Source organism: Microbispora hainanensis (assembly GCF_006874475.1).
Lineage (GTDB): Bacteria > Actinomycetota > Actinomycetes > Streptosporangiales > Streptosporangiaceae > Microbispora > Microbispora hainanensis.
This window is the reverse complement of the sequence record NZ_VIRM01000013.1, coordinates 55,805-111,251: the sequence shown is the minus strand read 5'-3', so window position 1 is coordinate 111,251 and position 55,447 is coordinate 55,805. Positions and strand designations below refer to the sequence as shown.

Annotated in this window: 55 protein-coding genes, 1 tRNA gene and 1 riboswitch (2 of these 57 cut by a window edge); of the genes, 31 read left to right on the top strand and 25 right to left on the bottom strand. The window is 71.6% G+C overall.

The window, feature by feature from the left end; translation table 11 throughout:
- Positions 1–638: the 5' portion of a sensor histidine kinase gene (locus FLX08_RS13425; RefSeq protein WP_142619160.1), read on the bottom strand. 478 nt of this gene lie to the left of the window's left edge; 638 of the gene's 1,116 nt are visible here — the first part of the coding sequence; the start codon lies at positions 636–638; the stop codon falls past the left edge of the window.
- Complete coding sequence (locus FLX08_RS13420; protein ID WP_142619159.1) at positions 635–1,348, bottom strand: response regulator transcription factor; 714 nt, start codon at positions 1,346–1,348, stop codon at positions 635–637. The genes FLX08_RS13425 and FLX08_RS13420 overlap by 4 nt, the downstream gene beginning before the upstream one ends.
- 267 nt (positions 1,349–1,615) lie before the next feature.
- On the opposite strand from FLX08_RS13420, the gene FLX08_RS40570 reads away from it, so the two are divergent.
- From FLX08_RS40570 to FLX08_RS42920, 4 genes are all read left to right on the top strand, one after another.
- Entirely contained in the window at positions 1,616–1,783 is a 168-nt protein-coding gene (locus tag FLX08_RS40570; protein WP_167530395.1) for a hypothetical protein, read from the top strand.
- 1 nt (position 1,784) lies between these two features.
- Positions 1,785–2,066, top strand: a complete 282-nt coding sequence (locus FLX08_RS13415) for a DUF6412 domain-containing protein (protein WP_208761424.1) — start codon at positions 1,785–1,787, stop codon at positions 2,064–2,066.
- A gap of 76 nt (positions 2,067–2,142) precedes the next feature.
- Positions 2,143–2,805, top strand: a complete 663-nt coding sequence (locus FLX08_RS13410; RefSeq protein WP_142619158.1) for a YidC/Oxa1 family membrane protein insertase — start codon at positions 2,143–2,145, stop codon at positions 2,803–2,805.
- A gap of 252 nt (positions 2,806–3,057) precedes the next feature.
- A complete protein-coding gene (locus FLX08_RS42920) occupies positions 3,058–3,186 on the top strand; it encodes a hypothetical protein (RefSeq protein ID WP_280117099.1) in 129 nt (42 codons plus the stop codon).
- Between the two features lie 96 nt (positions 3,187–3,282).
- On the opposite strand, the gene FLX08_RS13400 is transcribed toward FLX08_RS42920, so the two are convergent.
- Positions 3,283–3,735, bottom strand: a complete 453-nt coding sequence (locus FLX08_RS13400; RefSeq protein WP_341874326.1) for an ATP-binding protein — start codon at positions 3,733–3,735, stop codon at positions 3,283–3,285.
- A 150-nt stretch (positions 3,736–3,885) separates the two neighbouring features.
- Positions 3,886–5,829: a PAS domain S-box protein gene (locus FLX08_RS13395; RefSeq protein ID WP_425280624.1), complete on the bottom strand. Its 1,944-nt coding sequence runs from the start codon at positions 5,827–5,829 to the stop codon at positions 3,886–3,888.
- Positions 5,830–5,933: 104 nt separating this feature from the next.
- Here FLX08_RS13395 and FLX08_RS13390 point away from each other — a divergent pair, with 104 nt between their 5' ends.
- Positions 5,934–6,494 (top strand): methylated-DNA--[protein]-cysteine S-methyltransferase, encoded by a 561-nt coding sequence (locus FLX08_RS13390; RefSeq protein WP_142619157.1) that lies wholly within the window; start codon positions 5,934–5,936, stop codon positions 6,492–6,494.
- A gap of 115 nt (positions 6,495–6,609) precedes the next feature.
- Here the strand turns inward: FLX08_RS13390 and FLX08_RS13385 are convergent, their stop codons facing one another.
- From FLX08_RS13385 to FLX08_RS13370, 4 genes are all read right to left on the bottom strand, one after another.
- Complete coding sequence (locus FLX08_RS13385) at positions 6,610–7,950, bottom strand: purine-cytosine permease family protein (protein WP_142619156.1); 1,341 nt, start codon at positions 7,948–7,950, stop codon at positions 6,610–6,612.
- A riboswitch (TPP riboswitch) is annotated at positions 7,941–8,057 on the bottom strand. (Overlaps the previous gene by 10 nt.)
- A gap of 99 nt (positions 8,058–8,156) precedes the next feature.
- Positions 8,157–8,480 carry a rhodanese-like domain-containing protein gene (locus FLX08_RS13380; protein WP_142619155.1) on the bottom strand — a complete coding sequence of 108 codons (324 nt, stop codon included), beginning with the start codon at positions 8,478–8,480 and terminating at the stop codon, positions 8,157–8,159.
- 74 nt (positions 8,481–8,554) lie between these two features.
- Positions 8,555–9,433 (bottom strand): Fpg/Nei family DNA glycosylase, encoded by an 879-nt coding sequence (locus FLX08_RS13375; protein ID WP_142619154.1) that lies wholly within the window; start codon positions 9,431–9,433, stop codon positions 8,555–8,557.
- A 22-nt stretch (positions 9,434–9,455) separates the two neighbouring features.
- A complete protein-coding gene (locus tag FLX08_RS13370) occupies positions 9,456–10,061 on the bottom strand; it encodes a TenA family protein (RefSeq protein ID WP_142619153.1) in 606 nt (201 codons plus the stop codon).
- Between the two features lie 42 nt (positions 10,062–10,103).
- Between FLX08_RS13370 and FLX08_RS13365 the strand changes: the two genes are divergently transcribed.
- A complete protein-coding gene (locus tag FLX08_RS13365; protein WP_142619152.1) occupies positions 10,104–10,757 on the top strand; it encodes a GOLPH3/VPS74 family protein in 654 nt (217 codons plus the stop codon).
- A 51-nt stretch (positions 10,758–10,808) separates the two neighbouring features.
- Here the strand turns inward: FLX08_RS13365 and FLX08_RS13360 are convergent, their stop codons facing one another.
- The gene (locus FLX08_RS13360) at positions 10,809–11,906 is read right to left on the bottom strand and encodes an LCP family protein (RefSeq protein WP_142619151.1); all 1,098 of its coding nucleotides are present in this window, start codon (positions 11,904–11,906) and stop codon (positions 10,809–10,811) included.
- 458 nt (positions 11,907–12,364) lie between these two features.
- On the opposite strand from FLX08_RS13360, the gene FLX08_RS13355 reads away from it, so the two are divergent.
- A complete protein-coding gene (locus FLX08_RS13355; protein ID WP_142619150.1) occupies positions 12,365–13,855 on the top strand; it encodes a hemolysin family protein in 1,491 nt (496 codons plus the stop codon).
- Positions 13,852–14,856, top strand: coding sequence for a CNNM domain-containing protein (locus FLX08_RS13350; protein ID WP_142619149.1), 1,005 nt, complete (start codon positions 13,852–13,854; stop codon positions 14,854–14,856). Before FLX08_RS13355 ends, FLX08_RS13350 begins: the two co-directional genes overlap by 4 nt.
- A 625-nt stretch (positions 14,857–15,481) precedes the next feature.
- Here FLX08_RS13350 and FLX08_RS13345 read toward each other — a convergent pair.
- Positions 15,482–15,564 (bottom strand) — tRNA-Leu (locus FLX08_RS13345).
- A gap of 157 nt (positions 15,565–15,721) precedes the next feature.
- On the opposite strand from FLX08_RS13345, the gene FLX08_RS13340 reads away from it, so the two are divergent.
- The 7 genes from FLX08_RS13340 (at position 15,722) to pknB (ending at position 24,530) form a co-directional block, all read left to right on the top strand.
- Positions 15,722–16,462: an FhaA domain-containing protein gene (locus FLX08_RS13340; RefSeq protein WP_079313435.1), complete on the top strand. Its 741-nt coding sequence runs from the start codon at positions 15,722–15,724 to the stop codon at positions 16,460–16,462.
- Between the two features lie 17 nt (positions 16,463–16,479).
- Positions 16,480–16,944 carry an FHA domain-containing protein FhaB/FipA gene (locus FLX08_RS13335; protein WP_142619148.1) on the top strand — a complete coding sequence of 155 codons (465 nt, stop codon included), beginning with the start codon at positions 16,480–16,482 and terminating at the stop codon, positions 16,942–16,944.
- A complete protein-coding gene (locus FLX08_RS13330) occupies positions 16,941–18,215 on the top strand; it encodes a Stp1/IreP family PP2C-type Ser/Thr phosphatase (protein WP_142619147.1) in 1,275 nt (424 codons plus the stop codon). Before FLX08_RS13335 ends, FLX08_RS13330 begins: the two co-directional genes overlap by 4 nt.
- Positions 18,216–18,241: 26 nt before the next feature.
- The gene (locus FLX08_RS13325; RefSeq protein ID WP_142619146.1) at positions 18,242–19,591 is read left to right on the top strand and encodes an FtsW/RodA/SpoVE family cell cycle protein; all 1,350 of its coding nucleotides are present in this window, start codon (positions 18,242–18,244) and stop codon (positions 19,589–19,591) included.
- Positions 19,588–21,045, top strand: coding sequence for a peptidoglycan D,D-transpeptidase FtsI family protein (locus FLX08_RS13320; protein ID WP_142619145.1), 1,458 nt, complete (start codon positions 19,588–19,590; stop codon positions 21,043–21,045). Before FLX08_RS13325 ends, FLX08_RS13320 begins: the two co-directional genes overlap by 4 nt.
- A gap of 7 nt (positions 21,046–21,052) precedes the next feature.
- Positions 21,053–22,543: a serine/threonine-protein kinase gene (locus FLX08_RS13315; protein WP_142619144.1), complete on the top strand. Its 1,491-nt coding sequence runs from the start codon at positions 21,053–21,055 to the stop codon at positions 22,541–22,543.
- Positions 22,544–22,610: 67 nt separating this feature from the next.
- On the top strand, positions 22,611–24,530 hold the full coding sequence (gene pknB / locus FLX08_RS13310) for a Stk1 family PASTA domain-containing Ser/Thr kinase (RefSeq protein WP_142619143.1): 1,920 nt from the start codon (positions 22,611–22,613) through the stop codon (positions 24,528–24,530).
- Positions 24,531–24,702: 172 nt separating this feature from the next.
- Here the strand turns inward: pknB and FLX08_RS13305 are convergent, their stop codons facing one another.
- Positions 24,703–25,281, bottom strand: a complete 579-nt coding sequence (locus FLX08_RS13305) for an anthranilate synthase component II (RefSeq protein WP_142619142.1) — start codon at positions 25,279–25,281, stop codon at positions 24,703–24,705.
- Positions 25,282–25,476: 195 nt separating this feature from the next.
- Here FLX08_RS13305 and FLX08_RS13300 point away from each other — a divergent pair, with 195 nt between their 5' ends.
- Positions 25,477–25,722 carry a cell division protein CrgA gene (locus FLX08_RS13300; RefSeq protein ID WP_142619141.1) on the top strand — a complete coding sequence of 82 codons (246 nt, stop codon included), beginning with the start codon at positions 25,477–25,479 and terminating at the stop codon, positions 25,720–25,722.
- Between the two features lie 173 nt (positions 25,723–25,895).
- Here the strand turns inward: FLX08_RS13300 and FLX08_RS13295 are convergent, their stop codons facing one another.
- Complete coding sequence (locus FLX08_RS13295) at positions 25,896–26,222, bottom strand: SDR family oxidoreductase (protein WP_208761423.1); 327 nt, start codon at positions 26,220–26,222, stop codon at positions 25,896–25,898.
- A 29-nt stretch (positions 26,223–26,251) separates the two neighbouring features.
- On the opposite strand from FLX08_RS13295, the gene FLX08_RS13290 reads away from it, so the two are divergent.
- Complete coding sequence (locus FLX08_RS13290) at positions 26,252–26,857, top strand: TetR/AcrR family transcriptional regulator (protein WP_142619140.1); 606 nt, start codon at positions 26,252–26,254, stop codon at positions 26,855–26,857.
- On the opposite strand, the gene FLX08_RS13285 is transcribed toward FLX08_RS13290, so the two are convergent.
- Positions 26,850–27,722, bottom strand: coding sequence for a rhomboid family intramembrane serine protease (locus FLX08_RS13285; protein WP_142619139.1), 873 nt, complete (start codon positions 27,720–27,722; stop codon positions 26,850–26,852). The two genes, FLX08_RS13290 and FLX08_RS13285, sit on opposite strands and share 8 nt — an antisense overlap.
- Before the next feature lie 123 nt (positions 27,723–27,845).
- Positions 27,846–28,379: a peptidylprolyl isomerase gene (locus FLX08_RS13280; protein WP_142619138.1), complete on the bottom strand. Its 534-nt coding sequence runs from the start codon at positions 28,377–28,379 to the stop codon at positions 27,846–27,848.
- A 152-nt stretch (positions 28,380–28,531) separates the two neighbouring features.
- On the opposite strand from FLX08_RS13280, the gene FLX08_RS13275 reads away from it, so the two are divergent.
- Positions 28,532–29,020 carry a hypothetical protein gene (locus FLX08_RS13275; protein WP_142619137.1) on the top strand — a complete coding sequence of 163 codons (489 nt, stop codon included), beginning with the start codon at positions 28,532–28,534 and terminating at the stop codon, positions 29,018–29,020.
- A 220-nt stretch (positions 29,021–29,240) separates the two neighbouring features.
- On the opposite strand, the gene FLX08_RS13270 is transcribed toward FLX08_RS13275, so the two are convergent.
- The 5 genes from FLX08_RS13270 to FLX08_RS13250 form a co-directional block, all read right to left on the bottom strand.
- Complete coding sequence (locus FLX08_RS13270; RefSeq protein ID WP_142619136.1) at positions 29,241–31,517, bottom strand: HelD family protein; 2,277 nt, start codon at positions 31,515–31,517, stop codon at positions 29,241–29,243.
- Between the two features lie 584 nt (positions 31,518–32,101).
- Positions 32,102–33,253, bottom strand: a complete 1,152-nt coding sequence (locus FLX08_RS13265) for a zinc-dependent alcohol dehydrogenase (RefSeq protein WP_244312612.1) — start codon at positions 33,251–33,253, stop codon at positions 32,102–32,104.
- Positions 33,254–33,273: 20 nt separating this feature from the next.
- The gene (locus FLX08_RS13260; protein WP_142619134.1) at positions 33,274–33,747 is read right to left on the bottom strand and encodes a hypothetical protein; all 474 of its coding nucleotides are present in this window, start codon (positions 33,745–33,747) and stop codon (positions 33,274–33,276) included.
- Positions 33,748–34,011: 264 nt separating this feature from the next.
- Positions 34,012–34,395 (bottom strand): STAS domain-containing protein, encoded by a 384-nt coding sequence (locus tag FLX08_RS13255; protein WP_142619133.1) that lies wholly within the window; start codon positions 34,393–34,395, stop codon positions 34,012–34,014.
- Entirely contained in the window at positions 34,395–35,951 is a 1,557-nt protein-coding gene (locus FLX08_RS13250; RefSeq protein WP_167530394.1) for a PP2C family protein-serine/threonine phosphatase, read from the bottom strand. The genes FLX08_RS13255 and FLX08_RS13250 overlap by 1 nt, the downstream gene beginning before the upstream one ends.
- Positions 35,952–36,183: 232 nt before the next feature.
- On the opposite strand from FLX08_RS13250, the gene FLX08_RS13245 reads away from it, so the two are divergent.
- The 5 genes from FLX08_RS13245 (at position 36,184) to FLX08_RS13225 (ending at position 42,343) form a co-directional block, all read left to right on the top strand.
- Complete coding sequence (locus FLX08_RS13245; protein WP_142619131.1) at positions 36,184–37,947, top strand: ABC transporter ATP-binding protein; 1,764 nt, start codon at positions 36,184–36,186, stop codon at positions 37,945–37,947.
- 221 nt (positions 37,948–38,168) lie between these two features.
- Positions 38,169–39,086: a glycerophosphodiester phosphodiesterase gene (locus FLX08_RS13240; RefSeq protein ID WP_244312611.1), complete on the top strand. Its 918-nt coding sequence runs from the start codon at positions 38,169–38,171 to the stop codon at positions 39,084–39,086.
- Positions 39,087–39,326: 240 nt separating this feature from the next.
- On the top strand, positions 39,327–40,586 hold the full coding sequence (locus FLX08_RS13235) for an MFS transporter (RefSeq protein ID WP_244312610.1): 1,260 nt from the start codon (positions 39,327–39,329) through the stop codon (positions 40,584–40,586).
- A gap of 117 nt (positions 40,587–40,703) precedes the next feature.
- Positions 40,704–41,282, top strand: coding sequence for an RNA polymerase sigma factor (locus FLX08_RS13230; protein ID WP_208761422.1), 579 nt, complete (start codon positions 40,704–40,706; stop codon positions 41,280–41,282).
- A gap of 2 nt (positions 41,283–41,284) precedes the next feature.
- Entirely contained in the window at positions 41,285–42,343 is a 1,059-nt protein-coding gene (locus FLX08_RS13225) for an LCP family protein (RefSeq protein WP_142619128.1), read from the top strand.
- Between the two features lie 71 nt (positions 42,344–42,414).
- Here FLX08_RS13225 and thrS read toward each other — a convergent pair whose 3' ends face one another.
- Positions 42,415–43,740 (bottom strand): threonine--tRNA ligase, encoded by a 1,326-nt coding sequence (gene thrS / locus FLX08_RS13220; protein WP_280117100.1) that lies wholly within the window; start codon positions 43,738–43,740, stop codon positions 42,415–42,417.
- A 162-nt stretch (positions 43,741–43,902) separates the two neighbouring features.
- On the bottom strand, positions 43,903–44,793 hold the full coding sequence (locus FLX08_RS13215) for a LysR family transcriptional regulator (protein ID WP_142619126.1): 891 nt from the start codon (positions 44,791–44,793) through the stop codon (positions 43,903–43,905).
- A 141-nt stretch (positions 44,794–44,934) separates the two neighbouring features.
- Between FLX08_RS13215 and FLX08_RS13210 the strand changes: the two genes are divergently transcribed.
- From FLX08_RS13210 to FLX08_RS13185, 6 genes are all read left to right on the top strand, one after another.
- The gene (locus FLX08_RS13210; protein ID WP_142619125.1) at positions 44,935–45,489 is read left to right on the top strand and encodes a YceI family protein; all 555 of its coding nucleotides are present in this window, start codon (positions 44,935–44,937) and stop codon (positions 45,487–45,489) included.
- Positions 45,490–45,670: 181 nt separating this feature from the next.
- Positions 45,671–46,237, top strand: coding sequence for an RNA polymerase sigma factor (locus FLX08_RS13205; protein WP_142619124.1), 567 nt, complete (start codon positions 45,671–45,673; stop codon positions 46,235–46,237).
- Entirely contained in the window at positions 46,230–47,204 is a 975-nt protein-coding gene (locus tag FLX08_RS13200; RefSeq protein ID WP_142619123.1) for a CU044_5270 family protein, read from the top strand. Before FLX08_RS13205 ends, FLX08_RS13200 begins: the two co-directional genes overlap by 8 nt.
- 185 nt (positions 47,205–47,389) lie before the next feature.
- Entirely contained in the window at positions 47,390–48,124 is a 735-nt protein-coding gene (locus tag FLX08_RS13195) for a CPBP family intramembrane glutamic endopeptidase (RefSeq protein WP_142619122.1), read from the top strand.
- Between the two features lie 31 nt (positions 48,125–48,155).
- Positions 48,156–48,569: a PadR family transcriptional regulator gene (locus tag FLX08_RS13190; protein ID WP_142619203.1), complete on the top strand. Its 414-nt coding sequence runs from the start codon at positions 48,156–48,158 to the stop codon at positions 48,567–48,569.
- Positions 48,566–49,270 carry a hypothetical protein gene (locus tag FLX08_RS13185; protein WP_142619121.1) on the top strand — a complete coding sequence of 235 codons (705 nt, stop codon included), beginning with the start codon at positions 48,566–48,568 and terminating at the stop codon, positions 49,268–49,270. Before FLX08_RS13190 ends, FLX08_RS13185 begins: the two co-directional genes overlap by 4 nt.
- Before the next feature lie 30 nt (positions 49,271–49,300).
- Here the strand turns inward: FLX08_RS13185 and FLX08_RS13180 are convergent, their stop codons facing one another.
- A complete protein-coding gene (locus FLX08_RS13180) occupies positions 49,301–50,419 on the bottom strand; it encodes a serine hydrolase domain-containing protein (protein ID WP_142619120.1) in 1,119 nt (372 codons plus the stop codon).
- A 296-nt stretch (positions 50,420–50,715) separates the two neighbouring features.
- Between FLX08_RS13180 and FLX08_RS13175 the strand changes: the two genes are divergently transcribed.
- Both FLX08_RS13175 and FLX08_RS13170 read left to right on the top strand, forming a co-directional pair.
- Positions 50,716–51,450, top strand: coding sequence for a helix-turn-helix domain-containing protein (locus FLX08_RS13175; RefSeq protein ID WP_142619202.1), 735 nt, complete (start codon positions 50,716–50,718; stop codon positions 51,448–51,450).
- 129 nt (positions 51,451–51,579) lie between these two features.
- On the top strand, positions 51,580–52,734 hold the full coding sequence (locus FLX08_RS13170) for a methyltransferase (protein ID WP_142619119.1): 1,155 nt from the start codon (positions 51,580–51,582) through the stop codon (positions 52,732–52,734).
- Between the two features lies 1 nt (position 52,735).
- On the opposite strand, the gene FLX08_RS13165 is transcribed toward FLX08_RS13170, so the two are convergent.
- The 3 genes in view from FLX08_RS13165 to FLX08_RS13155 are tightly spaced (at most 28 nt apart) and all read right to left on the bottom strand, a layout consistent with a single transcriptional unit that may run on beyond the window.
- Positions 52,736–53,599 (bottom strand): DUF72 domain-containing protein, encoded by an 864-nt coding sequence (locus tag FLX08_RS13165; protein WP_142619118.1) that lies wholly within the window; start codon positions 53,597–53,599, stop codon positions 52,736–52,738.
- A 28-nt stretch (positions 53,600–53,627) separates the two neighbouring features.
- Positions 53,628–54,572: a DUF4380 domain-containing protein gene (locus FLX08_RS13160; protein ID WP_142619117.1), complete on the bottom strand. Its 945-nt coding sequence runs from the start codon at positions 54,570–54,572 to the stop codon at positions 53,628–53,630.
- A protein-coding gene (locus FLX08_RS13155) for a zinc-dependent alcohol dehydrogenase family protein (RefSeq protein ID WP_208761420.1) crosses the window boundary here: on the bottom strand, positions 54,569–55,447 show its 3' portion. The gene runs 189 nt beyond the window's last position; the window shows 879 of its 1,068 coding nt (coding positions 190–1,068); its start codon lies beyond the right edge, outside the window; the stop codon is at positions 54,569–54,571. The genes FLX08_RS13160 and FLX08_RS13155 overlap by 4 nt, the downstream gene beginning before the upstream one ends.

Genomic DNA, 55,447 nt, shown 5'->3' with positions numbered 1-55,447 from the left:
TGGATGCGCGACAGCTCGAACAGGTCCTCCACCATCCCGGCGAGCCGGTCGACCTCCACCCTTATCTGGACGTGGTAGCGCTTGACGGTCTCGGGGTCGTCGGCCACCCCGTCCTCCAGGGCCTCCACCATCGCCCGCATGCCCGCGAGGGGAGTACGCAGGTCGTGACTCACCCACGCGACCAGCTCGCGCCGCGCGCTCTCCAGCGCCCGCTCGCGCTCGTGCCCCAGCCGCAGCCGCTCGTACGCCTGCTCAAGAGCGGTGCTGATCTTCTGCAGCTCGGCGGGGAGCGGCGCGGGCGGCGGGGTGAACCGGCCGGAGGGCGGCACGCTCTCCAGCGCGCCGACGAGGCTCCTGCTGGCGCGCACCACGGTGCGGGCGTTCACCAGCGCGACGCCGAGGCCCACCAGGCCGCCGATGGCGACGACGCTGAGCACGATGTTCTTCGGCCCCCCGTCGATGATCATGGCGAGGGTGATGGCGACCACCCCGGCCAGCGTCGCGGCGACCGTCACGGCCGCGACGACCGCGAGCATCACGCCGATGGACCGGCGGCGCAGCACCCGCAGCAGCGCCAGGCCGAGGGCCGCGATGACGAGGCCGAGCCCGGCGGCGACCGCGACGATCTGAACGATCATGGCAGGGGCTCGTAGCGGTAGCCGACGCCCCAGACCGTGACGATCCTGCGCGGGTCGGTGGGGTCGTCCTCGATCTTCTCTCGCAGCCTGCGCACGTGGACCGTCACTGTGGAGGAGTCGCCGAACGACCAGCCCCAGACCTGATCGAGCAGGGCCGTACGGCTGAACGCCTGACGCGGGTTGCGCAGCAGGTAGACGAGCAGGTCGAACTCCCGGGCGGTCAGCGTGATCTCCTTTCCGCCCAGGCGCACCTCGTGGGCGCCGACGTCCACCACGAGGTCGCCGTCGCGCAGCACGCCGGTGCCCGTGGGCACCAGCGCGCCGCGGGCCCGCCGCAGCACGGACTGCACCCGCAGCGCCAGCTCGCGCGGACTGAACGGCTTCGCCACGTAGTCGTCGGCGCCGGTCTCCAGGCCGACCACCCGGTCCATCTCCTCCCCGAGGGCGGTCAGCATGATCACCGGGACGGGCCACCGCTCCCGCAGCTTGCGGCAGACCTGCAGGCCGTCGAGCTTGGGCAGCATCAGGTCGAGCACCATCAGGTCGGGCGGGTCGGCCAGGGCCCGCCGCAGCGCCTCGGCCCCGTCGCCCACACACTCGACCTCGTGCCCGTCCCGCTCCAGATAACGGGCCACCACCTCGGCGACGGTGGGGTCGTCGTCCACCACGAGGACACGGGCGGGATTCTGGGGAGTCTTCGGGGCAGGCACGCCATCAACGGTACGTCCGCCGGGCCACCCGGCCGAGCCACGTCACCGTCTCGTAAGAACCGGCCGGCCGTCTCGCCACCGCCGGCCGACGCCTCGTGAAAACCGGCCGCGCGACCAGTCGCGCCGTTCGCCGCCGAACCCCGCCGAAGCTCCGGCCGAACCCTGGCCGAACGCGATGATTCACGTGAAACCTTACGGATCATGAGGGATGCGAACCGATTCTGGATCAAGCTCGCGGTTGTCGGTGGCACCGCGTACCTTGAAGCCATGGCCCGTACCGTACTGACCGTACTGGGGATCCTCCTGGCCCTGTGGCTGGTGTTCGGATTCGTGATCCCCGCGCTGTTCGCGACGCTGAAGTTCCTGCTCATCATCGGGATCGTCGCCCTTGTCGCCGTCGTCGTGGTCACCGTCGTCGGGAAGCTGTCCCGCTGACGTGAACGCTCTCCAGGCCGTCATCGGATCGCTCGTCTGGCTGCTGGCCGGGTCGGCCGCCGGGTCTTCGGGCCCCGGCGCGCTGACCGCGGTCGGCCTGGCCGGCGTGGCCGTTCTGGTGTTCGCCTGGATGCTCTCCCGGCTGACCGGCGTCCCCGTTCTGTCTCAGGGGCCGGGCAGGCCGTCGTACAACGGTGAGACGGCGATGGTCAGGCTGCGCGATCCCGGCGCGCCTGGCCGTCCCCGTCCCCGCGCACCATCAGGAAGCCCGGCGCTCGCCTGACCGGCCTGTCTCCGGTCACGAGCGCTTTCGTCATGCCCTCATCCATCGGCAGAAGGCCACAGACGAAAGGCTTCCCATGTTCGACTTCGTACTCGACCCCGCCTACCGGCTCATCGAGGCGCTCAGCCATGTCACCGGCGGCGGGCTCGCGATCGTCCTCGTCACCCTCGCCGTACGGCTGTCGCTGCTGCCGCTGAGCATCCGCGTCGCCCGTGCCCAGCGGATCAGGATGCGGCTCGCTCCTCAGGTGGACAAGCTCCGCACGCGATGGAAGAACGACCCGCAGCGGCTCCTGCGTGAGGTGAACGCGGTGTACGCCAAGGAGGGCGTCGGCCAGTTCAGCGGTTATCTTCCGGGGTTCGCGCAGTCGCCGTTCTTCATGCTGACCTACCGGCTGTTCACGGCCGCCGTGATCGCGGGACACCCGAACCTGCTGCTGGCGCAGAGCGTGCTCGGCGTGCCGCTGGGGGAGCACCTCGCGGCCGCGGTCGCCGGGGCGGGCCTGGTCAGCCCGCCGGTCGCGGTGTTCGCCGGGCTGCTCGCGCTGCTCGTGGTCGTGGCCGTGATCGCCGCCCGCAGGGTCGAGCCCACGGCCCCGATGCGGCGTCTCCAGCTCCTCGCGCCGTTCTGGACCGTGGCCGTGGCGGCCTTCCTCCCGCTCGCGGCGGGCGTCTACCTGCTCGTGAGCAGCGCCTGGACGACGGCCGAGCGGGCCATGCTCTATCCGCGCACGGCATGACGCCGGGAACACGGCGAGACGCCGGGGGAGCTGGGATGCTCACGGCATGACCCGCGACCATGTGATCACGCCCTGGGCGGGCCGGGGACGCCGGCGGGGACGACCTGCGGACGCTCCTCGCCGCCTACCACCTGCGGACCGAGGCGGAGAAGGGCGTCCCGGTGGCCGGGCCCGCGCATCTGCCCGAGCGCTACCGGGTGGAGGTCGAGGACCCGGGCGCGCGCGGCCGGCCTGCGGTCGGTACGGCTGTCGGTGTGGCGCCGGCGGACGACCGCGGTCGCCCTCTATGAGCGGCTCGGCTTCGTCGTCACCGACTCGTGGGACTCCCGCGACGACCTGGTCTGTATGGAGCACCCCTTCGGCCGCGAAGGCGACGCGTAGCGGCAGGGACAGGCCGCAGTGGTGGGGGTGCGTCGTAAGTGGGGGGTCCTGCTGTGGAGGGTGTTGTGGCAGCGGGGGTGGTATCGGCGGGGGCGTTCAGCCGACTTCGCGCAGGACCGGGGTTTCGGATATCTCGTGATGCCCGTTTCGGGCGGGCCATGAGGCGGGGACGACGGCCCAGACGGTGGTCGCCTCCTCATCGTGCCTGACCCCCCAGCGCTCGGCCAGGTATTCCACGATGCCGAGCCCACGGCCGCCGAGGGACGACAGAGTCGGGCGGCCCGCACGGGGTTCCGTACACGCGCCTCCGTCGCTCACGGCCACCTCGACCTGGGTGTCCGAGCAGAGCCACGCCACCTTGAGCTGCCCGGATGGGAGTGGGTGGGCGTGGCGCAGCGCGTTGCTCAGCAGTTCGCTCATGATCAGAACGACGTCGTCGACGGCCGAGGCGAGCAACCCCGCGTTCGAAAGATCGGCGCTGAGGCGCTGACGTGCGACGGCGACGCTCGACGGTGCGTACGGCAGCATCACAACGCTCGACGCACTCACCTCCCCGTTCCCCCCGTTCCTGCTGCACAAGCCAGTACGACCGAAATGCCCCGCTTACTCGGCCGGGAAACCGTGCCCCGGATCACAGCTTGTGCACATTGGACAATAGTTCAGTCCTTAAGTGGTGACGCCACGCTCCGATCTGTCTTATCAGGATGAAGATCCTGCCGAGTTCAACACCAGGCGCATGCGGGTTCCACCACCCGATCGGGGCAGCGCGGCGACGTCTCCGCCCTGGGCGCGGGCGAGGTTGCGCACGATGTAGAGCCCGAGCCCGACCCCGCCGAACCTGCGCCGGTTGCCGCTGTCGGCCTGGACGAACCGCTCGAAGATCCGCTCCCGGTCGCCCGCCGCGATGCCCACTCCCTCGTCGTCCACCACCAGCACGACCCGGTCGTTCTCCGGCCACGCCTCGACCCGGATCAGGCCGCCGTCTGGGGAGTATTTGAACGCGTTCTCCAGCAACTGGGCGAGGAGGATGTCGGTCGCCAGCGCGTCCCCGTACACCAGGGGGAGATCGGGCGGGATGTCCACCTCCAGCCGGTGGCGGTCGGACAGGACCGGCAGTCCGAGCGTCGCCGCGTGCACCCGGGCGGCCAGGTCGAAGGGCTCGACCCTGACCTTCAGCTCCTCCGCGCCGGCCCGGGCGCCGAGCAGCAGGTGGTCCATGAGCTGCCCGAGCGAGCGGGCGCGCTCGGCGATCGTGTGGACCGCCGACCGCCGCTCCTCGTCGGACAGGTGATCCCACCGTGAGTCGAGCGTGCTGGCGAAGCCGTGGACGATCGTGATCGGCGTACGCAGCTCGTGGCTGGTGGTGGCGAGGAAAAGGTCCTTGGCCTCCTCCAGTTCCTTGGCCCGGGTCACGTCGCGGAAGTCGACGACGGTCTCCCCCGTCTCCCGGATCTCCGCGCACAGCACGTCGAGCCAGCGGCCGGACGGGAGCTGAAAGGTGAGCTTCTCCCCCGGCGCCGGCAGCGGGAAGGGCGGCGGCCCTCCGATGACCCGGTCCGCCGGGTGGCCGGTCAGCTCGGCCGCCGCGGGGTTCCACCGAACGACCGCGCCCGCGCCGTCCAGCACCGCGATGCCGTCGGCGCTGGCGTCGAAGACGGCCCGCTCGTGGGCGCGCTGCCGCACCGCCTCCTGGTACGCCATGGCGTTGGCGACCGCGATGCCGGCGTGCCCGGCGAGGAGTTCGAGCAGTTCGAGCTCCAGATGGCTCGCCTTGCGCCGGGCGAACAACGCGTAGAGCGCTCCATAAGGACGCCCGCCCACGGCGGCGATGCCGACGGCGATCGTGTGCAGGCCGGGCAGCCGCGCCCAGATCAGGTCCTGGAAGCCCTCGGGGCCGGTCTCCAGCAGCACGGTCTTGCCGGTGCGCAGCAGCTTGGCGACCAGGCTGGTGTGCAGCCCCGCGGTGGCCCCGCGCAGCGTCTCCGGCAACTGGTGGACGCCGACCAGGCGCAGCCGCTCCCCTTCGATGGACACGAAGCCGCCGGCGTCGGCGCCGGTCAGCTCGGTCAGGCTCGCGGCGATGCGGTCGAGCACGACGGGCAGGTCGAGCTCGGCGTTGATGTCGCCGACCACGTCGGTCAGCCGGCGCACCAGGCGGGCGCGGCGCACCATCCTGCCGTGCGCGGCGTCGTCGTCCTCGGCGGCGTGGTAGACGCTCACGTAGCCGAGCAGGGCACCGGCCGGCGAGCTCAACGCGCTCGTGTCCACCCGCAGATCGAGCAGCCGTCCGTCACGGTGGAGGCGCTTGGTGGTCAGCGACACCCGGCCGCCCGCGCGTACGCGTTCGAGCACGGCGTTGTGCTCGGCCATCAGCTCGTCGGGCACGATCGGGGCCCGCCTGCCCAGCAGATCGGACGCGGGCCAGCCGAACAGCCGCTCGGCCGCCGCGTTCCAGCTCAGCACGGCCAGGTCACGGTCCAGCGCGACGATCGCGTCGGGGGAGCCGGCCAGGACCGCACGCGCGAGGCCCTCCTCGGCGTCGCCCAGGATCGCGCCGCCGAGGACCGCGTCGCCCAGGATCGCGGCGTCCGGGACCGCGGGGGCGAGGTCCGCCGTCCGGCCGTCCACGCTGCTGTCACCCACGTCCCCATCGTGCCTTCTTTCACCTTTTGATCTTGGGCTTTTCCGTCACCTCGCGACCGCTCCGATACGCTGCCAGCACGCAGAGAAGAGAAAGTGGGGCGCCCATGTCCACCGAGGACCTCGAGGCCCTGCTCCGCGTGACCTCGCCGGGGTACGTCGGCGTGGCCCCGCCCGAGGTCGCCTTCGGCACCATGGACGCGCCGGTGGGCCGCCTGGTCCTCGCGGTGACCGCCCGTGGCGTGCTGGCCTGCACCTATGAGGACGAGCACCAGGTCTTCGCCCGGGTCTCCCGCGCCGTCGGCTCGTTCATCGGGCCCGATCCGCGCCGCATAGATCCCCTGCGCCGGGAACTGGACGCGTACTTCACGGGCAGGCTGCGCACCTTCTCCCTTTCGGTGGACCTGCGCCTGGTCACCGGCTTCAGCCGTACGGTGATCCAGCTCATGCCGGCCGTGCCGTACGGCAGCGTCACGACCTACCAGGAGATCGCCGAGCGGATCGGGCGGCCGCAGGCGCCCCGCGCGGTGGCCAACGCCCTGGCCGGCAACCCCGTCTGCGTGCTCCTGCCGTGCCACCGGGCGGTGGATGGCCCCGGCTCGCTCGGCGGGTACGCCGGCGGCCCGGCGGCCAAGGAGCACCTGCTCCGCCTGGAAGGCGCCCTCTGACCGCCCGGGAGACCACTGCCCGGGAGACCACTGCCCGGGAGACCACTGGATCGCCGGCGCCCGGCGGCCCCGGCGCTGCCGTGCGCGAGGGCCGGGGGTGGGAGGGGGCGCGCCTCTAACCGCGCGACGGCAGGCGGCGGCCCAGGAGAGACAGCGCGACGGTCGCCAGCCCGGCGACGAGGAACGCGGCGAGCGCGGCGTTCATCCAGGGCTGGTGGACGAACCCGAGGGTGTCGCGGACCCCGCTCCAGATCCCGTCCCACCAGGCGACCGTAGGGGTGGAGGTCACGATCCAGTACGCCGCGAACCCGAGGATCCACGGCACGACCATGAGCCAGCGCGAGGGGGCGTCCTCGGCCGTGTTCCACCGGGCCCTCCCGCCGAGCAGGAAGTAGTCCACCACGAGCACGGAGAACATCGGCACGAACACCGCGCCGATCACGCTCAGGAACGCGCCGTAGGAGTTCACGTCGGCGAACAGCGCGATCAACGTGGTGAGCACGCCGATCACGACCGAGATCACCCGGCGGTCCCAGCGCGGCGCGAGGTTCTGGATCGACACGGTCGTCGAGTAGACGTTCGCGAACGACTGGTCGGCCTCGCGCAGCACCAGGATGCCGAAGAACACGACCCCCAGAGGAGCGGCCACGAACGGGTCCCACACCTTGTCGCCGTCGTTGCCGACCAGGGCGAGCGCGGCGATGCCGAGGGCCAGGCAGGCCACCTGGGCGATCGTGTATCCGGCGACCACGCCGGTGAACGCCGCGCCGCTCGACCGCGAGTGCCTGGCGTAGTCGGCGGCCATCGGCACCCACGACACCGACAGCGCGATGACGTAGTCGACGGCGGGGGCGAAGGCGTCCCAGGAGCCGCCCCCCACGGACGGCCCCTGCCGGAACAGGGCGATCGACAGCCAGATCATCGCGATCACCACGCCGGCGGTGACGTAGCGCCGCAGCAGCCGCAGCGCGCCGAGCGGCCGGATCGTCAGCGCGATCGTCAGCACCCCCGCCGCCACCGCCCACACCGCGTACGGCACCGCCGTGCCGAACAGCGCCTGCGCGCCGTTGGCGATGACCCACAGCTCGAAGGCGCCCCAGCCGAGCATCTGAACGATGTTCAGCACGGTCGGGATGTACGACAGCCGGGCCCCGAACAGGCCCCGCAGCAGCACCATGGCGGGCCGCCCGGTGTGCACGCCGGGAATCGCGGCCAGGCCGACCATCGCCGTCCCGAGCAGGCTGCCGACGACGGCGGCGAGCACCGCCGCGGTGAACGTCAGCGGCTTGCCGCCCAGCGGGTCGAGCAGGAACAGCGCCCCCGAGAAGCCCAGAAGGCTGACCCCGAGATTCGCCCAGAACGCGCCCTGGTCGAGCAGCCCCAGGGTCCTCGGAGCCTCCTCGTCCAGAGTGAGGGGAACCTCCGCGTGCGCGTCGTCGACGACGGCAGAAGTCATCACACGCTCCCTACGCCGGCATTATCCGGACAGGTTCATGCGGTCGGCGGCACGAGTTCGATCCGCCCTCTCAGCCCGGTCACGCCCGAGCTCCCGCGAGTTATTGATGATGTCTTGGGGATTATGACACTTCTTTGACCGTTTTCCTACGCCGCCCCCGCCCGTACGCGACCGCCGCCGCCTGCCGTAGGCGACCGCCGCCGTCCCTACGCGACGTAGGGCGTGTCGCCGGTCTCGCTCACCATCGGACGGCCGACCGCGGCCCAGGACCGCATGCCGCCGTCCACGTTCACGGCGTCGCGGCCGATGTGGTTGAGCCACATCGCGGCGTGCGCCGACCGGCCGCCGACCCGGCAGAGCACGTACACCGGCCGGTCGTGCGGCACCTCCTCCACCCGCGCCTGCAGCTCGCCGAGCGGGATGTGGACGGCGCCGGGCGCGTGGCCCGCCACCCACTCGTCTTTTTCGCGGACGTCCAGCAGGTACGCGTCCTCGGGCAGTGCCTCGGGGGCGATTTCCGGCAAAGTCATGCGCCCATTCTGACGGCACACCACCGATGCCCGGGCCCGTGTCGCGAGCTGTGACCCACGGTGATCCGCGGGCGCTACTTGAGCAGGCGCGACAGCCGGCGGTCGGCCAGCGGCTTGCCACCGGTCTGGCAGGTCGGGCAATACTGCAGCGACGAGTCGGCGAACGACACCTCCCTGATCGTGTCGCCGCACACCTCGCACGCCTCGCCCGTACGGCCGTGCACACGCAGGCCCGACTTCTTCTCCGACTTGAGGTCCTTGGCCGCCAGCCCCCTGGCCCGCCCGACGGCGTCCCGCAACGTGCTCACGATCGCGTCGTGCAGGTCGGCGATCTGGCCGTCCGTCAGCGTTCCGGCGATCTTGAAGGGCGACATCTTCGCGACGTGCAGCACCTCGTCGGAGTAGGCGTTGCCGATGCCCGCGATCACCTTCTGGTCGCGCAGCAGGCCCTTGATCTGCGTGCGGCTCCCGCCCACGATCGTCTTGAGCAGGTCGGGCGTGAAGTCCTCCGACAGCGGGTCGGGCCCGAGGCCGGCGATGCCGGGAACGTCCTGGGGATCGCGCACGACATAGACGGCCAGACGCTTCTGCGTGCCCGCCTCGGTCAGCTCGAACCCGGGGGCGCGGCCGTCCTCGCCCGGCGACAGCCGCACGCGGACCGCGAGCGGGCCCTTGCCCGGCCGCACCGGTTTGGCGCCGGTGAGGTCGTCACGCCAGCGCAGCCAGCCGCCGCGGGCGAGATGGGTGACGAAGTGCAGGCCGTCGCAGTCGACGTCGAGGAACTTGCCGTGCCGCGCCACGCCGGTGACGAGCAGCCCGGCGAGCGCGGTGACGGGCGGGTCGACGGTCTTTAGCGCCTGGAAGGCGGTCACGTCGACCCCGATGACGGCACGGCCGACGGCGTGCTCGCGGAGGAACTCGGCGAGCGCCTCGACCTCGGGCAGCTCCGGCATGCCCTCACACTAACCCCGACGGTCAGGGCACGTCCCAGAACGCGAGCTCGTGCTCCATCCCGCGGACGAACAGCTCCCGGGCGCGCGCCGGGTCCGGCGCCGCCTCGTCGATCATGGTCCCGATGCGCGCGGCGAGGGCGGCGAATCCGGGATCGGCGTAGGTGTCCACCCAGGCGCGGTAGCGCGGCTCGGCCGGCGGGTCGGCGGCCAGGATCCCGCCGAGCGTCGAGTAGCCCCACATGCAGGGATAGAGCGCCGCCAGCCCCTCGCCGTAGTTCGCCGCCGACTCCAGCAGGAACGAGGTGTACGCCGCGCAGGCCGGCCCCTTCACCGCCCCGTCGAGGTCGGCGCCGAACCCGCCCGCCAGCGACCGGTGCAGGTCGAGCTCGTCGTGCCAGGTCGCGTACGCCAGGTCGACCAGGTCGCCGAGGTGGGCGTCCGGAGCCTGCCAGGCCAGCCGCGAGAACACCCGGACGTAGTCGAGCAGGAACAGGTAGTCCTGCTCCAGCCAGGACCGGAAGACCGCCTCGGGCAGGTCGCCCGCCGCGATGCCGCGTACGGTCGGGTGCGCGAGCTGGGCGTCCAGCATCGGCCGCCCGATGGCGTGCAGGTCGGCAGAGATTCCCATAAGGGCTCATTGTGACCTTAGTCCGGAGCTAGGCTCGACCTCGTGACACTGACGATCGCCGAGGAAGTGGTGTTGCTGGCCTACCGGGAGGACACCGGGAAGCCGATCATCGGCTCGGTGGAGCTCGACTGCGCCCTGGCCGGGGCCCTGCTCGCGGAGCTGGCCGTACGCCGCCGGGTGGACCTCGACGGCACGAAGGTCGTGCCCGTCGATCCCACCCCGGTGGGCGAGGAGGAACTGGACGCCGCGCTCACCCGCATCGCCGAGGAGCGACGACCGCGCAAGGCCGACTGGTGGGTGGGCAAGCTCCGCGCGGACAGGCTGCGCAAGCGGCTGCTGACGCGGCTGGCCGCCCGGGGCGTGCTGAGCGAGCAGGCGGGCAGATTCCTGGGGATCTTCCCCACCACGCGCTATCCGGAGCTCGACCCGAGCCACGAGCGGGACGTGCGGGAACGCGTCGAGAGCGTGCTGGCCGGCGCCGAGCCGGACGAGCGGACGGCGGTCCTGATCGCGGTCGTGCACGCGGCCAAGCTCGACCGCAAGGCGTTTCCCGGCGCTCCGAAGGGCCGGGTCAAGGAGATCGCCGAGGGCCAGTGGACCGCCGAGGCCGTCCGCAAGACGATCAAGTCGATCCAGGCCGCCGTGGTCGCGGCCACGGCCGCCGCGACGGCCGCGGCCACCGCCTCCGGGAGCTGACCCCCTGACCTCCTGACGCTGACCCCCGCCGCCGGCGCGAGCGGGGGTGCGCTACTTGGTGATGACGTCCTTGGGCACCTGCTTGTCGGCGGCGAGCGCCTCGAACAGGCGCAGCGCCTTCTGGGTGTCCCACTTGACCACCGCCTGCCCGCCGATCGTCGGCAGCGAGCCGATCGGCACGGCGGTGGCGACCGGCCCCTCGCGCATGGCCAGGCCGACCGACAGCAGGTCGAACAGGCCGGTGCCGGGGTCCACGGCCACCGAGTCGGCCGCGCTCAGCGCCAGCGGGATCGAGGTGAACGGGTTGATCAGCGTGCCCGGGCTCGCGGCCTTCTGGACGACGGCAGAGAAGAACTGACGCTGCCGCTGGGTGCGCTCGAAGTCCGGGATGGGGCCGGTGGCCCGGGTGCGGACGTAGCCGAGCGCGGTGCCGCCGTCCATGTCCTGGCAGCCCTTCTTCAGGTCGATCCCGGCCTTGGGGTCCTTGATGTCCTGCTTCACGCAGATGTTGACCCCGCCGACCGCGTCCACGATGCCGACGAACCCGCCGAAGCCGATCTCCATGTAGTGGTCGATCCGGATGCCGGTCACCCGCTCGACCGTCTTGGTCAGCAGCTTCGGCCCGCCGAAGGCGTACGCCGCGTTCAGCTTGGTGCTGCCGTGCCCCTCGACCGGGACGTACGAGTCACGGGGCAGGCTGACCAGGGTCGGCCGGCCGCTCTCGGGGATGTGCAGCAGCATCATCGTGTCGGTGCGCTTGCCGACCGCCTTTCCGGTGGCCAGCTTCTTGCGCTGCGCGGCCGTCAGGCCCGCCCGGCTGTCGGATCCGACCAGCAGCCAGTCTTGACCCGGCGTCTCGGCGGGCCGTCCGTCGTAGTCGGTCAGCGACTCGACCGGCTTCAACCGGGAGCCGATCCAGAAATATCCGGCGACCGCGGCGACGAGCAGGAGCACGACCACCACCACGACGACCCGCAGGACGATCCTGCCCGTCCGGCGCGGCCCGCGTCCGCCGCCGTGTGCGGACCTGTCACGGCCCGTCGGACCGCCGCCACCGCCGTGCGGGGCGCCCGCCTGGTCTGCCGCCTCGTGCCTGCTCCCGCCGAGCGGACGGACCGGACTGCTGCCGGAACGCGGCTTGCCGTACACCTTGGACCGGACCCGGGGGACCGTGTCCTCCCTGCCGGACCCCGACGATGGGGCCGGCCGAGATCGGCCGGAGCCTGCCGGAGCGGCCGCCTGAGGCCGGCCGGGCGATGGCTGCGCCGCCGACGGCTGGGCCGCCGGTGGCTGGGCTGTGGGTGGTCCGGCCGGGCGCCGGTACGCACGGGTCGCCTCGTTCTCGTCGGCCACGTGAACCCCCAGCCCTCAGCGTGCTTGCGACTGCTTTGTCGGCATCGGCGGAACTCTTTGCCGATGCGCCCCCATCTTCACGGTACCCAGACGTCCTCTAAGCAGTCAGTAAAGGCTGCTGGGAAACACAGGAGAGATTCCAGCCGTTACGGTGGTATACCACTACGCGAAAGGATCGTCGTGTCCGTTCCGGACCCCTGGAGTACCTGCCCGTGCACAGGCACGGGATCTCATGATCGCATGGCGGACGCCCGATGAGCGCCGCCTTGGGCCTGCTGGCCGTTCTCCTTCTGACCCTGGCCACCGGATTCTTCGTGGCGCAGGAGTTCGCCTTCGTGGCCGCCGACCGCGGCACTCTCCGTGAGCAGGCGGCGGCCGGCGACGCCGCGGCGCGCCGGGCGCTCGAGATCACCGGACGCCTGTCTTTCATGCTCTCCGGCGCGCAGCTCGGGATCACCGTCACCACCCTGCTGGTGGGTTTCATCGCCCAGCCGGCGATCGCCGACCTGCTGCGCGGCCCCCTGGAGGCCGCCGGGCTGCCCGGCTCGGCCGTCCCGGGCGTGGCGGTGGCCCTCGGGGTCGCGATCGCCACGGTCGTGCAGATGATCCTCGGCGAGCTGGCCCCCAAGAACCTCGGCATCGCGCGGCCCGACGACGTCGCGAAGTTCCTCTCCCGCCCCACGCACGTCTATCTCGTTGTCGCCGGGCCGCTCATCCGCCTGTTCGACGCCGCGGCCACCCGGCTCGTCCGCCTGTTCGGCATCGAGCCCGTCGAGGAGCTCGAACACGGCGCCACCCCCGAGGAGCTGTCGCGCATCGTGAGCGAGTCGGCCGCGGCCGGCGAGCTGCCGCCCCGGCTGGCCGACATGCTGGAGCGGGCGCTGGAGTTCGGCGACCGCACCGCCGAGGACGTCATGGTCCCCCGCCCGCGCGTGGTCTCGCTACGCGCCGAGTGGCCGATCAGCGAGTTCCTCGACGCCCTCCGCACCCACGGCCACTCCCGCTATCCCGTGCTGGGCACCGACGCCGACGACGTCGTCGGGGTGGCCGGGCTGCTCGAATATCTGCAGGCCGGCTCTCCCTCCGACGGGCTCGTCGGCGGCATCACCCGCGCGCCGCTGCTGGTCCCCGCGACCCTGCCGCTGCCCGAGCTGCTGCGGCGGATGACCTCCGCGGGCGAGACGTTCGCCTGTGTGATCGACGAGTACGGCGGCCTGGCCGGCGTCGTGACGCTGGAGGACCTGGCCGAGGAGCTCGTCGGCGAGCTGGTGGACGAGAACGACCCCGAACCCCTCGGTGTCGTACGGCGAGGCGAGGGCGTCTGGGACGTGCCGGGCACCCTCCGCCTCGACGAGGTCGAGCGCGCCACCCACATCCGGCTGCCCGAGAGCGAGGACTACGAGACCGTGGCCGGTCTCGTCCTCGCGCTCCTCGGCCGGATGGCCGAGCCGGGCGACCGCGTGGTCTCCCCGCTCGTGCCCGAGCCCCATCTCTTCGAGGACGAGGGCGACGAGGCCGAGCGGGCCGTGCTCACGGTCCTGAGCGTGCGCCGCCGCGTCCCCGAGTGGGTGCGGGTGTCGACGGAGACGTCGGCGGACGCGCAGGCCCAGGAGTCCGCGAACGTGGATGCGGACGCCGGTGAGCGGCCCGGCCGGGAGAAGGCCCGTGCGGCCGCCCGCGGCTCGGGCGGCAGCGACTACGCCACCGAGCTGTTCTCCGCGCTGTTCCAGGGCAGGCCCGCATGAGCGCTCTCACCGGTGTCCTGCTCGGCGTCGTCCTGCTCGCCGTCAACGGGTTCTTCGTCGCGGCCGAGTTCGCCCTGGTCTCCGCCCGCCGCCACCGGCTGGAGGAGATCGCCGCCAGCGGCGGCCGGCTCGCCAAGGTCGCGGCCCGCGCCGCGGTCAGGGGCGGGCGCGAGCTGTCGCTCATGCTCGCCGGGGCGCAGCTCGGCATCACGCTGGCCTCCCTGGGCCTCGGCATGGTCGCCGAACCCTCCATCGAGCACCTGCTGGAGCCGGTCCTCACGCTGCTGCCCGAGTCGTTGCGCACCCCCGTGGTGTACGTCGTGGCGCTCGCCCTGGTGACGTTCCTCCACATGGTCGTGGGCGAGATGGCGCCCAAGTCGCTGGCGCTCACCCACCCTGAGCGCGCCGCGATGGGGCTGGCGCTGCCGTTCCGCGGCTTCGCCTGGGTCGTCCGCCCGATCCTGGCCCTGCTGAACGCGATGACCAACGGCATCCTGCGGCTGGCCGGCGTGCGGCCCCGCGACGAGCTGGCCACCACCCGCACACCCCGCCAGCTCGCCATGCTGGTCGCGGAGTCGGGCCGGATGGGCATGCTCGACCGCGACGAGCACGACCTGCTCACCCGCGCGCTGCGGGTCCACTCCCAGCCGGTCGAGCGGCTGATGGTGCCTGTCAGCGAGGCGCCCTCGGTGCCCGCGAACGCCGACGACCTGCTCGTCCGCCGTACGGCCGCGCGCGGGGGCAGCCTGCGCATGCTGGTCGTCACCCCCGACGACGTGGTCGGCGTGCTCCACGTGCGCGACGCGGTCCTCCAGCCGGGTCGCAGCGCCGGCGAGCTGGCGACCCCCGTCCCCCGCATGACGAAGGACACCACGATCTCCGACGCCGTGACCCTGCTGCAGGAGGCCCACGCGCAGCTCGGGCTCGTCACCGACGCCGGCGGCACGCCCGTCGGTGTGATCGATCTCACCACTCTGGTCGGCGAGCTGCTCGCCGCCTGACTCGGCGCGGCGCGCCCGCTTGTGTGAGCGGGCGCGCCGGCCCGGTACGGTCCCGCCCCGCGCCCGCGACGTCACCCGGCATCTCTCACCGCGAGACGTTTGCGCTCACGAACTGGGACAGAAGGTAAAGGTCGCCCCCTGCAAGCGCGGGGAAAGTGGTTTGAAAGGCGGCCTCCTGAGAATGTGCAGTGCGCGACGGAGGGGCCCCGATCTTCGGGGCCCCCGCCGCGACATCGCCAGGAGGGCCCGCGCCGTGCGGGCCGGGACGGGAGGCCGGACGTGGACGCTTCGCTCGCGATCAGGCGACGTGGCCCGTCCGCCCGGGGATCGCAGGGGGTGATCCCCCTCGGCGGTGGAAAGAAAAAACCCCGCCGGGCGGAAGATTCTCCTCCAACCGAGCGAGGCCGCTCACGTGTCCAGAGGTTCCAGGGGGTCGTCTCCCTGGGTGACACAACACCCCTGGGGGATGCAAAGAGAAAGCCTCGCGGGGAGGAAGCTCTGCTTCCGGCCACTCGAGGCTGCCCGCCTGACCGGGGGTTCCAGGGGGTTGTCCCCCTGGGTGATGCAAAGAGAAAGCCTCGCGGGAAGGAAGCTCTGCTTCCGACCAGACGAGGCTGCTTTCTCGTGGGCAAGGGGGGAGTTGAACCCCCACGTCCTCTCGGACACACGGACCTGAACCGTGCGCGTCTGCCATTCCGCCACTTGCCCTTGCGGTTGGCCCCCATCTCTGGGTGCCTGGAAAGGTTAGCACGTATCCGCCCGTGCTTACGAACCCGGATACGATCCTTCTAAACGACGATGCGAAGGAGCTCAGTGCAGCACCGGAGCGATCGCGACCGTAGTGGCATTGGAAGGGAGGGATCCGGTGGGAGTCCTTCAGCGCTTCGAGCGCCGGCTCGAAGGGTTGGTTGAAGGGGCCTTCGCGCGGGCGTTCAAGTCTGATCTCCAGCCGGTCGAGGTTGCCAGCGCCGTGCAGAGGGAGATGGACGAGCGCGCCGCGATCGTCGCTCAGGGTCGCACGCTCGTGCCGAACGACTTCGTGGTGGAGCTGTCGACGACCGACAGCGAACGGCTGGAGGTGTACGCCGACAGCATCAGCCACGAGCTCGCCACTCTCGCCCGGGAGTACGCCAAGGAACAGGGCTACTCGTTCGTCGGGCCGGTGCGGGTGCGTTTCGAGACCGCGGACGATCTCGCCGTCGGGCTCTTCCGCATCCGTTCGGGTGTGATCAGGGGCGCGACGGTGGAGCAGGACGAGATCCGTCAGCCGCCGAGCGACCTGCCCGCCAGCCGTCCCAGCGCGTTCCAGGGCCGCCCCCGGCTGCTCGTCTCCACCCAGGACGACCCCCAGGGCCAGCGGTCTTACGAGCTGACCACGCCGGTCACTTTGCTGGGCCGCGGGACCGATTGTGATCTTCGGCTGGTGGATCCCGGCGTATCACGGCATCATGCCGAGCTAAGAGTGGAAGGACCACAGGTCGTGCTCGTGGACCTGGGGTCGACCAACGGCACCTTCGTCAACGGCCAGCCGGTCCGCAGGATCGAGATGCAGGACGGGACGAGGGTGACGCTCGGCCGCACGACACTGGTGTTCAGGCGCGATTAGAGGTAGACAAACGGTCCATGTCCGAGCTAACGCTGCTGCTGATCCGGCTCGCCTTCCTGGCGGTGCTGTGGTTCTTCGTGATCGCCGCGGTCGGCGTCATCCGGACAGACCTGTTCGGTCCGCGTACGGCTCCCGCGCCCGCACGAAAACCGGTCAAGCAACCCCGATCGGTTTCCAAGCCCAAAAAGGGCGAACCCCGCCAGCTGATCGTCACCGGTGGCCCCCTGCAAGGGACCATCATCAACCTCACGGAGACGCCAATCACCATCGGCCGGGCGAACGACGCCACGCTGGTTCTCAGCGACGACTACGCTTCGAGCCGGCACGCCCGGCTCTTTCCTCAGGACGGCCAGTGGATCGTGGAGGATCTCGGCTCCACGAACGGCACGTACCTCGAACGCTCGAAAGTGACCCGCCCGACCCCGGTGCCCCTCGGAGTTCCGATCCGCATCGGCAAGACCGTCATCGAATTGCGCAAATGACCATCGCACTCCGCTACGCCGCTCGCTCGGACGTCGGGCTCCTCCGTGAAGGCAACGAGGACTCGGCGTACGCCAGCGGCCGCCTGCTGGCCGTCGCAGACGGCATGGGCGGGCATGCTCACGGCGAGGTGGCCAGCTCGGTCGCCATCGCCGCACTGTCGTCCCTCGACCGGGACGCCTTCGGCAGTGATCTGCTCAGCGCCATCGAGGCGGCGGTCCGGGACGCCAACCACCAGCTGCACGCGATGGTGGCCCGCGACCCCAGCCTCAAGGGCATGGGCACCACGCTCACCGCGATGCTCTGGAACGGCTCACGCTTCGCCCTGGTCCATGTGGGCGACTCCCGGGCCTACCTGCTCAGGAACGGCGAGCTGTACCAGATCACGCACGACCACACGCTGGTGCAGTCGCTGGTGGACGACGGGCGGATCACCCAGGAGGAGGCCGCCAACCATCCCCAGCGTTCGATACTGCTGCGCGCGCTGGACGGCAGCGGCGAGGTCGATCCCGACCTGCAGGACCGGGAGGCCCAGGTGGGCGACCGTTACCTGCTGTGCTCGGACGGTCTCTCCACGGTGGTCAGCGCCGAGACCCTGCACCACACCCTGACCACGATCGACGATCCCGAGGACGTCGTCCGGCAGCTCATCGACCTCGCCAACCGGGGCGGCGGGCCGGACAACATCACCTGTGTGGTCGCCGACGTGATCGAGGTGGACGACATGCAGCCGCCCCTGGGGGCGGCGGCGGTCGTCGGTGCGGCCGGCTCCGGCCGGGTCCGCTCGGCGCCGCCCGACACCCCCGCGGGCCGGGCCACCACCGTCACCGCGCCCCAACCCGTGCTCACCGACGACGACCTGGACGACGAACCCGCGCGCGAGGCCCAGGCCTCCGCGCGGCGTTCGCGCAAGAGCCGATCGGGCCCGAAAGTGGCCGTCGGGGTGCTGGTCGTCGCCGCCGCGCTCGGTGTGGGCGGCTATTTCGGCTACCAGTGGACCCAGAGCCAGTTCTACATAGGCGCCAAGGGGGACGAGCTCGTCGTCTTCCAGGGCGTCGACGCGGAGGTCGGGCCGGTGTCCTTCAAGAAGGTCGCCTACACCGACCACGTACGCGTCTCGTCGCTGCCGGCGGTGCAGCAGGACCAGGTCCGCAGCGGCATCCCGGTCGACGACCTCCAGGCAGGGATATCCAGGATCAAGAGCTTCGGCGACTCGGCGACGCCAACGGCGGACGCCAAGTCGACGCCGACCCCCACGAGGTCCAGTAAGTGACTGCTGTCGAAGCCACGCCCGTACCGATGACCGCGAAGAGGCGCGGCGCCCAGCTGGGCATGCTCGCCTTCGCCGTGCTGATCGTGATGGGCGCGTACGCCAGCGTCGGGCTCGGAATCAACGGCAAGATCCCGTCCGGCATGCTCGGCTACGGCCTCGGCCTCGGCGGTCTGATGCTCGCGGCCTACCTGGTGCTGGCCAAGTGGGCACCCTGGGCCGATCCCCTTCTGCTTCCCCTCGTGACGCTGGTCAACGGCATCGGCCTGGTGATGATCTACCGGATCGAGCAGTCCGGGCAGGCCGGCGCGTCCGCCACGACCCAGCTCATGTGGACGGCGCTCGGCGTGGTGATGTTCTCCGCGACCCTGATCGTGTTGAAGGACCACCGTGCCTTGCAGCGCCTCACCTACACCGCCGGATTCGTCGGCGTGGTGCTGATGGCCATCCCGGCGCTGCTGCCCGGGTCGCTGAGCGAGGTCCAGGGCGCCAAGATCTGGATCCGCATCGGCGGGTTCTCGATCCAGCCCGGCGAGTTCGCCAAGCTGGCCCTGGTCGTCTTCTTCGCGGGCTACCTCGTCGCCAAGCGCGACGTGCTCGCCCTCGCCGGCCGCCGGCTGCTGTTCATCGACCTGCCCCGCGCCCGCGACCTCGGTCCCGTGCTCATCACCTGGGCCTTCGCGATCGCGACGCTGGTCCTGGAGAAGGACCTCGGCACCTCGCTGCTGCTGTTCGGCGCGTTCATCGCGATGCTCTACATCGCCACCCAGCGCACCTCCTGGGTGCTCATCGGCATCCTGCTGTTCGTCGGCGGCGCCTTCCTCGCCGGGCAGATCTTCAGCCACGTCGAGGCCCGCTTCAACGTCTGGCTGCACGCGGAGGACCCCGCGCTGTACGACGCGGGCGGCGGCAGCTACCAGCTCATGCAGGGGATGTTCGCCATGGGCTCGGGCGGCATCCTCGGCACCGGGCTCGGACAGGGCTACCCCAGGCTGATCCCGCTGTCGTTCTCCGACTTCATCTTCACGGCGACGGGCGAGGAACTCGGCCTCACCGGCCTGATGGCCATCCTCATCGTCTACGCGCTGATCGTCGAGCGGGGGCTGCGCACGTCGCTGACGGCCCGCGACCCGTTCACCAAGCTGCTCGCGGGCGGCCTGTCGTTCATCCTCGCCTGGCAGATCTTCATCATCGTCGGCGGCGTGACCCGGCTCATCCCGCTGACCGGCCTCGTGACGCCGTTCATGTCCGCCGGAGGCTCGGCGCTGCTGGCCAACTGGATGCTCATCGCCCTGCTCGTACGGATGTCCGACGCGGCCCGCCGGCCGCCGCCGCAGGCGATCCAGGACGAGGGGCTTACGCAGGTGATGCAGCGATGAACAGCACACTCAAGCGCGTCTCCGTGGCCTGCCTGCTCATGTTCGGCCTGCTCATGGCCAACGTGACCTACATCGGCGCGGTGAAGGCCGACGGGCTGCGGACCGACTCGCGCAACGTCCGCGGCTTCTACGCCCGATATGCGATCGACCGCGGCTGGATCACGGCCGACAACGGCAAGACCACGCTGGCCAAGACGGTGGACACCGGGGACAAGACGTTCCGGTTCGAGCGGGAGTATCCGCTCGGCAAGCCGTTCACGCACGTGGTCGGCTGGTTCGCGCCGGAGAGCGCCTCGGGCATCGAGGCCGCCATGAACCGCTACCTCGACGGCAGCCACCCCGACCTCGTCGTGCGCCGGGCCATCGACCTCGTCAGCGGCAAGCCCGCCAAGGGCGCGAGCGTCGACCTCACCCTGAACAGCAAGGCCCAGGAGATCGCGTACAAGGACCTGGCCGGCACCGGCAAGCGCGGCGCGGTCGTCGCGCTCGAACCCAAGACCGGCAAGATCCTGGCGATGGTGTCGGTGCCGTCGTACGACCCGAACCCGCTGGCCAAGGTCGACAAGGCGGCGGTCAACAAGGCGTACAACAAGCTGAACAAGGACGACAACAAGCCGCTGCTCAACCGGGCCATCAACCTGACGTTCGCCCCGGGGTCCACGTTCAAGACGGTCACCTCGGCGGCCTACCTCAGCGACGACACCTCGCGCGACGAGAACACTCAGGTCGACGCGCCCGACTCGCTGCCGCTGCCGGGCACGAACATCTCGCTGCCCAACTATCACGGCGAGTCGTGCGGCGGCCGGGCGACGCTGCTGCAGGCGCTCACCATCTCCTGCAACACGCCGTTCGCGATCATGGGCATGGACGTCGGCTACGACAAGCTCAAGGAGCAGGCCGAGAAGTTCGGGGTCGGCCAGCCGCTGAAGATCCCCATGGAGGTCTCGCCCAGCGACATCGGTCCCGACGAGGGCAAGGCGGCTCTCGCCAAGACCGCGATCGGCCAGCAGAGCAACCAGATGACCCCGCTGCAGATGGCGATGGTCGCGGCCGGCATCGCCAACCAGGGCACGGTCATGAAGCCGTACCTGGTCAACAAGATCATGGGGCCGGACGGCGCGGAGATCGAAGGGACCGACCCGGAGGAGCTGGACGAGGCCGTCACGCCCGAGGTGGCCGGCGAGCTGACCAAGATGATGATCGGCGTCATCGAGCACGGCACCGGCGGCGCGGCCAGGCTTCCCGACATCACCGTGGCGGGCAAGACGGGCACGGCGGAGACCCTGCCGGGCAAGCCGTCGCACGCGTGGTTCATCTCCTTCGCCCCCGTGGACAACCCGAAGGTCGCCGTGGCGGTCTTCGTGGAGTCGGGCAGCGCGGGCAACGACGCGACCGGCGGCGCGGTGGCCGCGCCGATCGCGCACGACGTCATGCAGGCGGTGCTCGGGCGGTGACCTACACATGACCGACACCGTGCTCGGTGGCCGATATCGGCTGATCTCCCCCATTGCCGCGGGCGGCATGGGCGAGGTCTGGCGGGCCGAGGACGAGTTGCTCGGCCGGGAGGTGGCGATCAAGCTGCTCGGCCGCCATGTCGCGGGCGACGCCACCTTCCGCGACCGGTTCCGCTCCGAGGCCAGGATCACCGCCGGTCTGACCGACCCCGGCATCGCCCAGGTCTTCGACTACGGCGAGAGCGACGGCCTGGCCTACCTCGTGATGGAACTGGTGCGGGGCGAGCCGCTGTCGGCCATCCTCGCCCGCAACGGCGCGCTCGGGCCCGACGTCACGCTCGACGTCGTCGAGCAGACCGCCCGTGGCCTGTACGCGGCCCACCGGGCCGGTGTGATCCATCGCGACGTCAAGCCGGGCAACCTGCTCGTCACCGGAACCGGCCAGGTCAAGATCACCGACTTCGGCATCGCCCGTGCGCTGGAGGCCGCGCCGCTGACCGCGACCGGCACCATCCTCGGCACCGCCCAGTATGTGAGCCCGGAGCAGGCGTCCGGCACCACCCTCACCCCGGCGAGCGACATCTACTCGCTCGGTGTGGTGGCCTACGAGTGCCTCGCGGGCCGGCCGCCGTTCAGGGCGGAGACCGCGGTGGCGCTCGCGCTGCGGCACCTCAACGACACGCCCCCGCCGCTGCCCGCGACCGTGCCCGCTCCGGTGGCGGCTCTCGTGACGGCCATGCTCGCCAAGGACCCCGCCGCGCGGCCGGAGACCGGGCCGGTGCTCCTCGACAGGGTGCGGACGCTGCGCGACGCCCTCGCGGGCACGGGCCCCTCGACGGCGGCCCTCGGCTCGCTGACCGACCCCCAGGGCTTCCCCGCGGCGGGCGGCGCGGGCCGTACGACGCCTCCGGCCGCGCCCGGTCTGACGGCACCCCTGGGCGAGCCCGGGGGAGCCGGCACGACGCGTCCCGCTGCCACCGCGCCGCTGGGCCCGGTCCCGCCCGCGACGCGGAGGGCGCCCGCGGGCGTCCCCTCCGCCCGTACGCGACGTCCCGGCGGCCCGGAGGGACCCGCGGGCGGACGACGCCGCCGGACGACCCTGCTCCTCGTGTCGGCGGGCTGCGCCGCCGCGGTCGGCATCGGGGTCCTGGCCTTCACCGCCGCCCACATCGGCGAACCACCGCCGGACCCCGGTGAGACGGCCGCGCCCGTCTCACCGACCCCCTCGCCGTCGCCAAAGCCGTCGCCGGCACGTACGAACAGGTCAGAGATTCCACGGACGCAACAGCCCCCCGCTCCGGCGGCGTCGGACGAGCCGAGCGCCGTTCCGTCGGCTACCGTAAGCACGTCGGCATCAACCCAGACGCCCACACCGGCTTCGTCCCCGACCTCGACCTCGACCCCTACTCCGACGTCCACCCCGGCCACGGAACCCAGTGAGACTCCGCCCCCAACGGAAGCCCCACCCGACACGAACCCTCCGGATGAGGGGGAGTGATGAGCACAGGGGTCGATGATGGAGACCGGTGGCACCCCACGATGAACGGCAAGGGACAGTGCAGGAAATGACTCAGCCACGACTTCTCGGCGGACGCTACGAGCTGGATGGCGTCGTGGGGCGTGGCGGCATGGCCGAGGTGTATCGCGCCCGGGACATCCGGCTGGACCGTGTCGTCGCCATCAAGACGCTCCGCTCCGACCTCGCCAGGGACCACACGTTCCAGGCGCGCTTCCGGCGTGAGGCGCAGTCGGCCGCGTCGCTCAACCACCCGTCGATCATCGCCGTGTACGACACCGGCGAGGACATGATGGACGGCACACCGGTGCCGTACATCGTGATGGAGTTCGTGGACGGGCGGACGCTGCGCGACCTGCTGCGCGCCGACCGGCGGCTGCTGCCCGAGCGGGCCATGGAGCTGGTGGACGGCATCCTGCGGGCGCTCGACTACAGCCACCGGGGCGGCATCGTCCACCGCGACATCAAGCCGGCCAACATCATGTTGACGGTCAACGGCGAGGTCAAGGTCATGGACTTCGGCATCGCCCGGGCGATGGCCGACTCCGCCGCCACGATGACCCAGACGGCGCAGGTGATCGGCACCGCGCAGTATCTGTCCCCGGAGCAGGCCCGCGGCGAGCGCGTGGACGCCCGCAGCGACATCTACTCGACCGGCTGCGTGCTGTACGAGCTGCTCACCGGCCAGCCGCCCTTCACCGGCGACTCCCCCGTGGCGATCGCCTACCAGCACGTGCGGGAGGACCCGATCCCGCCGTCGCGGATCGACCCCGAGATCCCGCAGTGGGCCGACGCGATCGTGCTCAAGGCGATGGCCAAGGACCCGGTCCAGCGCTACCAGAGCGCCGCGGAGATGCGCGGCGACATCCAGCGGGCCCTGTCGGGCATGCCGGTCGACCCGCAGACGATGGCGATGGCCACCCAGCAGTACAACGGGTATGGCACGGCCGACCGCACGCGGACGATGACGACGGCCGGCGGCGCGCCCATGACGCAGAGCACCCGCGCCATCCCCGACTACGAGTACGCGCGTGAGGAGCGCGGCGGCGGCCGCTACGACGGGCGGCGGCGCAGCAGCGGCGGCGGCAACACCGCGCTGAAGACCGTCCTGTGGATCCTCATCCCGCTGGTGGTGATCGGCGCCATGATCGGCGTCGGCTACGCCTTCCTCGGGTCCGGCGGCTCCTCGGCCGCCGACAAGGTCCAGGTGCCGCGGGTGACGAACCAGACGAAGGCGGCGGCCAAGCAGGCGCTGGAGGCGGCCGGGTTCAAGGTCGCCTTCGGGCCGGAGGAGTTCAACGGCGACGTGCCCAAGGGCGCCGTCGTGAGCACCGACCCCGCCGGGGGTGAGCAGACCGACCGCGGGGCCACGGTCACCGTCATCGTGTCCAAGGGCGAGGAGAAGGTCACCGTCCCGGACGACCTGATCGGCAAGTCGCCCGAGGAGGCCAGGGCCGAGCTGGAGGCGCTGGAGCTGAAGGTCAGCATCGTGCCGAAGGCCTCCACCAAGGAGCAGGGCAAGGTCTTCGACAGCAACCCCAAGCCGGGCGAGAAGGTCGCGAAGGGCGCCCTGGTGCGGCTGTACGTGCCCCTGGAGATGACCGAGGTCCCGCCCGTGCTCGGCCTCACCCTTGAGGACGCGACGAAGACGCTGAAGGGCGCCGGCTTCAAGGTCAAGTCGCAGCAGCGGCCGAGCGACACGGTGCCGCAGGGCAGCGTCATCGACCAGTCGCCGCAGCCGGGGACCAAGCTCAACCCCGGCACCACGATCACGCTGACGGTCTCCACCGGCCCTTCACAGGAGATGCCGACCGACAACCCCAACACCGACCCCCCGACGGACGACACCGGGGACGGCGGCGACACCGGCGACACCGGTGACCCCAACGACCCCAACAGCGGCGGGGACGGCGGCGGCGTGCAGATCGGCCCGCCCGGCGAGGGCGGCGACAACCCGTTCGGCAACTAGCGCGAGATGAGCGGACGGCGGTCACTGCGAGGCGGTGGCCGCCGTCGGCGTTTCGGCCTCCCGGCGTCCCCCTGCCGGCCGCGGAAGGCGCCGGACATGAGGAAGGGCTTCCGCCACTCGGGGGCAATGGCGGAAGCCCTCACTCTTCTAGTCGTAACGAGAGCGGAAAGCGTTACACGATCTGCGCGAGCCAATTTCCGAGCAGCCGATGACCGTGCTCGGACACCACCGACTCGGGGTGGAACTGCACGCCCTCGATGGGGGCGTCGCGGTGGCGCAGGCCCATGATGACGCCGTCCGGGGTGGTGGCCGTCACCTCCAGCGTGTCCGGCACGGTGCCGGGGACCACGGCGAGCGAGTGGTAGCGCGTCATCGTGACCGGCGACGGCAGCTCCCGGAACACGCCCCGTCCGTCGTGGGAGATCAGGCTGGTGCGGCCGTGCATGAGCTCGGGCGCACGGTCCACCGCGGCGCCGTACGCCACGGCGATGGCCTGGTGACCGAGGCAGACCCCGAGCAGCGGCAGGCCGCGCTCGGCGCAGTGCCGCACGAGGGGCACCGACACCCCGGCGGCCTCCGGCGTGCCCGGTCCCGGCGACACGAGCACGGCGTCGAAGCCGTCGGCGTCGTCCACGGTGACGTGGTCGCGCGGCCGTACGTCGCAGTCCGCGCCCAGGCCGCGCAGATACTGCACGATCGTGTGCACGAAGCTGTCGTGATTGTCGACCACGAGCACCCGGATCGGGCTCATAGCTGTCTCCCGCTTCACCGGGGTGGCTGGGTGTGCCAAGCGGAAATCGGACTTTCAGCGTACGGCAATCCCGCATGGGGGATCGCCCGGCGGGGCCTGCGCCGACTATCCTTGCTCGGGACTTCACCGCCACAGCGATTACGCTATTGAGACCAGCCCGCACGACCGCGCGGGTACCCACCAGGAGAAGCTCCCGTGCCCAAGTCGAAGACCCGCAAGAAGGCCGTATACACGCCGCCGCAGAAGGCGCAGACGGTGAAGGTCAGCCCTCGCTGGCTCGCCCCCGTTATGGTGGCCTGCTGGATCATCGGTATCGCCTGGATCGCGATCTACTACATCGCGCCGAGCGTTCCCGGCATCTCCGCTCTGGCGAACTGGAACCTGCTGATCGGTTTCGGGCTCATCATCGTCGGCGTCGTACTGTCGACCAAGTGGCGTTAGGCTGCTTTCTTAAGATTCTTTCCACAGCCTTTATCCACAGCCTGTGGGCAGCAGAATGAGCGGCCCCCTGACGGGTTTGCGCCGGGTTCGGGCCGGGCGGTGAATTGCCCGGCCCGGCGCGGGAATCGTCAGCTCCGGCCGAGCATCTCGGCGGTGAGGATGTTCCCGCCGGGTCAGACGATGCCGCCGTTCGCGCGCACGACCTGCCCGTTGATCCAGTGCCCCGCGGGGCTCACCAGGAAGGCGACGACCTCCGCGATGCCCTCGGGGGTGCCGAGCCGTTCGAGCGGCGGCTGCTCGGCCATCCGCTCGACGGTGGCCTCGTCCTTGCCGCCGAGGAACAATTCGGTGGCGGTCGGACCGGGCGCGACCGCGTCGACCGTGATCTGCCGCCCCCGTAGTTCGCGGGCGAGTATGAGCGTCATCGCCTCCACGGCGCCCTTGCTGGCGGCGTACGCCCCGTAGGCGGGCAGTTGCAGGCCGACGACGGACGTGGACATCGTGATGATCGTGCCGCCGTCCGGTCGGCGTGACCCAGCCCGTGCTCTACCGGCTGTTCGGCGACAAGCGAGGGCTCCTCGACGCCGTCGCCGACCACGGATACGAGCGCTACGTCGCGCTCAAGGCCGCGCAGGAGCAGACGACCGACCCGGTCGACGACCTCCGGGCCGGCTGGGACGGTCACATGGTGTTCGCACGGGAGAACCCCGCCCTCTATCGGCTCATGTTCACGCCCCGGCCATGGTCCCGGTCCACGGCTCGCGACCGGGTGTTCGAGCTGCTGGAGGCGACGCTCGTGCGGTGCGCGGCGATCGGCGCGCTGCGGGTGGATCCCCCGGTCGCCGCCCGGCTGATCCTGTCCGCGAGCGTCGGGACCGCCCTCGACCACATCGCGAATCCGGAGCTCTTCGACGACCCCGCGATGCTGTCTCACCGCATGCGCGACGCCATGTTCGCGCACGTGCTCACCGAGACGACCGCGCGGGAGGACGCCGATCCCCTCCGCGAGGCCGCGCTGCGCCTGCGCGCACAGTTCGACCTCGCCGGCACCGACGCCCTTGAGCCGGCCGAGACCGCCCTGCTGCGGCGCCGGCTCGACCGCATCACGCAGCCCGGCGCGGGAAGCGTCAGGTGAACGCGCCCTGCAGCAGGCCGTACGGCGGCAGCGTGGTGACGGTCAGGACCAGCGCCACCAGCACCGCGGCGGCGACGCCGGCCTGTACGAGGGTGCGGTTGCGCTGTGGGGCGTAGGCGAAGCCGGCGGCGATGATCGTGCCGGTCACGAGCCCGCCGAGATGGCCCTGCCAGCTGATGGCACTGAAGGAGAACGTGACCACCACGTTGATTCCGATGAGCCACAGGATGCCGCGCACGTCCTGCCCGAGTCTGCGGGAGATCACGAACAACGCGCCGAACAGGCCGTAGATGGCGCCCGACGCACCGACGGCGACGTCGCTGAGCAGGTAGACGGCCACCGAGCCACCGAGCGCCGACAGGAGATAGAGCGCCGCGAACCGGACCGAGCCGAGCATGCGCTCGAGCTGTGGTCCCAGGACGTAGAGCGCCCACATGTTGAACAGGATGTGCGTGAGCGCGAGCGCGGGCGGCGGTGCCGCGTGCAGGAAGGCACTGGTGATCAGGCGCCACCACTCGCCCATGTGGACCCCGAGCGACCACATCGCGAACCGCTGGATGACCTCGTCGGGACGCAGGACCTCGGCCGCGTACGCGAGCACGTTGAGGATCAGCAGGGTCCACGTGACGCGGGGCGCGGCCACGGCGACGCCGCCGAAGGTCGCCTGGGCCTGCCGCACCTCGCGGTTGCCCTCGCGGACGCAGTCGGGGCACTGGTGACCGACTGCCGCATCGTGCATGCAGTCGGGGCAGATCGGGCGCTCGCAGCGCTGACAGCGGACGTAGGTCTCGCGGTCGGGGTGCCGATAGCAGGTGGGCACGGCTTGCGCCCCCGGCTGCGGGGGCGGCGGAGGCTGGGAGGTCATGGGGTCCTTCCTTGGCGGGTCCCTGTGTGGGGGCGCATCCACCAGCCAGCCTATAAGCCGGAGACGCCCCCGGCCGCGTGCTCGCGGGGCCGGGGCGTCTCCAGAGCGCCCGAGGGAGCGGCGTCAGGACCGCTCGATGGTGACCTCTTCGAGAACGACGTCGTTCACGGGCCGGTCGTTGCGGCCGGTGGGGGTCTTGGCGATCGCGTCGACCACCTCGGTGCCCTCGATCACCTCACCGAAGATCGTGTGCCCCTGGTTGAGGTGCGGCGTCGGGCTCACCGTGATGAAGAACTGGGAGCCGTTGGTGCCCTTGCCGAACCGCTTGCCCGCGTTCGCCATGGCGAGCAGGTAGGGCCGGTTGAACTGGTTCTCCGGGTGGATCTCGTCGTCGAAGTTGTAGCCGGGGCCGCCGACGCCCTGCCCGAGCGGGTCGCCGCCCTGGATCATGAAGCCGTTGATGACACGGTGGAAGATCGTGCCGTCGTAGAGCTTGGTGTTGGTCTGCTTCTCACCGGTCTCCGGGTGGGTCCACTCCCGGGTGCCCTCGGCGAGCTCGACGAAGTTGCGCACGGTCTTCGGCGCCTTGTTAGGGAAAAGCTGGACGCGAATCGTGCCGTGATTCGTGCGCAGATTCGCGATGAGGTTGTCAGCCACGAGGGCCGCCCCCTTTGGTTGCTCGTGTTAGTTGTCCGGTGAACAGGGTATCGAGCATGCCTTCAAGCACCGCGCGTGATTGAGCCACAACCATCCGGGAAGGGGTCGTTCCGGGGCCCCGTCGATTGGGGAGGTTGATCGTGTCCCTGACAATGAACAGAAGGCGTCGCGCCGAGGTGGTCATCCCGCAGACGTGGCTGAGCAGGATGAGAGACCAGGCGATGAAGGCCAGTGGGCGGATGAGTCCGGTGGCGGAGAGCGCACGCGATCTCGCGTCGCACCGGATCGAGGACGCCAGGGTCTGGGCGGCGCCGAAGCTCGACCAGGCGGCGCAGTCGGTCGAGGAGCAGATCGCTCCGATCGTGAGCGCGTTCCTGGCCGAGTTGGCCCGCAGGATCGACGTGACCAGCACCAGGAAACCCCGCCGGCGCTGGCCGGTCGTCGCACTGCTCGGCGGCATCGCCATCGGCGCGGTCGGTGTGGCGATGTACCGGAACAACGCGCAGCGCTGGACCGAGACCATGCGGGAGAGCATGCGGCACACCGGCTCCGACGCCAGCAAGTGGGTCGGAGACAAGGCGGAGGACGTCGGCGAGAAGACCGACAAGGCCGCCGACGAGATCTCGGGAAAAATGCCCTAGCACGTCCCTCACAGCCACCAGGTACGGCCGGCGTTCCCCCAACGCCGGCCGTGCTGTGTTTCCCGCTTCGCCATCGGGGCGCTCTTACCCGCCGGGGTCGTGCCGAAGGCGCGCGATGAACGCCTCCCTCGTCACGTGCTCGCTCGTTCCTCGCTCCGCGCGTTCCTCAGTCCAGACCGGCGGCGCGCCCCTCAGGCTCGCTCGGTGTTCCCCGCTTCGCTCATGAAGGCGTTTGAGGGGTTTCCAGGCGATGCAGTACGGCGGGGAGGCGGTCCTCGTAGACCACGGTGAGCCGCCGGGTCGCCCGGGTGATGGCGACGTACAGGTCCTGGCCGCCCTGCGGCGACTGACGCAGGATGCCCTCGGGGTCCACGACCACCACGGCGTCGAACTCCAGGCCCTTCGAGCCGCGCACGGTAAGGACGGCCACCGGGCTGTCCAGGGGGTCGACGGCCTCGGGGAACAGCGCGGCGACCTCCGCGTGCCGGGCGTCCGGCGTGACGACGCCGACCCGCCCCTCCCCGATCTCGCGCAGCTCCGACTCCACCAGCAGCCGGAGGTCGGTGCCGCCGGCAGGCAGGGCGCGGGGGCGGGCGCCGCCGAACCTGACCGACTCGGGCGGCTCCTCCCCGGGCGCGACGGCCCGCAGCACGTCGGCGGCGACCTCCATGATCTCGGCCGGAGTCCGGTAGTTGACCAGCAGGCGCTCCTCCCGCCAGCGTCCCTTCACGTACGGGTCGAGCATCTCGCCCCATGACCGCGCGCCCGCCGACGAGCCGGTCTGGGCGATGTCGCCGACGACCGTAAGGGAGCGGGCCGGGACCCGCCGCATCACCGTCCGCCAGGCCATCGCCGACAGCTCCTGCGCCTCGTCCACGATCACGTGCCCGTACGCCCAGGTGCGGTCGCGGCCGGCCCGGTCGGCCGTCGTCACGTACGGCCCGTCGTCGCGGTTGCGGCCCGCCAGCAGGGCCGCGTCGAGCACCGGATCGACGTCGGTGATAGTCAGGACCTCCCGCGCGTACAGTTCCTCCTCGCGGCGCTCGTCCTCGGCGCGGCGCCGCCTGGCCCCCGCCCCGTAGTCGTACGCGCCGAGCAGTTCGGCGGCCTCGTCGAGCAGGGGGACGTCGCCGACCGTCCACGGCGCCTCGCGGGGCCGCAGCAGGAGCGCCCGTTCCTCCTCCGTCAGGTGGTGCCCGGCCGCCGCGCGCAGCCGTTCCGCGTCCGACAGGAGTTCGCGGACGAGCCGCTCCGGGGTGATCTCCGTCCACAGGGCGTCGAGCGCGTCGCGCACCGGCCGGTGCTCCCACAGGGTGGTGGCGGCGTACCGCAGATCGCCGTCCTCAAGCGGCCGGTCGAGCTGCGCCGCCTCGTCCCACGCGAGCGCCCGCAGCATCTCGTCCACGAACGTCCATCGGGCGATGTTGTGCTGCCGCCGCAGGCCGCGGGCGCGGTCGCGGGCCCGCAGGCACGTGGCGTGGTCCACCCGCAGCGTCATCTCCTCGACCACGACCTCCACGCCGCCGCGCACCGACGTGCGGACGGGGATCTTCACCTCCAGGTCGCCTTCGGGCACCCGCTCGCGGTCGCGGACCGCCTCCTCGACCACCTCGACCATGCGCAGGTCGCCCTTGACGACCGCGACGGCCGGCTCGTCTTCGGCGGTGGCCCGCACCCCGGGGTGGAGCCCGCCCATGTTCGTCAGCACCACCTGCGTCTCGCCCAGCGCGGGCAGCACCTGGCTGATGTAGCGGGAGAACGTCGCGTTGGGGCCGATGACGAGCACGCCGCGCCGTTCCAGCGTGTCGCGGTAGGTGTAGAGCAGGTAGGCCGCCCGGTGCAGGGCGGCGACGGTCTTGCCCGTGCCCGGCCCGCCCTGCACGACGAGCGCCCCCGCCAGGCCCGAGCGGATCACCCGGTCCTGCTCGCGCTGGATGGTGGCGACGACCTCGCCCATGCGTCCGGTGCGTCCGCGGCGCAGCGCCGCGAGCAGCGCGGCCTCGCCGACGAGGGTACGGCGGTCTCCGCCGGCCATCCGGTCGAGGTCGAAGACCTCGTCGTCGATGCCCACGACCTCGCGATATCGGGTGTGCAGGTGCCGGCGGCGTACGAGTGGGCCCGGGTCGCCGGGGGTGGCGACGTAGAAGGGGCGGGCGGCGGGGGCCCGCCAGTCGACGAGCACGGAGGTGTGGTCGTCGTCGCGCAGCCCGATGCGGCCGACGTAGAGGGTCTCGCCCCCGGCCTCGTCGATGCGCCCGAAGCACAGGCCGCGTTCCACGGCCGACAGTTGCGCGAGGCGGCGGGCGTGCTCGGCCGCCGCCGCCTCCCGCTCCACGACGGCCTGCCGCGTGCCCGTGCCACCCCGGGCCAGGACTTGACGCATGCCGCGCTCGGCCCGTTCGCGGGCGACGTCGAGGCGGCCGTACAGCATGGAGACGTAGGACTGTTCGATCCGCAGGGCCTCGGCGCGAGCGGATTCGGATTGACGGTCACCCATTCCTGTGATAAACTCCTAGTGAGAGCGTCTGACTTTCAGATGATCGGGAATCTCTCACTATACGGCATCGCGCCTCTGTGGCGGCGTGCCACGCCTTCGTCCACTCCGTCCGGGGTGGATTTTTTGTTTCTCACGGGACGTCTGTGACGGATGTGGGTGATGTCGCGTCTTTCCTGGGTAACCGGGAGACGGCGCGATCGGCGGGACGCATCGCCACATTCCATCCGAATCCGCATCGCGTCATGGTCAACCCTCGCGCCGCGCGGGACGTCTTTGGAAACAAGGAGGCCCGGATGGACGTCCTCGAGAGCCTCGTGGACGACGAGCTCCGCCTGGAGCTCGTCCTCATCGAGGCACTGCATCACGAGGCGGAACGGCTGGCCGCCCCGGCCGTCCGCTGAGATCAGCGCCCGCCGCCTCAGGGTGAGGCGGCGGGCGCCCTCTCATCCGTCAGCCCGGACGCCATCGGGTGTGGGCCGAGGGCGCGTCAAACCCAGGGCCGTCGTCGGGCCCAGGCAGGTCAGGATCAGGGCGCGTCAGGCTCAGCGCCCGTCAGGCTGAGGGCGCGTCAGGCTGAGGGCGCGTCAGGCCCACGGGCGGAAGACGGCGCGGACGCATCCGTCCTTCTTGTGCTTGAACATCTCGTAGCCCTTGGGCCCCTCGTCGAGCGTCATGACGTGGGTCGCGAGGTAGGAGGGCTTCAGGTCGCCCTTCGCGATGCGGTCGAGGAGCTTCGGGATGAACCGCTGGCCGTGCTGCTGCGCGCCGCGCAGCGTGAGGCCCTTGTTCATCAGCGCGCCGAGCGGGAACTTGTCCACGAAGCCGGCGAAGACCCCCAGCACGAACACCGAGCCGCCCGTACGGCAGGCGCGGATCGCCTCCCGCACCGCGATGGGCCGGTCTTGCTCCAGGCGCAGCTGCTGCTTGATCCCGTCGTAGACGCGCTGGATCCCGGTGCTGTCGGCCTCCATGCCGACGGCCTCGACGCACACGTCCGGGCCCCGGCCGCCGGTGCGCTCGCGCAGCTCGGCCGTGACGTCGGTGCTCGTGTAGTCGATCACCTCGCAGCCGACGTGGCGGGCGGTCATGGCCAGCCGTTCCGGATAGCGGTCGATCGCGATGACCCGATCGGCGCCGAGGAGCATGGCGGCCCGGGCGGCCATCTGGCCGACGCCGCCGCATCCCCACACCGCGACCACGTCGCCCGGCTTCACGCCGCCGAGCTCGGCGCCCATCCAGCCCGTCGGGGCCGCGTCGGAGGCGAACAGGACGTCGAGGTCAGAGACGCCCTCGGGAACGGTGAACGCGTTGTAGTCCACGAAGGGCACCCGGATGTACTCGGCGTGACTGCCCCGGAAGCCGCCCATCGCGTGGGAGTAGCCGAAGATGCCGGCGGTCGTGCCGCCCCACATCAGGTCCGTGATGCCCGGCGAGGGGTTGCTGTTCTCGCACAGCGACCACTGGTCGTGACGGCAGGACCAGCAGCGGCCGCATCCGATGATCGAGCAGACCACCACCCGGTCGCCCGGCCGGTGCCGGCTCACCTCGGGGCCGACGTCGACGATCTCGCCGATGAACTCGTGCCCGATGACGTCGCCGGCCCGCATGGCCGGGATGTAGCCGCCGAGCAGGTGGAGGTCGGAACCACAGGTGGTGCTCGCCGTCACCTTCACGATCGCGTCCTGGGCGTTGAGGATCGCGGGGTCGGGCACCTGCTCGACCGACAGTTCGTTCACGCCCTGCCAGCACAGAGCCTTCACAGCCGTCCCCCCTCCGCCGCACGTCCCAGCGCCATGTCGAGCACTTTGCCCGGCATGGTCGGCCGGGTCGTGCCGATCTCCTCGTCCGAGCGCAGCACGTCGCCGGTCTCCAGCAGCGACTTCGTCTCGCGCAGCGCCGTACGGATCTCGGTGCGGGGGTCCTCACCGCGCAGCCGGGCGAGGACGGCGTCGGCGCCGGCCCGCTGCGCCCTCGGCCGGGCGTAGACCTCCGTCCCCCGGTCGCCGGGCGCCCGGTTCATCCGCACCTCTGCGTCCATCCGGCTCAGCGGCTCGGGCAGGCGCCCGCCCGGGGCGACCTCATCCGGTGGGCGGTTGATCGTGATGCCCAGCCAGCGGCTGGACTCCAGTGGGTCCTTCACCGCGCCCGGCATTCGGCCACGCGAGGCCGCCCATCGCGCCACCCCCAGGCCGGCGGCGAGCGCCGCCGCTCCGGCAACGAGACGTTTCATGGCTTCGCCCCTTCCACGGCCGACTTCCTCGGGTGCTACCCCCGCTCATGGGCTCTATCCCGCCCAGGGGGGCACGTGAGGAGGAGTTGGACGCCAGGTGACGATTCAGGACAAAGCGGCTATTCAGCGTTGCGGACGATTCCGCCGGCCATTCGCGTCGTGCGACGGCGCGGCGGCTTGCCCGGCTTCCCGCGATGGCGCGGGTTATTCGGCGTCGTGGGACGGCGCGGCGGCCTACTCGGCGTCGTGGGACGGCGCGGCGGCCTACTCGGCGTCGTGGGACGGCGCGGCGGCGAGGGCGTCCACGATGGTGGGGAAGACCGGGATGTGGAACGCCAGCCCGGTGATCCACAACGCGCGGGCCGCGCCGTGCTCGACCGCGACGAGGCCCAGCCAGCCTCCCTCGTCCAGTGCCCGTTTCCAGCGGGTGACCAGCAGCCCCGTCGCCCTGGAGTCGAGGAAGTCCAGTTCGAGCAGGTTGACCACGAGATACGGCCCGAACTGGGCGAACGCCTTGTCGAAGAACTCGGTGGCCTGTTCGTGAGTGGTGAAGTCGAGCGTCCCCCGCACCGTCAGCACCCCGATGCTTCCGCTGCTCTCGGTGACGAACGTGGTCTCGGCTGTCGAGAGGTCGGGAAGATCGGACATCAGAACACTTCCAAGGAGTTCGGCAGAATGCGCGCGACCAGGATGCAGGTGTCGTCGCCGGTGTTGCTCGGGGCCAGGGCCTCCATGACCGCCGCCACACGATCCTGCGGTGGCACCCTTGGCACGGTCTCGGCGATCGCCGCGCTGAGGATGTCGAGGCCTTCGAACAGGTCCCGGCCCGGACGTTCGATGAGGCCGTCGGTGAACATGAGAAGCAGGTCGTCGGGCTCCAGCCGCATCTCGGCGCAGCTGTAGCTCACGTCCTCGAAGACGCCGAGCAGCACGCCGGGGTGCAGCAGCCGGTGCACCCTGCTCCCCCTGACGAGCAGCATGGGCGGGTGGCCCGCGTGGGTCCACGTCAGCGTGCGGTCCTTCGTGCGGTAGTGGGCCACGACGGACGTCGCCAGCACGTCGGGCCGCATCCGCCGGAGCAGCCGGTTCAGCGCCACGAGGATCTGCGCCGGATCGTGGCCGGCGAAGGCCAGCCCCGTGATCGCGTGCCGCAGCTTGGCCATGGCGGAGGCCGCGGCCAGGCCGTGCCCGGCGACGTCGCCCACGGCCAGCAGCGCCTCCCCGTGGTCGAGGTGGATGGCCTGATACCAGTCGCCGCCCAGCGGCGCCGTCTCGGCGGGGAAGTAACGCACGCCGATCTGCAGCCCGGGCACGGCGTCCTGCATCGGCAGGATGATGCTCTGCAGCCGTGCGGTGAGCTGCGACTCCTCCTCCAGCCGCTGGGTGACCTCGGCGAGCTCGTCGGCCGTCCTGCGCCAGTCGGTCACGTCCTGAACGACGCCGTGGATCTCGACCGGCTGTCCGCTCGCGTCCCTGCTGACCTCGGCCGTGGCCCTGATGTGCCGATATTCGCCGCCGACGTCGATGCGGATCTCGAACTCCTGCGGCCCGCCGCTGCCGCTCAGCGTCGTGAGCGCGTGATCGACGATCGGGACGTCGTCGGGGTGGGCGATCTCGCGGTAGTGCTCCAGCGCGAACGGCCCGTCGGCCGGGTCACGGCCGTGGATGACGTAGAGCTGGTCGGACCACTCGGCCTCGCCGCTGATCAGGCTCCAGTGCCCCCAGCCGAGGTGTCCCAGGCGCTCCGTGTGGAACAGCCGGGCCGACAGGCGTTCCTCCCTGTCGTGGCGGACCCAGGAGACGAGGAGGCCGCCGTGCAGCCGGGCGAGGCGCACACCGTAGGCGGACAGATGAGGCACGCCGTCCCCGCCCTCCCGGTGCACGTAGGGATCGACGTCCTCGGGGTCCCCGGTCTCCATGACGCGGAGGTAGGCGTCCCACAGAGGGGAGCCGGCGACGGCCGGATATGCCTCGCACACCCGCCGGCCGACGAGCTCCTTGCCGGTCCTGTCGTGGATGTCCCTGGCGTCGGGGCTGGCCGCGCACACCTCGAAGTCGAGGGTCGCCCCGGCCTGATCGTGGACGGGCGCGAGCCACACGCCCTGGAGCGCGATCGCGTCGAGCACGGCCTGCACCAGCCCCGTCATCGCAGCGGGGGCCGATTCGTCCCCGTCGAGGCCGCCCACAGGGCCGAGCCGCGTCACGCGATCACCTCCGCCCATGGGTCACCTTTCGCGAGGCATCCGCAAGAGCGGACGGTCGGAAGGATTGCTCTTGCATCGCCGATGAGGTTACCTTCCGCCCTTCAGGATAGGCACCGGGCGCCCTGCGGTCTCCCTCGCGAGGCGCCGTCCGTCCCTGGGCACACCCACCGCCGACTCCTAGGATCTTTTACAACCTTTTACCCTTCTCGGGTTCGTCGGGGGGATTGTCGGGATGGTGCTGCCGCACAACGCTCTGGACCATCGATACCGGGGCGAGCACCCGCTCCGCACGCTGGCCTACCTCTTCAGGGAGCACCGTCCCCGCCTCGTCCTCGCCGTCGCGGCCTTCGTGGTCAAGCACAGCCCGACCTGGCTGCTCCCGCTGGTCACCGCGAACGTCATCGACGCGCTCGTCCGGCACGCGCCCCTCGCCGACCTGCTGACGTCGATGGCCGTGCTGCTCGCCCTGCTCCTGCTGAACCTGCCCGGTCACCTGCTGTACGTACGGTGCCTGTACGGCGCGATCCGGCAGGTGGGCACCGGGCTGCGCTCCGCGCTGTGCCGCAGGATGCAGCACCTGTCGATCGGCTACCACTCCCGGGTGAGCGCCGGGGTGCTGCAGACCAAGGTCGTCAGGGACGTCGAGAGCGTCGAGCAGATGGTGCAGCAGACGGCCGACAGCGGCCTGGCGGCGGTCACCATGCTCATGGGCGGTCTCGCGGTGATCGCCTTCCGGGTGCCGGCCGCGCTGCCGGCCTTCCTGCTCGTCGTCCCGGCCGCCGCGGTCCTGGTCATGCGGATGCGCAACCGGCTGCGGGCCGGCAACGAGAGCTTCCGGCAGGAGGTCGAACGGCTGTCGGCGCGCGTGACCGAGATGACGCACCTGATCCCCATCACCCGCGCGCACGGCCTGGAACAGGACGCGCTGCACCGCATGGACGGCACGCTCACCCGAGTCCTGCGCACCGGCCTGCGGCTCGACCTGCTCAACGGCCGGTTCGGCGCGATGGCCTGGATCACGCTGAACGTGCTCGCGGCGGGCTTCCTGGCCGGCTCCGCGCTGATCTCCTACTACCAGGTGCTGCCGATCACGGCGGGCGACGTGGTCATGCTCAGCACGTTCTTCACCACGCTCACCACCTCGGTCACCACCCTGATGAGCCTGACCCCCGTGATCAGCAAGGGCCTGGAGTCCGTACGCTCGATCGGCGAGGTGCTCGAGGCGCCCGACCTGGAGAACAACGACGGCAAGGCCGAGGTGACGGAGGTCCGCGGCGGGTTCGAGTTCCGGTCGGTGTCGCTCACCTACGAGGCGGGCCGGCCCGCGGTCGGCGATTTCACTCTCACCGTGTCCCCCGGAGAGACCATCGCCCTGGTGGGGGCCTCGGGAGCGGGCAAGTCGACCGTGCTCAACCTCGTGATCGGTTTCCTGCGCCCCACCTCGGGCCGGATCCTGCTGGACGGCAGGGACATGGAGGAGCTCGACCTGCGGACCTACCGGCGGTTCCTGTCCGTGGTGCCCCAGGACTCGATCCTGTTCGAGGGGAGCATCCGCGACAACGTCACGTACGGCATGCCGGACGTGCCGGAGGAGACCCTGCTGGCCGCCCTGCGCGACGCGAACGCCCTGGAGTTCATCGACCGGCTGCCGCAGGGGCTCGACACGGTCGTGGGCGAGCGCGGCGCACGGCTGTCGGGCGGCCAGCGGCAGCGGCTCGCCATCGCCCGCGCCCTCGTCCGCGATCCCCGGGTGCTGATCCTGGACGAGGCGACCTCGGCGCTCGACACCGCGTCGGAGGCGCTGATCCGGCAGGCCCTCGCCCGCCTGGTCGCAGGCCGCACGGTCTTCGTCGTCGCCCACCGGCTGTCCACCATCCGTACGGCCGACCGGATCGTCGTGATGCGGGACGGCCGGATCGCCGAGGTGGGCACCCACGAGGAGCTGAGCCGCAAGCCGGGCGTGTATTCGGGGCTCCAGGCCGCCCAGCTCGTCTGAGCCACTCCCTGTAGCGGTCAAGAATCCCCATAGCTGTCTAGAAAGGATCACCGCCCGCGCGGCAGGGGCCGCATGCTCCCCGAAGGACCGCGCACAATGCTCGTCGGCCGCGGTCGAACACGGAGCGGGCCCGGAGCGGGCACGGCGCGGGCCCGGAGCAGGCCCGGAGCAGGCCCGGAGCAGGCAGGGAACGGGCAGGGAACGGGTAGGGAGGACGAGCGATGACCAGGGCAGCGGCGAGAGCCGCGCCGGCCCTCGTGGTCGCACGGGCCCGCATAGCCGCACGGGCCCTCGGGGTCGCAGTGGGTGTGCTCGTGGTCGCGCGAGCTCTCGTGGTCGCGCGAGCTCTCGTAGTCGCGATGGCGCTCGTGGTCGCGGTGGCCGCCGCACCCGCACCCGCGCATGCGCACGCGGCGGAGCCGCCGCCGTGTCCGCTGGTGATCGGCCACGGGGGTTACCCGAAAAGTGCCGGCGCCAAGGCCAAGGACGTGATCCGCCAGCCCAACGTGCTGCGGGCGGTCGACGACCAGGCGTCGTGGGGCGCCGATGGCGTCGAGGCCGACGTCCAGCTCACGCGGCACGGCACGAAGGCCGTCATGTGGCACAACAGGACGACCAACGGGCTGACCGGCCCCCGGCAGGAGATCCGCGAGATCGGGTGGGCCGAGGGACCCGGCAACCTGCACGACCGCCGCGTCGCCCGCGGGCCGTACGCGGGTGAGCGCGTGCCGACCCTGCGGGAGTGGCTCGACCACGTCCGCGCCCGGGGGCTGCTCGTGCTGCTGGAGATCAAGAAGTCCGCCGCTCCCGTCCTCGCCGACCCGGTGCACGGCGCCGCCGCCTGGCGGGAGATCGTCGACCCCATCGTCGAACGGCAGGACGCGCAGCCGATCCTCGTCTACTCCCGCGAGAATTGGATCAAGGCGGAGCTCGCCGAACGGCTGCCGGACCATCTGCGTGGTTCGGCCGCGAAGTGGACCGACGGCGTCAAATGGGACGAGCCGCCGCCCCCCTGGCAGCTCAACGAACCGCGGTGGCAGGCCGTGCTCGACGAGGCTCCCAACAGCGTGATGACCAGCCACACCGCGGACTACCGCGCCTGGCTCGACGGCAGGTGCCACCGCTATATCCACACCTGACCGGGAAGCCGGCGGCGTCGGACGCCCTCGTCTCGGGCGTGCCCGCCGCGCTGCGGGCGGGAACGCGCTGCGGACAGGACGGCCACCCACGCCCGTCGTCCAGCGAGGCCCCGGGATGCGCCGCGCCCGAGCGTAAATGAAGTGACGGGGGCGGGCGGGGACGGCACGATGAAGTGTTGTCTTCTCTTGTCGCCTTCCTTTCCGCGCTCCACGTCGTTTACGTCCTCCGGAGTTGTTCCCGTGCCTGGCCTCCGCCGTGATCTCGGCCTGCTCAGGGATCGGCGGTTCGCCCTGTTGCTGGTGGCCCGGACGATCTCCGTACTCGGCACCGCCTTCGCGCCGGTCGCCCTCGCCTTCGGCGTGCTCGGCCTCCCGGGTGCGACCGCCAAGACGCTGTCCGCCGTGCTCACCGCCGAGGCGCTGCCGATGGTGCTGTTCATGCTCGTCGGCGGGGTGATCGCCGACCGGCTGCCGCGCCACCGGGTCATGATGGCGGGGGAGTCGCTCAACGCGGCGGCGTACTTCTGCCTGGCCGCGATGATGCTCACGGGCTGGACGCCGCTGCCCGCCCTCGTGACGGCGAGCGCGGTGAGCGGCATCGCCTCCGCGGTCCTGTTCCCCGCCCTCACCGGGATCATCCCGGACGTGGTGCCCGCCGACCGGTTGCAGACCGCCAACGCGCTGCTGGGACTGGGACAGAACATCTCCCGCGTCGCCGGTCTCGTGCTGGGCGGCGCGGCCGTGGTCCTGCTGGGGGGCGGGTGGGCGCTGGCGGCCAGCGGGGCGATGTTCGCCGTGGCCGCCGTGCTGATCGCGCTGCTGCGCCTCACACCCGCCGAACGCGCGGGCGGCGGCGGGCACTCGGTGCTGGCCGACCTGCGGGACGGCTGGCGCGAGTTCGTCTCGCGGCAGTGGCTGTGGGTGGTCGTCGCCCAGTTCTCGATCCTGGTCATGGCGCTGCAGGCCGCCCACGGTGTGCTCGGGCCGCTGGTCGCCAAGCAATCGCTGGGCGGGGCGCCCGCCTGGTCGGCCGTCCTCGCGGGCGAGGCCGTCGGCACGATCGTCGGGGTGGTCGTCACGCTGCGCCTGCGGCCCCGGCGGCCCATCCTGCTCTGCACGCTCTTCACCCTGCCCACGGCTCTGCCGTACGTGCTGCTGGGCGTCGACGCGCCGCTGTGGACGGTCGTGGGCGGGGCGTTCGTGATGGGGGTGTGCTTCGACATCTTCGGCGTGCTGTGGCAGACCACCATGCAGCGCGAGATCCCGCCCGAGTCGCTGTCGCGTGTGAGCTCCTACGACGCGCTCGGGTCCCTGATGTTCGGGCCGCTCGGCCTGCTGCTGGCCGGGCCGGTGGCCATCGCGGTGGGACCGCGGCCGGCGCTGGTCGCCTGCGGGGCGATCATCATCCTGGTCACGCTGGCCGCGCTGCTGGCCCCCGGCGTACGCGGGCTGCGGGTCGCCGGTGACGAGCCCGCGGGCGTGCCGGCCGCGTCGCACTGACGGCCGCCCACCGGCCGGGGCCGTCCATGACGTGAACCCGAAACGCGGCGAGTGGCGAGACATGGCTGTCCGTTCCCCCACGAAGGGTCAGGCCGGCTCGATGCCATGGTGTCGTCGATGATTCCCCTTGCCACTCCACGCCTGGACTCGGATCTGATCGCCGAGTCCAGGGCGCGGCCCGAGGCGTTCGCGGCGCTGTTCGACCGCTATGCCTCGATGCTCTACCGCTACGTGTCCCGCCGCCTCGGCCCAGAAGTCGCCGAAGACCTGGTGGGCGAGACGTTCCTGGTGGCGTTCCGGCGCCGGGACCGCTACGACCTGACCCGCCCCGACGCCCGTCCCTGGCTGTTCGGCATCGTCAGCAAGCTGGTCTCCCGGCACCACCGTGACGAGGCCGCCCGCTATCGGGCGCTCACCCGCAGCCCACTCGACGACGTGGCGGAGTCCCCCGCCGAGCGCGTCGAGGACGGCGTGCGCGCGACGGCCGTACGCCCGCTGCTGGCCGCCGCGCTGGCGCGGCTGCCGAAGGGCGACCGCGACGTCCTGCTGCTCATCGCCTGGGCCGACCTGTCGTACGAGGAGGTGGCGCAGGCCCTCGGCATCCCCGTGGGCACGGTGCGCTCACGTCTCAACCGGGCCCGCCGCAAGGTGCGCGAGGCGCTCGGCCACACCAATCCGCTGCGGGACGAGGAGTAGCCATGGACGACCTCACGATGCTCCGCGACCTCGGCCGCGACCTCGACCTCGAATATGAGCCCTCGGCAGGTCTCGCGCGCCAGCGGCGCCGCCTGATCGACGAGACGGCGGGCGGACGCCGCCGGCGCCCGGCGTGGTTCACCGGTGGACGCCGGGCGGGCTGGATCGCAGTGGCGGCGGTCGCGGCGGTCACCGCCGCGCTGGTCGTGGTGCCGACCGTGCTGCTGCGTGAGAGCACCGGCCTGCACCTCCTGGCGCCGCCCATCGGGGACCGCCTGCCCAAGCAGGGCCAGGCCCTGACCGTGCTGCTCCTCGGCTCCGACCGGCGCCCCTCCTGGGGCGACCCGGAATCGGGTGAGCGAAGCGATCTCATGATCCTCCTGCGGCTGTCCGCCGACCGGAAGCGGGCGACGGCCGTCAGCCTCCCCCGCGACTCCATGGTCCGGATCCCGCAGTGCCGGTCGGCCGACGGCCGGACGGTCGCCGCGCATACGGACATGATCAACCAGGCGTACGCGATCGGCGGCCTGACCTGCGCGCGGAAGACGGTCGAGTCCGCCACGGGCGTGCGCGTCGACCACGCGGTGGCCATCCGCTATGACGGGCTGGCGAAGCTGGTCGACGCGCTCGGCGGCGTCGAGGTCACCCTCCCCCGCGCCGTGGACGACCCCAAGTCGAAGCTGAAGCTGCCGGCCGGCCGCTCGGTGGTCGACGGCGAGACCGCCGTGGCGTACGCGCGCCTGCGCTATGTGGGCGACGGCTCCGACATCGCCCGCATCAAGCGGAACGTGGCCCTGATGCAGGCGATGCTGAAGAAGGTCTCACGTATCGACACCCCCGCCGCCATGGCCACCCTCGTCCGCGTGGCCGCGACGTCGGTCACCACCGATCCGGCGCTGGACCTGGACGCCCTGGTCACGCTGGCGGTGGACGTGCGGCGAGCGGGCACCCGGTTCACGGCCCTGACCGTGCCGTGGCGGCCCTACGAGAAGGACCCGAACCGGATCGAGTGGAAGCAGCCCGACGCCACCCGCCTGTTCGCCCGGCTCACCGGCGACTGAGGCGACCGGCGACTGAGGCGACCGGCGGACGCCGGCGGCTCCGGCACCGTCGGCGTCCGCCGGCTCGCGTGTCAGGCCCGCTGGACGGCCGGCTCCCACAGGGCGGTGGTGCGGGCCGCGACGAGGTCGGCGATGCGGGCCAGCGCCTCGGCGGCGGGCATCGCGTCCAGGGCGCGGCCGTCGCGCAGGCGCAGCGCCACCTCGTCGCCCGCGGCCTCCTTCGCGCCGATGACGGCCTGGTAGGGCGCCAGCCGGGCGGCCCGGACGCGGGCGCCCAGGCTGCCGTGCTCGGGCCCGGAGACCTCCGCCCGCAGGCCCAGCTCGGCGCAGCGCCGTACGAGCGCCTCGGCCCGCGGCAGCTCGGCCTCGGTCACCGGCAGGACCACCAGCTGGGTGGGGGCGAGCCAGGCCGGGAAGGCACCGCCGTACACCTCGATGAGGTGCGCCACGGCCCGCTCGACGCTGCCGATGATGCTGCGGTGGACCATGACCGGCCGGTGCCTGCCGCCGTCCGGGCCGATGTAGTGCAGGTCGAACTGCTCGGGCTGGTGGAAGTCGACCTGCACGGTGGACAGGGTGGCCTCCCGCCCCGCGCCGTCGGCGATCTGCACGTCGATCTTCGGGCCGTAGAACGCCGCCTCGCCCTCGACCGCCTCGTACGGCAGGCCGGAGCGGTCGAGGACGTCGGTCAGCATGGCGGTCGCCCGCCGCCACATCTCGGGGGCGGCGACGTACTTGCCGCCGGCCCCGGGCAGGGACAGCCGGTGACGGACCGGGCGGATGCCGAGCGCGGCGTACGCGCGCCCGATCATCTCCAGGGCCCCGGCCGCCTCGGCGGCGACCTGGTCGAGGGTGCAGAAGATGTGCGCGTCGTTGAGCTGGATCGCCCGCACGCGGGTGAGCCCGCCGAGCACGCCCGACAGCTCGGAGCGGTACATGCCGCCCAGCTCGGCGACGCGCAGCGGCAGCTCGCGATAGCTGTGCGACCGCGAGCGGTAGATCAGCGCGTGGTGGGGGCACAGGCTCGGCCGCAGCACGACCTGCTCTCCCCCGAGGTCCATGGGCGGGAACATGTCGTCGCTGTAGTGCGACCAGTGCCCGGAGATCTCGTACAGCTCCCGTTTGCCCAGCACAGGGGAGTACACGTGCCGGTAGCCCGCGCGTCGTTCGGCGTCGCGGATGTACTCCTCCAGGGTGTGCCTGATCACGGCTCCGTCGGGCAGCCAATAGGGCAGCCCCGAGCCGATCAGCGGGTCGGTGTCGAACAGGCCGAGCTCCCGGCCCAGCTTGCGGTGGTCGTGCATCGGGTGGTCGTGGATGGGGTGGTCGTGCATCGCGGTCTCCTCGCGTTCTGTGTGCGGCGAGGCGAGTGACCGGACGACGAAGCCCCGGGGCAGCTCGCCCCGGGGCTTCGTCGGAAGTACGTGTCAGCGCGCCGGGACGGTCTCCGGCGTCGTCGTCAGGCAGGCGCGCTTCATGCCGCGAACGCTAGCACAGCCGTTGATCGTCTCCGAAGAGGTTTCTCACCGCGCGGCGGACCGCGTTCCCCACCACCGCCCTCACAGCGAGATGGGGCCGAGGTCGGCGGCAATCTGCGCCAGCACGTGGATCGCGGGGTTGTCGGCGGTGGAGCGCCACGTCAGGGCCCAGTGGAGGGTGGGGGCGTCATGGATAGGCAGGAACACGACTCCGGGGGGTCTGTTGTAGCGGGCGGCGATCTCGCCCAGCGGGTGGACGCAATGTCCCGCGGCCACCAGGGAAAGGATCTCGTGAAAGGTCCGCGCCGCGGGCCCGCGCGGGATACGGCGGCCGAGCGGTGTACGCGTGGGGACCATGGACTCCACCCAATACTCGGGGGCGCCGGGGCCGAGGTCGACGACATGGTTGTCGGCGAGGTCCTCCAGGGACGCGGTGCCGCGCCCGGCGAGCGGATGATCCGCCGGCACGGCCAGCACGCGGCCCCCGGTGAGCACGGTCGGGCCGACCGTGAGGTCCGGTTCGGCGATGGGCAACCACAGCACGTTCATGTCGTGCTCTCCGCTGCGCAGGGCGGTGAACGGGTCGCTGCCGTAGATCTCGCCGAACTGGATGTCGCCGCCCGGGTGGCGGGCGCGGAACGCGTCGACGAGGGGGCGTAGTTCGTGTGCGGCATGACCGAACACGCCCAGCCGCAAGGTCTGACCCGCGCGCAGACCGGCCGCCTCGGCGCGGGCGAGTCCCGCCTTGATCAGGTCGAGGGCCTGCTGGAGGTCTTCCCGGAGGCGCCGGCCCACAGGGGTCAGGGCCACCCGCCGGCTGGTGCGATCGAACAGGGCCACGCCGAGGCGCCGTTCCTGCTTGCTGATGGCCTGGCTGACGCGGGCCTGGGACACGCGAAGCCGTTCCGCCGTGCGGCCGAAGTGCAACTCCTCCGCCAGCGTGAGGAAGATCTCGATGTCGCGCAGCTCCACTGATAACCCAACTGTTATGGATCGCCCCGCGAATCGTACATTGTTCCGCCGCTGACCTGCCTTGATGCTGGACAGACCACACCACCGGAGAGGCGGCAGGCGAACGATCACCGCCTCCCCTTCTCCCCAGGAGCGACCAGCGTGACAACCGCGGCTCTGACCGGTGACTACACCCTCGACATCGCCCGCACCCGGATCGGCTTCGTCGCCCGGCACACGATCGGCCCCAAGGTGCGCGGGCGGTTCGAGGAGTTCGAGGGCAGCGCGCACCTGGACGGCGACGACCCGTCCAAGTCGAACGTCGAGCTCACGATCCAGGCCGGCAGCATCCAGACCCGCAATCCGCAACGCGACGAGATGCTGCGCGGCAGGTTTCTGAACCTGGCCGCACACACGACCATCACCTTCGTCTCGACCGCGGCACGGCAGACCGGCGCGACCGCCTTCGAAGTCACCGGCGACCTGACCATCCGCGGCGTGACCAGGCCGGTCACCGTGGCCCTCGAACGGATCGGCGCCGAGCACGACCCGCAGGGCGGTGTCCGGGTTCGTTTCACGGGCGGCACCACGATCAACCGCAAGGACTGGGGTGTCGCCTCGATCGCCGCCGCGGGTCTGGTCGGCAAGAAGGTGGTGCTGGAGTTCGATGTCGCCGCGGTCCGGCGGACCCCGCCACCGCCGCGCCCGCCGACCTGAGCGGCATCGTGTGCGAGGCCGTCGTCGCCGCCGCCGTCGCCGCCGCCGTCAGCGCGACCCGTTAGTGTGATCGGAAAGTGTGACCTGACTCACACCGCGTACCGCGAACTCTCGACGGCCGTACGGGCGAAAGCCGTCGAAAACCACAGCGGGCGGGGACGGGAGCAACCAGGTGATCGCCGTGGAACCCGACAGGGCCGACGACGCGGCCCTGATACGGCGTTCGGAGCGCGAGCCGGAGGTCTTCGCCGACCTCTTCGACCGGCACGCACCCGCGCTCCGGCGCTACGTCGCCCGGCGGCTGGGCCCGTCCCTGGCCGACGACGTGGTCTCCGACGCCTTCCTGGCGGCCTTCCGGCGCCGCCACCGCTACGACCCGAGCCAGCCGGACGCCCGCCCGTGGCTGTACGGCATCGCCGCCCGGCTCATCAAACGGCACCGCCGGGTCGAGCTGCGGTTCTACCGGGCGCTGGTCCGCACCGGCGTCGACGAGATCACCGAGCCGTACGCCGACCGCGTCGACGCCCGGGTCTCGGCGCAGCAGGCCGGGCTGGCACGGGCCCTGGCCGAGCTGTCACCCGGCGACCGGGAGGTGCTGCTGCTCGTGGCCTGGGCCGACATGTCGTACGAGGACGTGGCCCACGCGCTGGACATCCCGATCGGCACGGTCAGGTCCCGCCTGCATCGGGCCAGGGCCAAGACCCGGCAAGCGCTGATGGCGGCGCGAGAGGAGGCGTTCGATGGATGACCTGCGTCTGCTGCGCGAGTGGCGCGCCGAGGTCCCCGAGCCGGACGGGCAGTGGATCGTCCCGCAGCGCCGCCGCCTGCTCACCCGGATGCGGCGGCGCGGGCGGACCCTCGCGCTCCGCCTGGTCACCGTCGCGGCGGCGGGGGCGGCGGCCGCCGCGCTCGCCGTGGTCGTCCTGCCTGCCGGCCCCTCCGGGACCGAGCCCGCGTCCGGCCCTTCGTCCACCGTGTCCCTGGACTCCAGGATGGTGCTCGCCAGGGCCGCCGAGGTGGCCGGCGGGCGCGGCGCCGCCCCCGTGCCCGAGCCGACCCAGTGGCACTACACCCGATCCCTGGACAAGCAGCCGAACTCGGACGAGACCCGGACCTTCGAGAGCTGGATCCGCTACGACGGCAAGCAGGCCGCCGGCTACGACGAGGACGGCACGCTGCGGATCCACGATGCCCTTCCGGACCCGGACGACGACGACCTGTCGCCGCAGCAGTACGACGCCAAGCTCCGCGAGCTGCCGACCGACCCGAGGAAACTGCTGGCCAAGGTCACGAAGGACCGCCACTGGATCGACTACCCGCACGAGGAGGGCGTCCCGAAGAGCGTGGAACCGGACGCCGACCGCGCGTACCGCGTGATCATGCTCTATCTGAGCAGGTACGGCACGATGCCGCCACGGCTGGAAGCGGCCATGTTCAAGGCCCTGGCTCTGATCCCGGACGTCCGGGTCGAATCCGGCGTGACCGACGCCGCGGGCCGCGCCGGGCTGGGCGTCTATCGGGAAGGCCGCGACAAGGTACGCAGGGGATACCACATCCTCGACCCGGACACCTATCGCTACCTGGGCGAAAAAATCGTCTGGCTACAGGACGAGCACGTGGGCGGCAACCCGGAGCCCGCCTTCCGCAAGGGCTCGGTGTACGCCACCGCCCTGCTCACGTCGGTCATCGTCGACCGTCCGGGGGAGCGCGGCTAGGACGTGTACCGCCATCCTGGTCGGCGGGTCTTCCGCCATGCGGCGACGGCGTGCACCTGGTCTGCGGTCGCGCCGTGCCGCTGGGCCTGGTGGACGCCTACGATTGAACCCCTTTATAGGTTGCATTCCTAACTAGCTCGCTTTATCGTCTAGATCGCCAACAGTGCTAAAAAGGACGGCGATCCATGGACATCTCTGCGAGCTTCTCGCCCCCGGGCCTGCTCCTGGCGTGCGCGCTGACCGCCTATCTGGCCTTCGCCGCCCCCGCGCTGGGCAAGCGCCAGTACGACCGGCTGGCACGACGCCGTGACCACGAGCCCGGGGCGCTGGTGCGGATGTACCGGCAGTGGATCGCCGAGGAGTGGGTCTGGGTCGCCGTGACGGCGCTGGTCCTGCTGCTGTCGCCGGGGGTCGGCCTCGCGGATCTGGGCTTCGCGATGCCGAGCCACTTCGGCAAGGTCGCCCCGGCGGTCATCGGCATGTCGGGGGCCTTCGTGATCAGCGTCGTGACGGCGCGCCGGCTGGCCGGCTCCGGCCGGACCATGCCCGGTCTGGAGGGCATGCGGGAGCTGCTGCCGCGCACGTCCGCCGAGCGGTGGCACGCCCTCGCGATGTCGGTGACCGCCGGCGTCTGCGAGGAGATCGTCTACCGTGGCCTGCTCATCGCGCTCGGCGTCGGCGCGCTGGGCCTGAGCACGACCGCGGCCGCCGCCCTGGCCCTGGCGGTCTTCGCGGTGGGCCACCTCTACCAGGGATGGATGAGCATGCTCGGGGTGGCCGTCGCCGGCTGCGCGCTCACCGCCCTCTACCTCACCACCGGCAGCCTCCTGCTGCCGATCCTGATGCACGCCCTGATGGACATCCGGGGCCTCGTGTTCACCCCGCAGCCCGCCCGGAGAACGGTCGGTCATGCGGCCTAGGTAGTGGACCTACCGTGCGAGGATGAAGCACATGGCGACCGACCGCCGCGCGAGCTGGCTCAAGGGCGTCCTCGACCTGCTGGTGCTGGCCAGCCTGACGGAGGGCGAGAACTACGGCTACGAGATCGCCAAGATGCTCGCCGGCTCGGGGCTCGGCCAGATCCGGGGAGGCACGCTCTATCCCGTTCTCAACCGCTTGGAAGAGGCGGGCCTGGTGTCGGCCGAGTTCCGGGTGACCGAGCGCGGGCCCGGCCGGCGCTACTACCGGCTGACCGAGCAGGGCAGGCAGACGCTGGCCGAGCAGGGCCGCCTGTGGCTGGCGTTCGACGAGTCCGTACGCACGGTGCTGGCCTCGGGAGGGCTGGCCTCGGGAGGGCTGGCCTCGGAAGGGCTGGCCTCGGGAGGGCTGGCCTCGGAAGGGCTGGCCTCGGGAGGGCTGAAGTGAGCGCCTACCTCGACGAGCTGCAGGCCCTGCTGCGCGAGGGCGGCGTGCCCGCGGATCAGATCGAGGCCACCATCGCCGACCTGGCCTCGTACGTCGCCGAGACCGGCGGCGACCCGGAGGAGGAGTTCGGGCCGGTGGGCGAGTTCGCCGGCCGGTTGCTGGCGGCGCGGGCGCCCGAGGCCGACGCGACGGACGCCACCGAGTGGCGGTGGACCGCCGACATCTTCACCGACCGCCGGATGCTGGCCCGGCTCGGCGACCAGGGCTGGGAGATCGACCGGGTCGACCACCTTGGCAGGTTCGTCAGCCACCGTGACCCGGAACGGCCGCAGCGGTGGGAGTATCGCAGGGAACTGTCTATCGGCGGCTCCGCACTGGCCGCGCGCCTGGCGCCCGAGGGCTGGGAGCCCTGCGGCACCTGGGTGTACTACCGGTATTTCAAGCGGCCCAGGGCCGCCAGCGTGGGGCCTGCCGCGCAGCTCGACTCCCCGCCCGCGGCCCCCGGGCGCAGCGTCTTCTTCAGCCGGCGGTTCTACCTCGTGCTGGCAGTGGCCGTGCTCGCCGTGGTCGTGTCCGCGATCCTGTGGGAGCCGTCGGACGGCGACGAGCCGGGCTTCCTCGCCGGCATGGCCGTCGGGGGCGTCCTCGCGATCGCCGCCCTGGCGGCGGTGTGGCTCTGGACGGCCCGCCGCCGCCCCTGAGCCCGCCGCCGGGCCCTCAACCCCGGATGCTCAGCCCGTCTGCCGGGCCGACCCGGCCTGCTCACCGCCGAACACCTCGGCGACGAGGCGCTGCGTCGCCTTCTGGAACGCCACTCCCATGGACATCGCGGCGTCGTCGACGTAGTTCAGCGCGGCGGTCAGGGTCGTGCTGCCGTCGGGCGTGCTGTACATCAGCGCCGCGTGACCCGCCATGCCGCCGTTGTGCATGATGACGGTGCCGCCGCCCGGCACCTCCTGCACGAACACCCCCAGGCCGTAGCCGGCCTTCGCCTCGGGCGTGCACATCTCGGCCAGCAGCTCGGCCGGCAGCAGCCTGCCGCCCAGCAGCGCGGAGATGAACGTGTGCAGGTCGCGGGTAGTGGAGATCATGTCGCCACCGGAGGAGATCCAGGATGGGTTGTGGCGGGTGACGTCGACCGTCCGGGTCTGGCCGTCCTCCTCATATCGGTAGTAGGCGTGGGCGTGCGGCTCGGGGATGCCGGTCTCGCCGGTCGGCTGGATGGTGCCGGTCAGGTTGAGCGGCCCCAGGATCAGCCGCCGCATCTCCTCGGCGACCGAGCGGCCGGTGACCTTCTCGATCAGCAGCCTGGCCAGCACGTAGTTGGTGTTGGCGTAGCTCCAGTCGGTGCCCGGCTCGAAGCGCGCCGGCTTCGACAACGCCAGCCGGACCAGCTCCTCCGGCCGGTAGGTGTGGAACCGGTCGTCCACCCATTCCTTACCCGCGGTGGTGGCGGTGATCCCCGGGACGAACGTGCCGTCCTCGAAGTACTCTCCGGTGAAGTTGAACACTCCGCTGGTGTGCTGCAGCAGCATCCGCACCGTGATCCGCCGGTCCAGCCCGAACTCGGGCAGGTAGTCGTCCACTGCGGTGTCCAGCCCGATCCTGCCCTCAGCCACCAGTTGCAGCACCACGGTGGCGGTGAAGGTCTTGGTGTTGCTGCCGATCCGGATGTGCCCGTCGATCGGCGGCTCTTCGGTCCGGCCCAGCTCGCGCAGCCCGGCGCTCCCGGTCCACTCGCCGTGCTCGTCGTGCACCCGCAGCGTCACCCCGACGAAACCGGAATCGACCATCTCCTCGATGATCTTCTGCAGCTCCGGGCGGGCGTGGCCGGTGAGAGTGACGGACATGGTGGGGCTCCTTCGGGGTGATGAGTGCGCGTGAACGGACGGAGGCTGCGGGGCGGGGGTGTCGAACTTCTGCATCGCGCTCTCCGATGACTCATTGTTTCGAACACCGGAAACGCTACGTTGCATTTCTAAACCACACAACTCATTCGTTGCGCTATCTCAACATAATTGCACGTCACAGGCATGAAATCGTTGCGATGGATGCGAATCTAACGCAACAATCCCTGTCGGTTCGTTGCAATGGATTCAAAGTGAACGCTATGCTGGCGAGGTCACAGACCACGGAGGAGACCGCGATGCCAGGAGGCAGGCTCACCCAGCAGGACCGCCAGCAGATCGCGCTCGGACTGGCCGACGGCCTCGCCTACGCGGAGATCGCCAGGCGCCTCGATCGCCCCACTTCGACGATCACGCGTGAGGTGATGCGCAACGGCGGCCCCACCGCCTACCGCGCCGACCTGGCCCACCGCGCCACCGAACACCGCACCCACCGCCGCAGGAAGACCGCGCCCCGGAACCCCGGCACCCCTTCCCAGGCCCACGGACGCGATACCGAGGCGGTGCGCGAGTACGAGGAGGTGTTCGCCACGGTCTTCATGCAATCGGGCCTGCCCAAGATGACGGCACGGGTGCTGACCAGCCTCTACACCACCGACGCCGGCAGCCTCACCGCCTCCGAACTCGCCGGACGCCTGCAGGTCAGCCCGGCGTCCGTCTCCAAGGCGACCACGTTCCTCGAAAGCCAGGGCCTGATCCGCCGGGAACGCGACGAACGCCGTCGCGAGCGCTACATCGTCGACGACGACGTCTTGTACCAGTCGATGATGGCCAGCGCCCGTGCCACCGCCCACCTCGGCGAGGTCGCACGACAGGGCGTCGGCGTCCTGGGCCCCGGGACCGCGGCCGCCGCCCGCCTGGAGAACATCGCCCGCTTCGTCGCCTTCGTCTCCGAGAGCATCGTCCGGGCCGCTGACCAGGCCCGCGAGATCCTCCACACGAAAGCCGGAACGACTTCGGACAGCACCACCTGAGCGATCGCGGGCGGACAGCCTCGGCGGCCACCGCGGGACGTCAGCCGGCTTTGGTGAACACTGTCACGCGCGGCTGATGCGGGACTCGTTGGACGGACCCGAGCGAAGGGCCCACTAGCCTGAGCGGCGATGGACCGTATGACGACGGCGCGGGGGGATCTCGACCTCGCCCGCTTCCCCGAGGATCCCCGCGACCCGCTCCGCGCGTGGGACGCGGCCGACGCCTACCTGCTGCGGCACCTCGACGAGCACGAGGGCGGGCCGGTGGACCTGTCGGGGAGCCTGGTCGTGGTGGGCGACCGTTGGGGGGCCCTGTCCACCGCGCTCGCCGCCCACGATCCCGTGCAGATCGGCGACTCCTACCTCGGGCGGCAGGCCACCCGCGCCAACCTGGAGCGCAACGGCCTCGACGCGGACGCCGTACGGCTGCGCACGACCAGGGACGCGCCGCCGGACCGGATCGACGTGCTGCTGGTGCGGGTGCCCAAGAGCCTGGCCCTCCTGGAGGACCAGCTGCACCGGCTGGCCCCGCACGTGCACGAGGACACGGTCGTCGTCGGCGCGGGGATGGTCACCGAGATCCACACCTCGACGCTGAAGCTGTTCGAGCGCGTCCTCGGGCCGACGCGGACCTCGCTGGCGGTCAGGAAGGCGCGGCTGATCTTCTGCTCGCCCGATCCCGGGCTGTCACGAGGGGCGAATCCGTGGCCGCGGAGCTACGCGTTGCCCGCCGATATCGGGGTGGTCTCCGGCCTGACCGTCGTCAACCACGCGGGCGTCTTCTCCGCCGAGCGCCTCGACGCCGGCACCCGTCTCCTGCTGCGCGCCCTGCCGGCGCGTACGGGGCCCGAGCACGTGGTCGACCTCGGCTGCGGCAACGGGGTGATCGGGCTCGCCGCGGCGCTGTCGAACCACGAGGCCGAGGTGACGTTCATCGACGAGTCCTACCAGGCGCTGGCCTCCGCCGAGTCGACGTTCCAGGCGAACGCACCGGTCGACGCGACCGCGCACTTCGTGGCGGCCGACGGCCTGTCGGGCTTCCCGCCGGGCACCGCCGACCTGGTGCTGAACAACCCGCCGTTCCACACCCATCGGGGCAGGACCGACGCGACCGCCTGGCGCATGTTCAACGGCTCGCGTGCCGCGCTGCGGCGGGGCGGCGAGCTGTGGGTGGTGGGCAACCGCCACCTCGGCTATCACGTGAAGCTACGCCGGCTCTTCGGCAACTGCGCGGTCGTCGCGAGCGACCCCAAGTTCGTCGTGCTGCGCGCCGTCAAGCGCTGAATCAGAACAGGGTCAGCGGCTCGTCCGGCGCCTCCGGCGCCATGGGCTCGGGCAGCGGCTCCAGGCCGGGCGCCTCGGCGCGTACGTCGTCGTGGAACCGCCGGGCGAGCGTCAGCGCGTCGGCGTTGTCCGGGGTGTGCACGAACACGGTCGGCGAGCGTCCCTCGCGCAGCCATCCGGCGACCGTGTCCACCCAGTGGCGCCAGCCCTCGGCCGTACGCTCCGGGTCGTCTCGGCCGATGTAGCGGACGATCGGGCGGTCGGTGAGGGCGGCGGTCCGCAGCGGCACGCGCGGTTTCTTCGACCAGGCGTCCCGCTCGGCGTCGCTGGTCGGCGGGGTGCGGAACAGCACGGTCGTGTCGAACGGCACCCACTCGGCGCCCGCCCCGGCCAGCACCCGCTCAAGCAGCCGCGCGGCCCGGGGGTCGTCGAAGAACGCGCGGTGCCGGACCTCGACGGCGTAGCGGTGGTGGCGGGGAAGCCGGCCGAGGAAGGCCGCGAGCGCGCCGGCGTCCGCCGGGCCGAACGAGCCGGGAAGCTGGATCCACAGCGCGTGGGCGCGCGGGCCCAGCGGCTCGATAGCGTCGAGGAAGGCCCGCAGGTCGTCGCCGGCCCCGGTCAGGCGGCGCTCATGGGTGATCGGCCTGGGCAGCTTGACCACGAAGCGGAAGCCGGGATCGGTCTGCCCCGCCCATGACTCCACCGTGCTCCGCGAGGGCGTCGCGTAGAACGTCGTGTTGCCCTCGACCGCGTTGCACCAGGTGGCGTAGGCGCGCAGCCGCTCCCCCGGAGGAAGCGGGTGCGGCAGGAGACGCCCCTGCCACGGCGCGTGCGTCCACATCGCGCATCCCACATGAAGCCGCATGGCCCCGACGTTATCCGGTCGGGATCATTCAGACGCGCGGAGGCGTCGGCGTCACGGACCACGTGACGCGGTGGCGCAGGACCTCGCCGGGCGCGAGCGAGGTCAGGGGCGACATGGTCTCGGCCTCGACCAGCCGGGCGGTAGGGCGCAGGCCCTCCAGCCCCTCCAGTTCCTCCTCCTTGGGGTACTGCATCCAGATCGCGATCTCGGAGCCTTCGTCGGGGTAGGGCGCGCCCGGCCGCACGTCGAACCGCTGCGTCAGCGTCGCCCCGCCGGGGGCCACCACGGCGAGCCATCCGGCCGTGCCGCCGATGCCGATCTTGCCGACGACGTCGCGCACCGGCACCCGGCCCGCCGAGGGGGAGACCCGCTCCAGGACCGGCGCGCCGTCGGGCGCGAACAGCGTCACCGGCGCCCGGTGGCGGCCGGTCAGCCCGACCCACACCCCGCACCGGGGATCGTCGTGCCCGCGGAACGACTCGGTCTCGAACTGGGTCACCGTCCAGGCCGCCCACCGCACCGGGTGGTCGGTGATGTTCTCCAGCTCGCTGTCGACCACGAGGACGGGCTCGTCGGCCGCCATCGTCACCGTGCGGGTGAGGGCCAGCCCGGTGCGCGGGTCGTCGCCGCTGCGCAGCCGTACGTGCAGGTCGCCGCGCTCCAGCACCGCGTACGCGCCTGCGTCGAGCACCGGGTCGGGCGGCCCCGCCCACTCCTCGGGCGACGACCATCCCTGGGGGGCGGGCCAGGTCTTGTCTCCGCCCCAGTTGGCCCAGCTCGCGAACCCGGTGGGGGCGGGCAGCCGCCGCGCGGCGGGGGTGAGCGCGAGCGACGCGTCGAGCAGCGCCGGGTTGCGCCACAGCCACTCCCGGCCCGCCGCGTGCAGCGAGATGATCCGCCCGCCGCGCCCGGGCAGGACGACCGCCTCTCCCCAGGGCGCGGCCAGCCTGACCAGCGGCTCCGGGCCCGTCATCGGCCGGGCGAGGGGACCAGGCAGACCTTGCCGGTGCGCCCCGAGTCGGCCAGCCGGTATGCCTCGTCGGCCTGCTCCAGCGGCAGCACGTCGGTCACCAGCCGCTGCGGGCTCGCGCCCCACCGCACCAGGCGGAAGGCCAGCTCCTCCATCGCCTGCAGCGAGGTGACCCAGGAGGCGTACAGGGTGAGCTGGCGGTGCAGCAGCAGGTCGGAGACCTCCGTCTCCAGCCGGCCGCCCTCGCCCACCAGGGAGACGCGGCCCCACTCGGCCGCGCCCCGGATCGCGACGCCGCGGCCCGCGGCCGAGCCCGAGCAGTCCATCGTCACCGAGCAGCCGCGTCCCCCGGTCGCCTCGTCGAGGGCCTCGGCGACCCCGTCGTCGGCGATCAGGACCTCGTCGAACAGGCCGAGCGACCGGGCGTGCGCGGCGCGCTCGGGCGAGCGCTCCACGCCGAGCACCCGGGTCGCGCCGAGCCCTCGGGCGATCATGGCGGCGGCCAGCCCGACCGGCCCGAGGCCGACCACGAGCAGGTCGTCGCGCCCGCCGACCCCGGTGCGCAGCAGGCCCTCGTACGCCGTGCCGAACCCGCAGGCGATCAGGGCGCCGTCCACGTAGGACAGCTCGTCGGGCAGCGGAACGGCGGTGCTCTCCTCGACCAGGATGTATTCGGCGTGCCCGCCGTCGCGCTGCCAGCCGTACGCCGACCTGCGCTCGGGGTCGGAGCAGCTGATCATGTGGCCGCGGCGGCAGTTCGGGCACAGCCCGCAGCCGGAGATGTGGTAGACGATCACGCGGTCGCCCACGCCGAACCGCCGGCAGCCCGGCCCGGCCTCCACGACCTGGCCGCTGGGCTCGTGCCCGGCCACGACCCC

Bases quoted from the DNA above. Each gene is read 5' to 3' on its own strand.
- FLX08_RS40570 (WP_167530395.1), top strand. From the start codon at position 1,616: ATGGCCCGTACCGTACTGACCGTACTGGGGATCCTCCTGGCCCTGTGG.
- FLX08_RS13410 (WP_142619158.1), top strand. From the start codon at position 2,143: ATGTTCGACTTCGTACTCGACCCCGCCTACCGGCTCATCGAGGCGCTC.
- FLX08_RS13390 (WP_142619157.1), top strand. From the start codon at position 5,934: ATGTCCACCGAGGACCTCGAGGCCCTGCTCCGCGTGACCTCGCCGGGG.
- FLX08_RS13385 (WP_142619156.1), bottom strand. From the start codon at position 7,950: ATGACTTCTGCCGTCGTCGACGACGCGCACGCGGAGGTTCCCCTCACT.
- FLX08_RS13380 (WP_142619155.1), bottom strand. From the start codon at position 8,480: ATGACTTTGCCGGAAATCGCCCCCGAGGCACTGCCCGAGGACGCGTAC.
- FLX08_RS13375 (WP_142619154.1), bottom strand. From the start codon at position 9,433: ATGCCGGAGCTGCCCGAGGTCGAGGCGCTCGCCGAGTTCCTCCGCGAG.
- FLX08_RS13370 (WP_142619153.1), bottom strand. From the start codon at position 10,061: ATGGGAATCTCTGCCGACCTGCACGCCATCGGGCGGCCGATGCTGGAC.
- FLX08_RS13355 (WP_142619150.1), top strand. From the start codon at position 12,365: ATGAGCGCCGCCTTGGGCCTGCTGGCCGTTCTCCTTCTGACCCTGGCC.
- FLX08_RS13350 (WP_142619149.1), top strand. From the start codon at position 13,852: ATGAGCGCTCTCACCGGTGTCCTGCTCGGCGTCGTCCTGCTCGCCGTC.
- FLX08_RS13335 (WP_142619148.1), top strand. From the start codon at position 16,480: ATGTCCGAGCTAACGCTGCTGCTGATCCGGCTCGCCTTCCTGGCGGTG.
- FLX08_RS13330 (WP_142619147.1), top strand. From the start codon at position 16,941: ATGACCATCGCACTCCGCTACGCCGCTCGCTCGGACGTCGGGCTCCTC.
- FLX08_RS13325 (WP_142619146.1), top strand. From the start codon at position 18,242: ATGACCGCGAAGAGGCGCGGCGCCCAGCTGGGCATGCTCGCCTTCGCC.
- FLX08_RS13320 (WP_142619145.1), top strand. From the start codon at position 19,588: ATGAACAGCACACTCAAGCGCGTCTCCGTGGCCTGCCTGCTCATGTTC.
- FLX08_RS13315 (WP_142619144.1), top strand. From the start codon at position 21,053: ATGACCGACACCGTGCTCGGTGGCCGATATCGGCTGATCTCCCCCATT.
- pknB (WP_142619143.1), top strand. From the start codon at position 22,611: ATGACTCAGCCACGACTTCTCGGCGGACGCTACGAGCTGGATGGCGTC.
- FLX08_RS13305 (WP_142619142.1), bottom strand. From the start codon at position 25,281: ATGAGCCCGATCCGGGTGCTCGTGGTCGACAATCACGACAGCTTCGTG.
- FLX08_RS13295 (WP_208761423.1), bottom strand. From the start codon at position 26,222: ATGTCCACGTCCGTCGTCGGCCTGCAACTGCCCGCCTACGGGGCGTAC.
- FLX08_RS13285 (WP_142619139.1), bottom strand. From the start codon at position 27,722: ATGACCTCCCAGCCTCCGCCGCCCCCGCAGCCGGGGGCGCAAGCCGTG.
- FLX08_RS13275 (WP_142619137.1), top strand. From the start codon at position 28,532: ATGAACAGAAGGCGTCGCGCCGAGGTGGTCATCCCGCAGACGTGGCTG.
- FLX08_RS13270 (WP_142619136.1), bottom strand. From the start codon at position 31,517: ATGGGTGACCGTCAATCCGAATCCGCTCGCGCCGAGGCCCTGCGGATC.
- FLX08_RS13260 (WP_142619134.1), bottom strand. From the start codon at position 33,747: ATGAAACGTCTCGTTGCCGGAGCGGCGGCGCTCGCCGCCGGCCTGGGG.
- FLX08_RS13255 (WP_142619133.1), bottom strand. From the start codon at position 34,395: ATGTCCGATCTTCCCGACCTCTCGACAGCCGAGACCACGTTCGTCACC.
- FLX08_RS13245 (WP_142619131.1), top strand. From the start codon at position 36,184: ATGGTGCTGCCGCACAACGCTCTGGACCATCGATACCGGGGCGAGCAC.
- FLX08_RS13240 (WP_244312611.1), top strand. From the start codon at position 38,169: ATGACCAGGGCAGCGGCGAGAGCCGCGCCGGCCCTCGTGGTCGCACGG.
- FLX08_RS13230 (WP_208761422.1), top strand. From the start codon at position 40,704: ATGATTCCCCTTGCCACTCCACGCCTGGACTCGGATCTGATCGCCGAG.
- FLX08_RS13225 (WP_142619128.1), top strand. From the start codon at position 41,285: ATGGACGACCTCACGATGCTCCGCGACCTCGGCCGCGACCTCGACCTC.
- FLX08_RS13200 (WP_142619123.1), top strand. From the start codon at position 46,230: ATGGATGACCTGCGTCTGCTGCGCGAGTGGCGCGCCGAGGTCCCCGAG.
- FLX08_RS13195 (WP_142619122.1), top strand. From the start codon at position 47,390: ATGGACATCTCTGCGAGCTTCTCGCCCCCGGGCCTGCTCCTGGCGTGC.
- FLX08_RS13190 (WP_142619203.1), top strand. From the start codon at position 48,156: ATGGCGACCGACCGCCGCGCGAGCTGGCTCAAGGGCGTCCTCGACCTG.
- FLX08_RS13180 (WP_142619120.1), bottom strand. From the start codon at position 50,419: ATGTCCGTCACTCTCACCGGCCACGCCCGCCCGGAGCTGCAGAAGATC.
- FLX08_RS13175 (WP_142619202.1), top strand. From the start codon at position 50,716: ATGCCAGGAGGCAGGCTCACCCAGCAGGACCGCCAGCAGATCGCGCTC.
- FLX08_RS13170 (WP_142619119.1), top strand. From the start codon at position 51,580: ATGGACCGTATGACGACGGCGCGGGGGGATCTCGACCTCGCCCGCTTC.
- FLX08_RS13165 (WP_142619118.1), bottom strand. From the start codon at position 53,599: ATGCGGCTTCATGTGGGATGCGCGATGTGGACGCACGCGCCGTGGCAG.
- FLX08_RS13160 (WP_142619117.1), bottom strand. From the start codon at position 54,572: ATGACGGGCCCGGAGCCGCTGGTCAGGCTGGCCGCGCCCTGGGGAGAG.